The sequence below is a fragment of the Haloferula sp. A504 genome (genome assembly GCF_044385805.1).
In the GTDB taxonomy this organism is placed as follows: Bacteria; Verrucomicrobiota; Verrucomicrobiia; order Verrucomicrobiales; family Akkermansiaceae; genus Haloferula.
On record NZ_JBISBU010000019.1, the window covers coordinates 1 to 57671 of the forward strand.

Annotated in this window: 46 protein-coding genes and 1 tRNA gene (1 of these 47 running past the window's edge); 15 read left to right on the forward strand and 32 right to left on the reverse strand. The window is 65.0% G+C overall.

The window, feature by feature from the left end; translation table 11 throughout:
* The first annotated feature begins 79 nt into the window (after positions 1 to 79).
* The 3 genes from ACG2LG_RS11095 (at position 80) to ACG2LG_RS11105 (ending at position 2444) form a co-directional block, all read left to right on the forward strand.
* A complete protein-coding gene (locus ACG2LG_RS11095; RefSeq protein ID WP_396258985.1) occupies positions 80 to 850 on the forward strand; it encodes a hypothetical protein in 771 nt (256 codons plus the stop codon).
* Positions 851 to 855: 5 nt separating this feature from the next.
* Positions 856 to 1596: a hypothetical protein gene (locus tag ACG2LG_RS11100; RefSeq protein ID WP_396258986.1), complete on the forward strand. Its 741-nt coding sequence runs from the start codon at positions 856 to 858 to the stop codon at positions 1594 to 1596.
* Positions 1597 to 1829: 233 nt separating this feature from the next.
* Positions 1830 to 2444: a hypothetical protein gene (locus tag ACG2LG_RS11105; protein ID WP_396258988.1), complete on the forward strand. Its 615-nt coding sequence runs from the start codon at positions 1830 to 1832 to the stop codon at positions 2442 to 2444.
* Positions 2445 to 2463: 19 nt separating this feature from the next.
* On the opposite strand, the gene ACG2LG_RS11110 is transcribed toward ACG2LG_RS11105, so the two are convergent.
* Positions 2464 to 5295, reverse strand: a complete 2832-nt coding sequence (locus ACG2LG_RS11110) for an ATP-dependent DNA ligase (protein ID WP_396258990.1) — start codon at positions 5293 to 5295, stop codon at positions 2464 to 2466.
* Positions 5296 to 5434: 139 nt separating this feature from the next.
* On the reverse strand, positions 5435 to 6112 hold the full coding sequence (locus ACG2LG_RS11115; RefSeq protein WP_396258992.1) for an SDR family oxidoreductase: 678 nt from the start codon (positions 6110 to 6112) through the stop codon (positions 5435 to 5437).
* A 92-nt stretch (positions 6113 to 6204) separates the two neighbouring features.
* On the opposite strand from ACG2LG_RS11115, the gene ACG2LG_RS11120 reads away from it, so the two are divergent.
* On the forward strand, positions 6205 to 6951 hold the full coding sequence (locus tag ACG2LG_RS11120; protein ID WP_396258994.1) for a zinc metallopeptidase: 747 nt from the start codon (positions 6205 to 6207) through the stop codon (positions 6949 to 6951).
* A 161-nt stretch (positions 6952 to 7112) separates the two neighbouring features.
* Entirely contained in the window at positions 7113 to 9113 is a 2001-nt protein-coding gene (locus ACG2LG_RS11125; RefSeq protein ID WP_396258996.1) for an ATP-dependent helicase, read from the forward strand.
* Between the two features lie 97 nt (positions 9114 to 9210).
* On the opposite strand, the gene ACG2LG_RS11130 is transcribed toward ACG2LG_RS11125, so the two are convergent.
* Entirely contained in the window at positions 9211 to 11763 is a 2553-nt protein-coding gene (locus tag ACG2LG_RS11130; protein ID WP_396258998.1) for an MFS transporter, read from the reverse strand.
* Positions 11764 to 11824: 61 nt separating this feature from the next.
* Between ACG2LG_RS11130 and ACG2LG_RS11135 the strand changes: the two genes are divergently transcribed.
* Positions 11825 to 12196: a DUF167 domain-containing protein gene (locus ACG2LG_RS11135; protein WP_396259000.1), complete on the forward strand. Its 372-nt coding sequence runs from the start codon at positions 11825 to 11827 to the stop codon at positions 12194 to 12196.
* 38 nt (positions 12197 to 12234) lie between these two features.
* Complete coding sequence (locus tag ACG2LG_RS11140) at positions 12235 to 14847, forward strand: hypothetical protein (protein ID WP_396259002.1); 2613 nt, start codon at positions 12235 to 12237, stop codon at positions 14845 to 14847.
* An 86-nt stretch (positions 14848 to 14933) separates the two neighbouring features.
* Here the strand turns inward: ACG2LG_RS11140 and ACG2LG_RS11145 are convergent, their stop codons facing one another.
* The 8 genes from ACG2LG_RS11145 to ACG2LG_RS11180 all read right to left on the reverse strand — a co-directional run bounded on the left by ACG2LG_RS11145 (position 14934) and on the right by ACG2LG_RS11180 (position 24805).
* A complete protein-coding gene (locus ACG2LG_RS11145; protein WP_396259004.1) occupies positions 14934 to 16166 on the reverse strand; it encodes a PQQ-binding-like beta-propeller repeat protein in 1233 nt (410 codons plus the stop codon).
* Entirely contained in the window at positions 16163 to 17305 is a 1143-nt protein-coding gene (locus tag ACG2LG_RS11150) for a glycerate kinase (RefSeq protein ID WP_396259006.1), read from the reverse strand. Before ACG2LG_RS11150 ends, ACG2LG_RS11145 begins: the two co-directional genes overlap by 4 nt.
* A 63-nt stretch (positions 17306 to 17368) precedes the next feature.
* On the reverse strand, positions 17369 to 18103 hold the full coding sequence (deoC, locus tag ACG2LG_RS11155; protein WP_396259008.1) for a deoxyribose-phosphate aldolase: 735 nt from the start codon (positions 18101 to 18103) through the stop codon (positions 17369 to 17371).
* 201 nt (positions 18104 to 18304) lie between these two features.
* Positions 18305 to 19852, reverse strand: coding sequence for a sulfatase (locus ACG2LG_RS11160; RefSeq protein WP_396259010.1), 1548 nt, complete (start codon positions 19850 to 19852; stop codon positions 18305 to 18307).
* Positions 19853 to 20084: 232 nt separating this feature from the next.
* A complete protein-coding gene (locus ACG2LG_RS11165) occupies positions 20085 to 20579 on the reverse strand; it encodes a DUF3368 domain-containing protein (RefSeq protein ID WP_396259012.1) in 495 nt (164 codons plus the stop codon).
* The gene (locus ACG2LG_RS11170; RefSeq protein WP_396259014.1) at positions 20576 to 20809 is read right to left on the reverse strand and encodes a UPF0175 family protein; all 234 of its coding nucleotides are present in this window, start codon (positions 20807 to 20809) and stop codon (positions 20576 to 20578) included. The genes ACG2LG_RS11165 and ACG2LG_RS11170 overlap by 4 nt, the downstream gene beginning before the upstream one ends.
* 289 nt (positions 20810 to 21098) lie before the next feature.
* Positions 21099 to 23315: an NADP-dependent isocitrate dehydrogenase gene (locus ACG2LG_RS11175; RefSeq protein ID WP_396259016.1), complete on the reverse strand. Its 2217-nt coding sequence runs from the start codon at positions 23313 to 23315 to the stop codon at positions 21099 to 21101.
* A 164-nt stretch (positions 23316 to 23479) separates the two neighbouring features.
* A complete protein-coding gene (locus tag ACG2LG_RS11180; RefSeq protein WP_396259018.1) occupies positions 23480 to 24805 on the reverse strand; it encodes a dicarboxylate/amino acid:cation symporter in 1326 nt (441 codons plus the stop codon).
* 161 nt (positions 24806 to 24966) lie between these two features.
* Between ACG2LG_RS11180 and dusB the strand changes: the two genes are divergently transcribed.
* Both dusB and ACG2LG_RS11190 read left to right on the forward strand, forming a co-directional pair.
* Complete coding sequence (gene dusB, locus ACG2LG_RS11185; RefSeq protein ID WP_396259020.1) at positions 24967 to 25947, forward strand: tRNA dihydrouridine synthase DusB; 981 nt, start codon at positions 24967 to 24969, stop codon at positions 25945 to 25947.
* Between the two features lie 66 nt (positions 25948 to 26013).
* Positions 26014 to 26514, forward strand: a complete 501-nt coding sequence (locus ACG2LG_RS11190; RefSeq protein WP_396259022.1) for a phage regulatory CII family protein — start codon at positions 26014 to 26016, stop codon at positions 26512 to 26514.
* Between the two features lie 140 nt (positions 26515 to 26654).
* Here the strand turns inward: ACG2LG_RS11190 and ACG2LG_RS11195 are convergent, their stop codons facing one another.
* From ACG2LG_RS11195 to ACG2LG_RS11235, 9 genes are all read right to left on the reverse strand, one after another.
* Complete coding sequence (locus ACG2LG_RS11195; RefSeq protein WP_396259024.1) at positions 26655 to 29048, reverse strand: sucrose synthase; 2394 nt, start codon at positions 29046 to 29048, stop codon at positions 26655 to 26657.
* A 4-nt stretch (positions 29049 to 29052) separates the two neighbouring features.
* Complete coding sequence (gene queC, locus ACG2LG_RS11200) at positions 29053 to 29736, reverse strand: 7-cyano-7-deazaguanine synthase QueC (RefSeq protein WP_396259026.1); 684 nt, start codon at positions 29734 to 29736, stop codon at positions 29053 to 29055.
* A 40-nt stretch (positions 29737 to 29776) separates the two neighbouring features.
* Positions 29777 to 30193: a preQ(1) synthase gene (gene queF / locus ACG2LG_RS11205; RefSeq protein ID WP_396259028.1), complete on the reverse strand. Its 417-nt coding sequence runs from the start codon at positions 30191 to 30193 to the stop codon at positions 29777 to 29779.
* A 45-nt stretch (positions 30194 to 30238) separates the two neighbouring features.
* Positions 30239 to 31318, reverse strand: a complete 1080-nt coding sequence (locus ACG2LG_RS11210; protein WP_396259030.1) for a sulfotransferase family protein — start codon at positions 31316 to 31318, stop codon at positions 30239 to 30241.
* 57 nt (positions 31319 to 31375) lie between these two features.
* Positions 31376 to 31669, reverse strand: a complete 294-nt coding sequence (locus tag ACG2LG_RS11215; RefSeq protein ID WP_396259032.1) for a hypothetical protein — start codon at positions 31667 to 31669, stop codon at positions 31376 to 31378.
* A 229-nt stretch (positions 31670 to 31898) separates the two neighbouring features.
* Positions 31899 to 32525: a PDZ domain-containing protein gene (locus ACG2LG_RS11220; protein ID WP_396259033.1), complete on the reverse strand. Its 627-nt coding sequence runs from the start codon at positions 32523 to 32525 to the stop codon at positions 31899 to 31901.
* 103 nt (positions 32526 to 32628) lie between these two features.
* Positions 32629 to 34107, reverse strand: a complete 1479-nt coding sequence (locus tag ACG2LG_RS11225; protein WP_396259088.1) for an arylsulfatase — start codon at positions 34105 to 34107, stop codon at positions 32629 to 32631.
* Between the two features lie 68 nt (positions 34108 to 34175).
* Entirely contained in the window at positions 34176 to 34730 is a 555-nt protein-coding gene (locus tag ACG2LG_RS11230; protein ID WP_396259035.1) for a DUF1439 domain-containing protein, read from the reverse strand.
* Between the two features lie 41 nt (positions 34731 to 34771).
* Positions 34772 to 35650, reverse strand: coding sequence for a RimK family alpha-L-glutamate ligase (locus ACG2LG_RS11235; protein ID WP_396259037.1), 879 nt, complete (start codon positions 35648 to 35650; stop codon positions 34772 to 34774).
* Between the two features lie 140 nt (positions 35651 to 35790).
* Here ACG2LG_RS11235 and ACG2LG_RS11240 point away from each other — a divergent pair, with 140 nt between their 5' ends.
* Positions 35791 to 37293, forward strand: a complete 1503-nt coding sequence (locus tag ACG2LG_RS11240; RefSeq protein WP_396259039.1) for a glycosyl hydrolase family 28-related protein — start codon at positions 35791 to 35793, stop codon at positions 37291 to 37293.
* Positions 37294 to 37506: 213 nt separating this feature from the next.
* Here ACG2LG_RS11240 and ACG2LG_RS11245 read toward each other — a convergent pair whose 3' ends face one another.
* The 7 genes from ACG2LG_RS11245 to ACG2LG_RS11275 form a co-directional block, all read right to left on the reverse strand.
* Positions 37507 to 37944, reverse strand: a complete 438-nt coding sequence (locus ACG2LG_RS11245; protein WP_396259041.1) for a hypothetical protein — start codon at positions 37942 to 37944, stop codon at positions 37507 to 37509.
* On the reverse strand, positions 37922 to 38311 hold the full coding sequence (locus ACG2LG_RS11250; protein WP_396259043.1) for a helix-turn-helix domain-containing protein: 390 nt from the start codon (positions 38309 to 38311) through the stop codon (positions 37922 to 37924). The genes ACG2LG_RS11245 and ACG2LG_RS11250 overlap by 23 nt, the downstream gene beginning before the upstream one ends.
* Positions 38308 to 38727, reverse strand: a complete 420-nt coding sequence (locus ACG2LG_RS11255) for a type II toxin-antitoxin system RelE/ParE family toxin (protein WP_396259045.1) — start codon at positions 38725 to 38727, stop codon at positions 38308 to 38310. Before ACG2LG_RS11255 ends, ACG2LG_RS11250 begins: the two co-directional genes overlap by 4 nt.
* Before the next feature lie 94 nt (positions 38728 to 38821).
* Positions 38822 to 39301 (reverse strand): hypothetical protein, encoded by a 480-nt coding sequence (locus ACG2LG_RS11260; RefSeq protein WP_396259047.1) that lies wholly within the window; start codon positions 39299 to 39301, stop codon positions 38822 to 38824.
* A 197-nt stretch (positions 39302 to 39498) separates the two neighbouring features.
* Entirely contained in the window at positions 39499 to 42564 is a 3066-nt protein-coding gene (locus ACG2LG_RS11265; RefSeq protein ID WP_396259048.1) for an Eco57I restriction-modification methylase domain-containing protein, read from the reverse strand.
* 225 nt (positions 42565 to 42789) lie between these two features.
* Positions 42790 to 44304 (reverse strand): arylsulfatase, encoded by a 1515-nt coding sequence (locus ACG2LG_RS11270; protein ID WP_396259050.1) that lies wholly within the window; start codon positions 44302 to 44304, stop codon positions 42790 to 42792.
* 218 nt (positions 44305 to 44522) lie between these two features.
* Entirely contained in the window at positions 44523 to 46361 is a 1839-nt protein-coding gene (locus ACG2LG_RS11275; protein ID WP_396259052.1) for a phosphoenolpyruvate carboxykinase (GTP), read from the reverse strand.
* A gap of 183 nt (positions 46362 to 46544) precedes the next feature.
* On the opposite strand from ACG2LG_RS11275, the gene ACG2LG_RS11280 reads away from it, so the two are divergent.
* From ACG2LG_RS11280 to ACG2LG_RS11295, 4 genes are all read left to right on the forward strand, one after another.
* Positions 46545 to 47450, forward strand: a complete 906-nt coding sequence (locus tag ACG2LG_RS11280) for a rhomboid family intramembrane serine protease (protein WP_396259054.1) — start codon at positions 46545 to 46547, stop codon at positions 47448 to 47450.
* Between the two features lie 11 nt (positions 47451 to 47461).
* Positions 47462 to 48241, forward strand: coding sequence for a nucleoside triphosphate pyrophosphohydrolase (gene mazG, locus ACG2LG_RS11285; RefSeq protein ID WP_396259055.1), 780 nt, complete (start codon positions 47462 to 47464; stop codon positions 48239 to 48241).
* 132 nt (positions 48242 to 48373) lie between these two features.
* A complete protein-coding gene (locus ACG2LG_RS11290) occupies positions 48374 to 49333 on the forward strand; it encodes a hypothetical protein (protein WP_396259057.1) in 960 nt (319 codons plus the stop codon).
* Between the two features lie 216 nt (positions 49334 to 49549).
* The gene (locus ACG2LG_RS11295; RefSeq protein ID WP_396259058.1) at positions 49550 to 50629 is read left to right on the forward strand and encodes a M42 family metallopeptidase; all 1080 of its coding nucleotides are present in this window, start codon (positions 49550 to 49552) and stop codon (positions 50627 to 50629) included.
* A gap of 17 nt (positions 50630 to 50646) precedes the next feature.
* Here ACG2LG_RS11295 and ACG2LG_RS11300 read toward each other — a convergent pair whose 3' ends face one another.
* On the reverse strand, positions 50647 to 51852 hold the full coding sequence (locus tag ACG2LG_RS11300; RefSeq protein ID WP_396259060.1) for an alpha-L-fucosidase: 1206 nt from the start codon (positions 51850 to 51852) through the stop codon (positions 50647 to 50649).
* 117 nt (positions 51853 to 51969) lie between these two features.
* On the opposite strand from ACG2LG_RS11300, the gene lgt reads away from it, so the two are divergent.
* The gene (gene lgt / locus ACG2LG_RS11305) at positions 51970 to 53058 is read left to right on the forward strand and encodes a prolipoprotein diacylglyceryl transferase (protein WP_396259062.1); all 1089 of its coding nucleotides are present in this window, start codon (positions 51970 to 51972) and stop codon (positions 53056 to 53058) included.
* Here the strand turns inward: lgt and ACG2LG_RS11310 are convergent.
* From ACG2LG_RS11310 to ACG2LG_RS11325, 4 genes are all read right to left on the reverse strand, one after another.
* Entirely contained in the window at positions 53042 to 53497 is a 456-nt protein-coding gene (locus ACG2LG_RS11310) for a LysM peptidoglycan-binding domain-containing protein (protein WP_396259063.1), read from the reverse strand. The genes lgt and ACG2LG_RS11310 overlap by 17 nt on opposite strands.
* A gap of 157 nt (positions 53498 to 53654) precedes the next feature.
* A tRNA-Ala gene (locus tag ACG2LG_RS11315) sits at positions 53655 to 53730 on the reverse strand.
* 230 nt (positions 53731 to 53960) lie between these two features.
* Positions 53961 to 55397: a DUF1501 domain-containing protein gene (locus ACG2LG_RS11320; protein WP_396259065.1), complete on the reverse strand. Its 1437-nt coding sequence runs from the start codon at positions 55395 to 55397 to the stop codon at positions 53961 to 53963.
* Between the two features lie 4 nt (positions 55398 to 55401).
* A protein-coding gene (locus ACG2LG_RS11325) for a PSD1 and planctomycete cytochrome C domain-containing protein (protein ID WP_396259067.1) crosses the window boundary here: on the reverse strand, positions 55402 to 57671 show its 3' portion. Its footprint extends 595 nt past the window's final position; only the last 2270 of its 2865 coding nucleotides appear in the window; its start codon lies beyond the right edge, outside the window; its stop codon occupies positions 55402 to 55404.

Sequence of the window (57671 nt, forward strand, 5' to 3'; positions counted from 1 at the left end):
GGCCTCGCGCGGTCCTTGTCGGTCGATTTTGCTCCCTGGTTGAATGGATCCGGCGTTATGACGTCGGATGATGATGCCGATGAAACTTCCCGCGACCCTCCCCCTGCTGGTCGGGCTGGCATGCCCGTGCGTTCTTTCCGCTGAAGAGTCCGACGCCCACCTGCCGCGGCAGGTCCAGGTCCAGGTCGAGTTTGTGGAGTTGGATCACAAGGATCTGACCAAGCTCCTCTTTCTGTCGGCGCTCGAGGTGGCCGACGCCACGCCGCTTCGCAAGACGGTGGCGGAGATGGTGAAGAAGGGAGAGGCAAACGTGCTGGAGACGATGATGGTGGTGGCGCGGAGCGGCGAGAAGGCGACGAGCGAGTCGATCCGGGAGTTCGTTTATCCGACCGAGTATGAGCCGCCGGATATCCCCGACGAGGTCAACGTGCCCGGCGAACCGGACGGGAAAGGAGTCTCACCGGAAGAACTCAAGTGGATGGGGATGCTGCGGACCCAGTTCACGCCGACGGCCTTTGAGACTCGGAACCTGGGCGGCACGCTTGAGGTTGAGCCCGGCCTTTCCGACGACGGGCGGATCGTGGATCTCAAGTTTTCGCCTGAGATCGTCTGGCACACGGGAAACACGGTCTGGGCGGAGGACAAGGATGCCCACGGCAATGTCTCAAAGGTTCAGATGCCGCAGATGTACAGCCTCCGCGTGAATACGGCGATTACCTGCATCGATGGTCAGTACAATCTGGTAGCGGTACTTTCGCCCAAAGATCAGGACGGCGTAACGGACTTCACCCGCAAGGTGATGATGTTCGTGAAATGCGACGTGGTCGTTGTGAAGGAGACGGGAAAATGAAGCGGTTGTTCGCGCTTCTTTCCCTCGTGCCTGTCGCGGGGATGGCATCGGTCGCGGACTTCGATCCGTTTGCGCCGCCAGAGCCACCGAAAATGGTGCGGGTTCAGGTCGAGTTTGTGGAGGTGGCGCACGCGGACTACACCGAATGGATGATGGGCAATCGGAGTGCGTCCGATGCCACGGCGTTGCGGATGAAGTTGGCCGGACTGGTCGAGCAAAACCAAGCCAAGGTCGTGGAGACGATGATGGTGGTGGTTCAGAGCGGCAAGAAGGCGAGCAGCGGGTCCAATTGTGAGTTCATTTGGCCGCTTGTCTACGAGCCGCCGAGGCTTCCCACACCCGGCCACTTCCCCCTTCCACCAGATGACATACGGAGGATTCGGCTTGGCATCCCGCTCACACCCACGGCCTTCGAAACTCGGAATCTCGGGAGTAATCTTGAGATTGTCCCAACCGTCGCGAAGGACGGGAGAACGATCTCGCTGGAATTGGCTCCAGAGCTTGGGTTTCTGGCAGGCCATGTGGCTTACCGTGATTTCATCACGCCCGATCAGCACCGGTTTCAGCAGAGGCATCCCATCTTCATCACCCAGCGGGTGAACGTGGAACTGACCTGTCGAAGTGGGAGTTACGCGCTGGTGACGGTCCTGACGCCGTCGGACGAGGACGGTCAGCTTGATCCGAGCAGGAAGACGATGGTTTTCGTCAGGTGCGACGTCGTCGAGGTGAAGGAGGTGTCCCCATGAAGGGGCTGTTGGGAGCGTCACTTCTGGCCTTGGTCGGAGGTCTGTTGGCCGAGGAAGGTGTGGATCCCTTCGCGGCGTCCGATCCTTTTGCAACCGAGGGTGATTTTGATCCGTTCGCATCGAAGCAAGATTTTGATCCGTTTGCACCACCTCCACCTCCCGGTCCTCCGGATCCTTCCAATCCAGATCGGGATCTTCCCAAAATCATCCGGGTTCAGGTCGAGTTCGTGGAAGTGGCACACTCGGACTACATCGAATTGATGGCGGGGAACGCCGACACCTCGGATGCGGCCGAGCTGCGGAAGAAGCTCGCAGGAATGGTCGAGGTCGACCGGGCCGAGGTGGTGGAGACGATGATGGTGGTTTGCCGCAGTGGTGAGAGGGCGACCGCGGAGTCGATCCGGGAGTTCATTTATCCGACGGAGTATGAGCCGCCGGGCTATGAACCACCTCCACTGCCGCCAGAATGGATTCGGAGAATGAACAATCTCGCTCGACTGCGTCTTCCGACCGCGCACACCGCTTTTGAAACCCGGAACGCCGGATCTACCTTCGATATTGCCCCGAATCTCGGCATCAATGGGAGGATCATCGACCTTCAGCTTGCTCCCGAGATCGTCATGCTGACGGGCTACGAGGTGTACGCCGAGTTCGAGGCGCTGGGCGGCCATGTGCATCAGGACAAGTGGCCGGTTTTCACCACCCAACGAACCAACAACTCGCTGACCTGCATCGATGGTCAGTATGTGCTCGCCAGCGTCCTGACTTCATCGGACGAGGAGGGGGAGATCGACCCGAGCCGCAAGATCCTGGTCCTCGTGAAGTGCGACGTGCTGGTGGTGAAGTGACTTGGAGGCGGGCGGCCTCCTATCCGAGCAATGCTTTTGCCGAGCGCAGGGTGTCGATGTCGGCGAGGGTCTTGTCGCGGCGGATGGCCTTGATTCGGGGGAAGCGCAGAGCGAGGCCCGAGTCGTGGCGCTTGGAGGGCTGGATGGAGTCGAAGGCGATCTCGAGGACGAGGTTGGGCTCGACGAGATGCTTGCGGCGCTTCTTCTCGAGAGTGTGCTTCTGGAAGTGGTCGGTGAGTTCCTCGATCTCAAGGTCGGTGAGGCCGCTGTAGGCCTTGCCGATGATGCGCAGGGTGTCGCTGTCCTCGTCGCGCACGGCGAAGGTGTAGTCGCTGAGAAGTTCGGCGCGTTTGCCGTGGCCCTGCTCGGCGGCGACAACGACGCAGTCGAGGGTGGGCATGACGCCCTTGAGCTTGAGCCAGGCCATGCCGCGGCGGCCGGGGAGGTAGGGGGAATCGGGTTGCTTGGAGATGAGGCCTTCATGGCCGTCGGCGAGGGCCTGCTTGAAGGCGGTCTCGAGGGTGTGGATGGAATCGGCGTGGATCAGGGGAATGGGGGTGATGCGGCGCTCCCGTCGCCCTTTCAGGGCTCCTGAATCGAGCTCGCTGGGGGGACCCAGGGTTGCACCCTGGGCTGTCGACCGTCGCCCCGTTGGGGCTCCCGAGGTGGACGAGGTGTCGGGGAGTGTTGGGGCTTCCGGGGTGGATGGATTGAGCAGGGCTTCGAGGTGACGCCGGCGCTGGGTTAGGGGGTGGTCGAGGAGGGTGGAGCCGTTGTGGAGCAGGATGTCGAAGGCGATGAAGTGAACGGGGGGAAGGTCGGACTCGGAGAAGAGGTCGGTCTGCGCGGTGTTGAGCCGGCCGAGGCGTTTCTGGAGGTCGAAGAAGGTGAGGCGCCGGCCCTCGGCGTGGGCGATGATCTCCCCGTCGAGGATGAAGTCGCCGGGGATCGCCCGCGCGGCTTCGAGGAGCTCGGGAAACTGGCGGTCGATGGGCTTGAGGTCGCGTGAGTAGAGTCCGACACGGTCGCCGGATTTGTGGAGCTGGCTACGGATGCCGTCGTACTTCGGTTCCAGCCAGAGGGAGCGGGGAGCGGGGAGCGGGGAGCGGGGAGCGTCCGTGGAGTGCCTGGTGAATATGGTGGCGGCGGATTCGCCCGGGGAGGCGAGCATGACCTTGACCGGGACGAAGGGATGAAGAGCGGCCCGGTCGAGCAGGCCATCCCGGGCAAGTTCGGCGGTTTCGCCGAGATCCCCGGTGAGCATGTGGGCGCGGCGCAACGCTTTCGGGTCAGCGTCGAAGGCAACGGTCAGGGCGTCCTCGACGAGGCCTTCCTTGAGGCCGATGCGGAGGTCACCGGTGAGGAGCTTGACCAGCGTTTCGCCCTCGGCGGGGTGGAGGGTGCGGAGACGGCCGCCGAGAGCCTCGATGCGGCCGATCGAGCTTCCGCTTCCGGCAAGTTCACGGAAGAAGCCGAGAATTTCCGGGAGATCGACCGGGGAGGGTTGAAGGGGGAGTTCCTCGAGAAGGAGCCGGGCGGTGCGGGCGGCGTCGTTCTGGGTGGTTGAGATCTCACGGTAGCGGATTTCCCGGGCACCGGGGAGTGAGAGCAAGGCCCGGCGCAGGGTGGCGGTGCCGGTTTGGAGCTGCCCGTCGCGGCGGGGAAGTGCCCGACCGGTGAGCCAGGTGGTGGCAGTGGCGAGCGGGACACCGGGCCTCCGGAGGTAGTCGGCCAGCAGCTCGATCTTGCGGGTGCGGCGCTGGGTTTCGCCGACGAGCCGACAGAGGTCGGTGAAATCGGCGAAGGGGCAGGATGGCCGGCGATGGCGGTCCCTGGCCGGAGAACCCGGTTCCTGAGGGCGTCCGCAGACCTGGAGTTCGAGTTGGTCGTTGCCCATGGCCGACCACGCCTCGATCCCGCGCTGGCGGAGTTCGGCGGCAAATTCCCGGGCGTAGCCATGCACCGTGAGCACGCGTTTCGGTTGGACGCGCCGGACGCACTCCAGCAGGCCGGGGTGGTCGGCGTGGTCGGAAAGCGCGATGGCTTCGTCGGTGCGGTAACGGTAATTGGCGCCCGGGGTGAGTGCCCAGCCGCTGAGCATGGCAATGCGGCGGTTGCGGATCGATCGGAGCAGTTTCGAGCGGACCGCGTTCGGCGGTGCGATCACCGCGGTTCCGGGTGGAACCGTGCCTTCGAGAAGGGCGGGCTCGGGGACGGTATCGAGGCCGGCCGCGCGGCAGGCCTCGGTCATCTCGGCGACCTTGGGGTGGAGCACGGCGGGGATGCCGTGCTCATGGATCAGTGCAAGGGCCTCCTGGGCCTTGCCGAGCGAGTAGCCGAGAAGCACGGGGACCTCGTCGTCGTGGAAGGCGTTGTCGATGAAGCGCAGGACCTCGGCCTCGATCTCGAGCGGAGAAGGAAAGGTGAATTTCGGCAGGGCGAAGGTGGTTTCGAGGACCAGCAGGTCGGCCTGACGGAAGGCCATTTCCTCGGCGGCACGGCCGCGGCGGACCTTGAAGTCGCCGGTGTAGAGCAGCGTGGCACCGTCATCGAGGCGGGTGACGTGGATCATCGCCGAGCCGAAGATGTGCCCGGCCGGGAGCAGTTGGACGCGATGCCCGTTGAGCTCGTGCGTCGAGTGCCAGGCGAGCGGGAGCAGGCGTTTCTCGGCGAGCTTGTAGCGGGCCCGGACGAGGGCGGCGGTGGTCGCCGAGCAGATCGCGGTCTGGTGGCGGGCGAAATGGTCGGCGTGGGCATGGGAGACAAAGGCGAGCGGCTTGGCATCCCAGGGGTCGAGCCACAAGTCCGCCTCGGGAAGGTGGAGGCCGCGGTGGAATTTGACGGGGATCACGGGATCTTCCGGATGGTTCGAAGCCCAAGTTCCAAGTGAGAAGTTCCAAGTGCCAAGCGAAGTGCGCCTGCGGCGGTCAAACGGGGGCGCGACAGCGTCGCGCGCTCCAGTTGGAACTTGGTCCTTGGCCCTTGGAACTTCACGCGACCGTGAGCGGCTGGCCGTTGTGTTTGGCGGTGAGCGACTGGAGGAAGGGGATGGCGGTCTTGGCCCATTGCTTGGCGTCCGGATAGCCGGAGGACTCGGCACCGAAGCAGGTGCGGAGCATGTCGGTGTCGATGATGCCGGGATTGAGCGGGATCGCGGCGAGGCCGGGGGGGAGTTCCTGGGCGAGGGCCTGCATCAAGCCTTCGATGCCCCATTTGGAACAACAATAGGGAGCCACCTCGGGGGAGGTGGAACGGCCCCAGCCGGAGGAGAGGGCGACGACGATGCCGGATCCGCGCTGGATCATGGCGGGAAGTGCCGCGCGGATCAGGTGGTGGACCCCGTTGAGGTTCACCGCCGTGAGCCGGGCGAATTCCTCGGGCGGGATCTCCCAGAGGGGGGCGGGGGGATTGATGATGGCGGCATTGGCGACGAGCAGGTCGGGCGGCCCGTGGAGGGCGATGGCTTCGTCGGTGAAGCGTTCCACGGCGGCGCAGTCCGTGACGTCGCATTCCCGGACGAGGTGGGGGTCGCCGAGGTCGGTGGTGAGGGCGTCGAGCGCGTGGGCGGAGGTGCCGCAGCCGCTGACCGCCCAGCCGTCCTTGGCGAAGCCGAGGGCGAGTTCGCGGCCGAGTCCGCGGGTGGCGCCGGTGAGAAGCAGGTGTTTCATTTGGTCATTGTGAGCGTGGAAGCTGGAAAACGGGAGGGATTTTCTACTCCGGAGTGGGTTGCACGCCGGTCGGACCCGGTTAAACTCCGGCCATGATTTTCGAGATTCTCGCCCAGTATTCCCAGCAGCCGGCTGGTGGCCAGTCGATGTTCAGCGGTGGCTACCTGCTGCTTATTTTCGGAACCATGGCCGCGAGCATGCTCGCCAGCGGCATTCTGAAGGCGAAATTCCGCAAGTATTCGCAGGTGCCGACGAGCATGACCGGGGCCCAGGTCGCCGAGCTGATGCTGCGCCAGAACGGGATCACCGACGTGCGGGTGATCAGCACGCCGGGCCAGCTGACCGATCACTACGATCCGAGAAACAAGACGGTGAACCTGAGTGACGTGGTCTATGGTCAGAACAGCGCGGCGGCGGCGGCCGTGGCGGCCCACGAGTGCGGCCATGCTCTGCAACACCAGCAGGCCTACGCCTGGCTCCAGTTCCGCTCGAAGATGGTGCCGATGGTCACCCTCGCGAGCAGGATCCAGCAGTGGTTGCTGATGCTGGCGATCTTCGGTCTGTTCGCCTTCGGCTCGGGATCGCTGATCCTGATCTACGTTTTCCTCGCGACCTTCGTGGCGACCACCCTGTTTTCCATCGTGACGCTGCCGGTCGAGTTCGATGCCTCGAAGCGGGCCCTCGCGTGGCTCGACAAAAGCCAGGCCGTGCGCGGCATGGAGCACGCCCAGGCCAAGGATGCCCTTTTCTGGGCGGCGATGACCTACGTGGTGGCCGCGCTGGCGGCGATCGCCCAGCTCGCCTACTGGGCGATGATGCTGCTCGGGCGGCGGAACTGAGTCCAATGGCCTGAAAAGCCATGAGAACGAAGCCCGGGGTTGACGACTCCGGGCCTCTTTCTCGCGACCCGCTGGGCCGCGGGCCTGCGACCCTTGGAGCCGTTTTTTGATGCGGGCGAGCTTGAATGTTCGGGATGCCTCGGCTTTGCTCCGCGCCGCGCATGGCAGGGGGATTTTCGTTCGACTCGCTCAACCGGGCTCAGCGCGAGGCGGTGGGCACCCTCGACGGGCCGGTGCTGATCCTCGCGGGGGCCGGGACGGGAAAAACGCGCACGGTGATCTGCCGCATCGCCAACATGCTCGAGTCGGGTGTCGCCCCCGAGAACATCCTCGCGGTGACCTTTACCAACAAGGCCGCCAACGAGATGCGTGAGCGGATCGGCGGGATGGTCTCGCGCAAGGCGGCGGAGCCGATGACGGTGTGCACCTTCCACTCGCTGTGCGTGCGGCTGCTGCGCGGCGGGATCGACAAGCTCGGCTACAAGAAGAACTTCTCGATCTGCTCCGGCTCCGACCAGGTGGGCATCATGCGCCAGCTTCTGGTGCGGATGGGTGGCACCGACGAAAAGGTGAAGCCCGAGACGGTGCTCGGCGCGATTTCGAAGGCGAAGAACACCGGGCGCGATGTCGGCAAGCTGGAGGATGATTTCTTCGCCCAGCTCGGGGTCGCTTATCAGAATGAGCTGCGCGCGCGGAATGCGGTGGACTTCGATGACCTGCTGCTGCTCGCCGAGCAGTTGCTGCGCGAGCACCCCGACGTGCGCCAGCACTTCCGTGGGGTCTATCAGCGGGTGACGGTGGACGAGTTTCAGGACACCAACGGCCTCCAGATGCAGCTGCTGCAGCAGCTTGTCGGCCCGCCTCATCACGTCTGCGTGGTCGGCGACGACGACCAGTCGATCTACGGCTGGCGCGGGGCGGAAACGGCGAACATCCTCGAGTTCGAGAAGTTTTTTCCCGATCCGAAGGTGATCCGGCTCGAGGAAAACTACCGCTCGACCCATGCGGTGCTGCACACGGCGAACAGCCTGATCCGCCGCAACGCCGGGCGCCGGGAGAAGACGCTGCGTTCAACGATTGCCGGCGGCGAGCCGGTCAAGCTGGTCGGCATGCCGGGCGACGAGGAGGAGGCCGAGTACATCGCCGAGGAAATCCTTGCGCTCAAGTCCAGCGAGCAGCGGCCGTGGGAGGACTTTGCCATCCTGTTCCGGACCAACGGGCAGAGCCGCAAGCTCGAGGAGGCGCTGCGCCAGCGGAAGGTTCCCTACCGGATGGTCGGTGCCCAGAGTTTCTACGACCGCCGCGAGGTGAAGGACGTGCTCGCCTATGTCGAGATTCTCGACGACCCGAATGCCGACGTGCCCCTGTTGCGGATCCTGAATTCGCCACCCCGTGGCATCGGCCAGGCCACGACGGTGATGGCGACGGACTTCAGCCGCGAGCGCGGGATCAGCGTGTGGGAAGCCCTGTGTGATCCGGATTTCACCGGGCACCTGGCGTCGAGAGGCCGGAATGCGATTGCCGACTTCGTGGCCAAGGTCGTCACGGCCAAGGCCGCGATCGACGCCAGGGAGAAATCCCCAAACGTGGTGGTGCACGACTTCCTCGACGACTGCGGCTACCTCGAGTGGATGGCGCGCAACTGCAAGACCGAGCAGGAGAAGAACCAGCGGGGTGAGAGTGTGCACGAGGTCCTTGCCGAGCTTTCGAAGTATGTGAAGAAGGGCAAGAGCCTGCGGAAGTTTCTCGATGACTCCGCATTGGCCTCGGACCGCGACGATGATGACCTGGAAAAGAAGCAGGGGGCGACCCTGATCACCCTGCATGCCTCGAAAGGTCTTGAGTTTCCCGTGGTGTATCTCGTGGGTCTCGAGGAGGGGGTGCTGCCGCACCGGCGCAGCATCGAGGAGGGCACCAAGGACGAGGAGCGGCGCCTGCTCTATGTGGGCATCACCCGCGCGCAGAAGCGGCTGACGATGACCTACTGCCTGGTCCGTACCAAGTGGGGCCAGCAGGTGGGTTGTGCTCCGAGCAGTTTCATTGCCGAACTCGATGAGGAGCATCTTATTCACACCAGCTGGGACGACGTGATGGGTGCCGAAGTCAACGATGAGGAACTCGACGATTTCTTCGGCGAGATGGAGGAGTTCTTGAAGAGGTAATCTGACCCTGTCGGCGGGCGGGTGATGTACGTCGTTCCTCAGGAGGTCTTCCTTGCGGGTTGTGCGCCTCGCACGATGCGGCCCCCTAAAGGGGGGACTACGAACCACCGCTGGCGGGCGGGAAGAGGAAGCTCTCCTCGTCGACGGAATAGCCGTCGAGGATGATGTCGTCGGGCGCGGCGGGACCCGAGATCACGATGCCCTCGTCCCGTTCCCGAATGGAAAATCCGGGCAGCACGATGCCGCAGCTGCCGGGTTTCGAGCCGGCTTGGGAGCGGCTGCGGGCGTGGTGGACATCGCCCCCGGGCAGCGACATGGCGATGATCACTCCATCGACGGCGAGGCAGGGAAGATGAGCCCATCCCTCCACATTGAGGGGTTCGAGCGCCCTTGAGCTGAAGTCGTAGAACTGATGGCCGCCACCGGGCCTCGGGTGGGATGCGATCTTGTCGCGAAGAACTTCACCACCGACCCACTGCCTCTCCTGATGCTCGTCGATCTCGGAGTGCATCGAGATCCGGGAACGGTGGATGGAGGCGAAGGCTTCGAGGCCGTCGAGTGCTTCGACCTCGGGGTCATTCTCCAGCCGGGCGATCCGTTCGCGACGGAGCAGGCCGTTGACCAGGCCGATCTGGTAGCCGTTGGCGCGGGCGGCAGGGTCCGGTCGTTTCCGCCAGCGGGGAGCCCGCGCTTCGAGGGCCTCGGTCGCCGCGTCGAGCAGCCCTTGCCGGATACGCGCCAGACGGGCATCGGCCGGGTCGATCGGATCGCCGAAGGATGCCTGCATCTCGTAGGGGAAACGATGTGGCAGCTTGGTGAAGTAGCGGTTGTTTTCGTAGGAGAAGATCGAACCCCAGGCACCGTCCAACCACAGCGGAACCACCGGTGCCCCCCCTTGGCGGGCGATCAGTTCGAAGCCGCGCTTGAGCTCGCGCAGGGTGCCGGTGCGGGTGAGCTGGCCTTCGGGGAAGAAGCACACCACATCGCCCCCGGCGAGGGCCTTCGAGGCGGTTCGCAGTGCCTCGCGGGGTTTGTTCAGCGCGATCGGCACGGTGTTGAAGAGCCGGCAGAACCAGCGGATCGCCGGATTCTTCATGAACTCCGCATCCATGACGAAGCGCACCGGCCTCGGGCTGGCGGCAGTGATGAAGAAGGCGTCGGCCCAGGTCACATGATTCGGCAAGAGCAACACCCCGCCGGTCTTCGGCAGCCTGTCGTCCCCGACCGGGCGAATCCGGTAGAACAGGCGGATGAGGGTCAGGCCGATCACCCGCACCAGATCGCCGGGCATGAGTCGCACGATGTACCAGGTGATGAAGCTGCACAGCACCGCCGCAGCGAGGAGTTGGAGGTGGTAGCCGGGCAGCGGGCTGATGCCCAAGGCGGAGATCCCGGCCGCCAGACCCTCGACGAAGGCGGCGGCGAGAATGCCGGCGAGACAGTCCTGGAGGTTGACGGCCGACTGCAGTTCGCCGCGCTTGCCTGCCGGGTAGCGGTCCTGCATCCAGGCGTTGAGCGGGGCGAGGAAGATGGCCGCGAAAAAGGCGAGGGCCCCGACGCCCCACAGGAAGGATCCGCTGGAGGGGCGGAGGATGGTCATCAGCATCGCGCCAAGGCCCAGGGACTCGTTGTCGAGCAGCGCGAGGCTCGAGGTCGGATCGGCCAGGCTGGCGAGAAGCACCGCGGTGAGAGTCATGGCGGCTCCGCCGAGCGGGACCCAGCCGAGCTCGATGCGCCTGCGGAGCAGCAGCGAGGCGACGCCGAAACCGGCGGCCATGCCGAGTCCGGCGGCGGCCATGAACCACGAGGAGAGCGTGCCGAATCCTTCCTGGCCGTCGGTGAGGGTCTTGGCGAGCTTGACCGACCAGAGGTTGATGAAGGTGGCAAAGCCCCAGAAGAAGGCGACGGCGAAGGACGCACGCCGGAGCGGCAGGTCGGCCCACAGGTCGCGCAGGTGGCGGAAGTGCTCGAAGGCGACGCGCCGCGTGAGCGGGCCGGCGCCCTGTCTCGGTGTGCGCGGCACGATCCAGGCCATGATGATGGCCGGCACGGCGACGGCGGTGAGGACGACCATCGGGGCGAGCGCGGTGTGCCAAGCCACGTCGGGGGTGCCCCCGGCGGCGGCGTAGCGCTTGTCGTAAACGACCCCGGCGATGATCTGTCCGGCGAGGATCGCGAGCATCGCCATCATCTGCTGGATCCCGGCGGCGAAGCCGAGGTGCCGGGAGCCGACGAGTTCCTTGTTGATGCCGATCTTGGCCGGGCTGAAGAAGGCCGATTGGACCGCCAGCGCAAAGAAGCCGCACAGGGCGAGCGTCATGTTGCCCAGCCAGATTGCGCCACACAGCCAGCCGAGGATGAGGAGCTGGGCGATGGCGGCGCCGAGCATCACGTCGCGCTTGGAAAAGCGGTCGCTCAGCCAGCCGGCCAGCGGCGCGAACAGCACGAAAGGCAGCGCGATGAAGATCGTGGCCCAGCTTTCCACTGCGGCACCGAGCAGCTGGTAGCCGATCGCACCGCCCAGCGGGACGAGCACGAACTGTGCGGCCTTGTCGTTGAACGCATTCTGAGTCTGCTGGACGATCATGCTCCAGAAGCCGACCCACTCGCGTTTCGTGGGCTCCACCTGGGGATCGGCTTCGGGAAGCATCGGGCCGAGCTTGGCGGTGACAGGGCCGCTCGGCAAGGTCGGGGGTCAAGGAGCGCCGATTATGAAATCGGCACCCCACCGCGAGGCGGAGGGGAAGCAAATCACCCCGCTCGTGCCATCCTCGGGCACCAACCCGTCATGCCGGTTTCATCACCGGCGCTCCTCGTGCTACCCTGGCGGCATGAAGCTGGTGGTGCGGGCGGTGCCGAATGCGAAGCGCAGCGAGTGGATCGGCTGGGAGGAGGATCCGCGGGCCGGGCGTGTCGCGCGGGTGCGGATTGCCGCGCCGCCGGTGGACGGCAAGGCGAACGAGGCGTTGCGGAGCTTCCTGGCGAAGCACCTCGCGGTGCCGAAGTCGCAGGTGATCCTGGAAAAGGGTCGCAGCTCGCGGCTGAAGACCTTCACGGTGCCGGAAGGCTGCCTGCCCGAATGACTTGCAACATCCGCACCGGACGCAGGGTAATCCGAGTCATGAGAAGGTGGATTTGGTTCCTGCTGACCGGTGCGGCGGTGGCCGCCGAGCCGGTGTGGATCGAGGGTGAGGCCGCGACTCGCGCGGAGGTGAACCGTCACCCGTGGTATCACGGACAGGTGAAGAAGGAGGAGCTATCGGGCGGGGACTTCCTTTCGCATTTCGACGACGCTCGTGAGGGCAGGGCGGACTACAGGTTCGAGATCGAAGCGCCCGGCGACCACGAGCTGTGGCTGCGGTCGAACCCGGTGAAGAGCTGGCTCTTCTATCAGCTCGACGACGGAGCCGAGAAGGAAGTTGATTTCGGCAAGGGGCTGACCGGGCAGGTCAACCTTGCGGCCGACGGCAAGCCGGACCTGCGCTTCATGGCCTGGTGCCGGGTCGGGACCTTCCCGCTGGCGGCCGGGGAACACCGGCTGAAATTCCGCTTCGCCAGCGAGCTGTCGCATCACGGGTCGATCGATTGCTTCGTCCTCGCTCCGCCGGGATTCAAGCCGGAGGGGACGCTGAAGCCGGGGGAGATCGAGCAACGCCGCGACGAGCTGGCGAAGGGCGGGGACGGCTGGCTGCCGTGGCTTCCCCAAGCCGACGGCGAGTCGCGGATCAGCCTGCGCGGGCTCAACGAGCGCGTGGCCGGCGAGCACGGCCGCATCGTGGCGAAGGGCCCCGACTTCGTGCACGAGAAGACCGGCGGAAAGGTGCGCTTCTGGGCGGTGAACGGTCCGCCGGACGATCTCCACGGCGAGGACCTTGCCGCTTGCGCGCGGATGCTGGCCGACCGTGGCGTGAACCTGGTCCGCCTGCACGGCAAGGTGTTCGACGAGGCGACCGGCGAACTGGACCGGGCGAAGGTCGGGCGCATCCACGAGGTGGTGGCGGCGATGAAGAAGGAGGGGATCTACTCGCATCTCTCGATCTACTTTCCGTTGTGGATGAAGCCGAAGCCGGGCCCCGGCTGGCGCGAGGGCTATGACGGCGGACGGCATCCCTTCGCGCTGATCTTCTTCGAGCCCGAATTCCAGGCGCTGCACCGGCAGTGGTTGGCGGCGGTGCTGGAGGGTCTGCAGGACGAGCCGGCGGTGTTCGGGGTCGAACTGGTCAACGAGGACTCGCTGTTCTTCTGGACCTTCGACGAGAAAATCATTCCCGATCCGCAGTTGCGGAAGCTGGAGCGGCGCTTCGCGGCCTGGGCGGGGGAGAAACACGGCTCCGTCGATAAGGCGGTCGAGGCGTGGGGCGGAATGCGGCATCCGCGCGACGGCGACGGACGGCTGGGCTTCCGCGGGCTGTGGAACATCGTCAACGAGCGCACGCCGCGCGACCAGGCCACCGCGGACTTCCTGCTCGGGGTGCAGCGCGGGTTCTACGAGGAGACGACGGCATGGCTGAGGGAGCGGGGCTTCAAGGGCCTGGTCACCGCCTCGAACTGGCACACCGCGGATGCGGCGCGGCTCGGGCCGCTCGAGCGCTACAGCTACACCACGGGGGATTTCATCGACCGCCACGGCTACTTCGGCTGCGGGCACGAGGGCGACAATGCGGCCTGGTCGGTCCGCGACGGCCACACCTACGTGGATCGTAGTAGCCTGCGCTTCGAGGGGACGAAGGGAGGGCGCGATTTCTCGCATCCCGTGATCGACCTCGAGATCAACGGCATGCCGTCGATGATCTCCGAGACGACCTACAATCGTCCGAACCGCCACCGCGTCGAGGCGCCGTGGGTGTACGCGGCCTACGGGCTGCTGCAGGGCACCGACGCGATCGTGCATTTCGCGCTCGATTCGGCCGGGTGGTCGGTGAAGCCGCGCTTCTTCATGCAGCCTTGGACCCTGATGTCACCGACGCAGGCCGGGCAGTTTCCGGCGGCCGCGGCGGTTTACCGGATGGGTCTGCTGCAGGAGGGCGCGGTCGTCGCGGAGGCGGCGCTTTCGCTGGAGGACGCGGTGGCCTTGAAGGGCAGCCCGCTGGCACCGGCGGCGAATCTTGACGAACTGCGGAAGGTCGGCGTGCCGGACGGTGTGGAGGCGCGCGGCGGCATCGATCCGCGGGTGCACTTCACTGGTCGCACGCGGCTCAACGTGGGACAGGGTGATAGCCGTGCGGCGAGGGTCTCGACGGCGGGCATCGATGCGGAAGGCGAGCGTTTGATGAGTTCAACCCGTGAGCTGGCGCTCGACTACGGCAAGGGGCTGCTGCGCCTGAGGGCGCCGGCTGTGCAGGGAGCCGTGGGGGCGCTGGCGGGCGAGACGCTGGATTTTCCCGACCTCGGGATCCGCTCGCCGATGGAACTGGGCGCGGTGGTGGCGGTGGCCCTGGACGGACGCCGGATTCGCGACTCGGGCCGGATCCTGGTGCAGGTGATGAGCGAGGAGAAGGCGAACGATTTCCGCGATGTGGAGCTTTCGGGCGGAAGGAAACGGATCGAGTCGATCGGCCAGGATCCCTGGATGATCCGTGAACTCGAGGGAGAGTTGAGCTTGAAGCGCGACGACGCCGAGGAGCTGAGTGTCGAATCTCTCGACTGCGACGGTCGGGTGGTGGGCAAGGTTCAGGGAGCCGGGCGCATCGCGTTTCGGAACGATGTCCCCTACTACCTGATCACCCGGCCTTGAGGGGAAATGTGACCGGGCCTTCCAGGCCCGGTTTCACAAACGCTGATCGGGGACTACGGGCCTGGAAGGCCCGGTCACGGCCTGCTTCAGCGACCACTGATTTTCCACAGGTGCTTCTCGGAGCGCAGGATCAGGTGACCGTCGATGACGGCCGGTGAGGCGAACAGGCGGTCACCCATGTCGATTTCGGAGAGAATTTCGGCACCGTCCTTCTTCAGCTCGAGTACGTAGGCGATGCCGTCCTCGGTGAGGCAGTAGAGGGTGTCGCCGCACAGCAGTGGGGAGGCGGAGAAGTTGCCGGCGAGCCGCTCGCGCCAGAGTTCGTCACCGCTTTTCATGTCGAAGCCGCTGAGGAAGCCGCCGTCGTCGAGCACAATCACCTGCTCGTTGGCGATCAGGAAAGAAGGCGTCTTCGGAATGCGGCGGTCGACGGTCCAGGCAAGATGGCTGTCGGTGACGTCGCCGGTGGCGCCGTCGAGCCGGATCGCGAGCAGCTTCGGCTTGAGGAAGCCGGTGGCGAGGTAGACGTGGCCCTTGCCGACCACCGGCCGGGGCACCACCGAAAAGCCCTCGCCGTAGTCGAGCTTCCACAGCAGCTTGCCGTCGGTCGGCCTGTAGGTGCCGACCATGCCGCTGCCGGGGCTGATGATCTGCGGCCGGCCGTCGTGGGTGACCAGCGTCGGCGTGCAGAAGGAGAACTTGCGGGCGACCTCGGCGTCGCGCGGGGTCTTCCACGCGGTGGTGCCGTCGTTGCGGTTCAGCGCATAAACCGCGGGATCCTTCTCGGCATCGACGTTGATGACGATGAAATCACCCGCCGCGATCGGCGAGCTGCCGTTGCCGTGCATCGGCGGGTAGGAAATCTTGCGCGTCCAGATCGTCGAGCCGTCGTCGAGCTTGAGCGCAGCCGTGCCCATGTGGCCGAAGTGGACGTAGACGGCTTCGTCGATGACGAGCGGCGTCGGGGTGGCGAGGCTGTTCTTCGGATGGAGGGCCTTGAGTTCGGCCTCGGTGGGCTCGAAGAGGTCGACCGACCACTGCTCGGAGCCGTCGGCGAGCGAGTAGGCGTGGGCGCCGAGGATGGTCTTGCCGTTCTTTTCCGCCGAGGTGGTGACGACGATCTTGCCCTTGGCCACGACCGGCGACGACCAGCCGTAGCCCGGCAGCCGGGTCTTCCAGGCGATGCCTTCGGTGGCGCTCCATTCCCGGGGCGAAGGGCCGGCGATCACGCCGTTGCCATCGGGTCCACGGAACTGTGGCCACGAATCGACCGCTGTCGCGGCGGTGGCGAGGATGACCAGGATGAGCAGCGGTTTCATGGGTGGGGCGGCGTGGAATCGGGGGATTCGAGCAGTTTCAGCAATGGCGTCCGGCAAACCTCTTCGCGCAGGAGCGCTGCGGCGCAACGAATGAGTTCCTCGAACGGGCGTCCGGTGTCGGCGAGGGCACCGATGTGGGCGAACAGCCCGGCATTCCGCACCGCGTCATCCGCGATGCCGCAGTAGCCGGCGACCGGAATGCCGCGGGCCCGGCGGGCGAGCGCGACCGGGCCCTTGCCGCCGAGGCTCTGGACGTCCAGCGAACCCTCGCCGGTGAGGACCAGGTCGGCGGCCGCGATGCGCTGGTCAAAGTCGAGCAGGTCGGCCAGCAGGTCGAAGCCGGGAACCAGCGAGGCCTTGGCGAAGTGGAGCAGTCCAAAGCCAAGGCCCCCCGCCGCGCCGGCACCGGGCGTCTCGGCGGAGGCGTGGTCGCCTGTGATCTCGACGAGCCGGGCGAGCGCGGTTTCGAGGACCTCCTGATCCTCCGGGCTTGCTCCCTTTTGCGGGGAGAAGACGGCGGTGGCCCCGCGCACGCCGAGCAGGGGGTTGTCGACGTCGCAGGCGACGGTCACCGGCGGGAGTTCGAGTCGTGACGCGTCATCGATGCGGACGACTTGCGGAAGATTCACCGGCAGGGGATCCAGCTCGCGTCCGTCGGCATCGAGGAAGCGGATCCCGAGCGCGGCGGCGAGACCGCAGCCACCGTCATTGGTGGCGCTGCCGCCGAGGCCGAGAAACACGCGACGGACGCCGTGGTTTCGGACCGCATCGGCGAGTTGCAGGCCGACGCCGCGGGTGGTGGCGGTGAGCGGATCGCGTTCGTTCTCAGCCAGTCGCTCGATGCCGGCGGTGGCGGCCATTTCGATGACCGCGACCGGGCCGGAGTCGGTATCGGCGAGGAGGTAGCGGCTCTGCATCGACCGCCCGCGGGCATCGACGGCTGCGGTTTCGATCCAGCGTCCGTTCAAGGCCGGCTGCAGCGCCTCCATGAAGCCCTCGCCGCCGTCGGCGATCGGGCAGAGGTCGATGCAGGCGTCGGGAACGGCGTCGCGGACCCCCGAGGCCATCGCCTCCGCGGCCTCGAGGGCAGTGAGCGAGCCCTTGAACTTGTCGGGGGCGATGAGGATGCGGTGGGGCATGGTGCTTCAAACGGGCTGGGTTTGTGGCACTTCGTCTGTTGCCGGTTTCATAACCGGCGCTCCTTACGCCTGCGAGAGCAGGTCATCGAGGAGCGAGGAGGCACCGAGGCGGAAGGTGGAGGGGGTGACCTCGGGAAGGTGGCTGCTGGCCAGTTCGTGGTAAACGAGCGCGTCGGCGTAGGTGCGGATGCCACCGGCGGGTTTCACCCCGATGACCTGGCCGGTGTTGGCGTGCCACTCTCGGGCGGCCTCGAAAAGGATGCGGGCGTGGTCGGGTGTGGCGCCGTGCTTGCCCATGCCGGTGGAGGTCTTGAGGAAGTCGGCGCCGGCTTCGAGGGCCACCTGGCAGGCGGTGCGGATGGTGTCGGCGTCGCCGAGGTCGCAGGTTTCGAGGATGACCTTGAGGTGGGCCGCGCCGCAGGCGGACTTCATGGCCTCGAGTTCGGCGCGCAGGCTGACGAGATCACCGGAAAGGAGCAGGCCGCGGGGGATCGCGATGTCGATTTCCTTGGCCCCCGCGGCGACCGCGAGCTCGATTTCGCGGGTCTTCACTTCCAGCGGTGCCTGCGAGCAGGGAAAGGCGGCGGCGACGCAGGCGAGCACGACCGGCGAGCCGTCCAAGGCCTCGGTGGCGACAGCGGCGAAGTTCGGCCAGGTGCAGAGGGCGGCGCAGTGGATCGCGGGGTCGCCGGCGACCGGCTGCATCGCACGCTTCGCCAGGGCGCGGACATCGTCGGCCGAGTCGGTGGTGCCGAGGGTGGTGAGGTCGAGGAAGGGGATCAGCTCGTGGGCTTGCATGGCGCGGAGGTTAGCTCCTCGGTGCGGCGAGCCAAGCGCGGGTTCGATCTTGGGGTCCGTAGACTGCGGCGCTTGAGCGCCGCTCTGGCGAAGCACTTCAGTGCGAAGCTGCCGGGAGGGTGGGGTGGGATGTTCAAGGCGGTGCCCGTCGATGAATCGACTCGCTGAGAGCGGTGCTCAAGCACCGCAGTCTAGAGCGACCTACCGGCCCTTGACGCAGTAGGGCGGACGGTCGAAGGCGTCGTCGAGACGGGGGTCCTTGCCCTTCTCCAGCTCGGCCATGAGTTGTTTGCGGAGTTCATTCAGCTCCTCGGCGAAGCCCGGATCATCGGCGACGTTGTCGGTTTGGAAGGGATCGAGTCCGAGAAAATAGAGCTCCTCGGCCGGCCGCTTCTCCCAGCCCTCGCGCAGTACGAGTTCGAGACCCTCGTCATCCTGATTGCGGATCAGCCAGGTCTTGGTCGGCGAGGCGTCGATATCGGCATAGGCCGCGCGGGTGTTCTCGTCGATCTGGGAGAAGTCCGGTTCTTCCTCATCGGCCATCTTCGGATCCCCCATCGGCCAGCGGTCGGGCTTGAAGTTCCGCACGTAGAGGAAGTCGGGGGTGCGCAGGGCCCGGACCGGATAGGGCAGGTAGCCCTCGCGGGCGTTGCCGACGTGGACCTCGCGGCCGATGAGGGCCCAGTTCCGAAGGTGACCGTCGCACCAGCCTTTGACCAGACACGGCAGCAGGTCCTCGCCGTCGGGATCATCGGGCGAGCTTGTCCCGGCCGCCGCAAGGAAGGTCGGCGCCAGGTCGATGAGGGAAACCGGGGCCCGGATCACGCGTTCTTTCTCGATTTGCCCGGGCCAACTCATCGCGAGCAGCACGCGCGAGCCGAAGTCGTGGACGTTGCACTTGCCGCGGGGGAAGCCCGGGATGCCGTGGTCGCCGCTGATGACGACCAGGGTGTTGTCGAGTTCACCCATCTTCTCGAGTTCGGCGATGATCACGCCGCAGGCCTGGTCGAAGGCCATCGCCTCGCCAAGGTAGTCGGCGAAGTCCTCGCGCACGATCTCATTGTCGGGGAGGAAGGGCGGCAGTTTGCCCTTCAACTGGTCGGGATCGAGGCCCCACAGCTTCTTGCCCGATCCCTGGATCCAGGTGCGGTGGGTGTTGGTCGGGTTGAAGGAGTAGAAGAAGGGTTGGCCGTCCTTGCGGTCCTTGAGGAAGGCCTGGAAGTTGCTGCGGACGTCTTCGAAGATCTGCCCGCGGATGTCGGGATTCCGGGTGACCTGCTGCGAGAAGGTGCTGATGCGGTTGCCCTTTGGGGAATACTGATGTTTTTTGCCCCCGATCAGGCGGTCGGGAATGTGCCACTTGTGGCTCCAGCCGACGTGGTAGCCGGCGCGGCGGAGCGTTTCGGGCATGCCAACGATCTTGTCGCCGGGATCGGGCGTTCCCTTCTGCCAGCGGCTGTGGAGTTGGGAGAAGGACCCGTTGCGGAAGAAATGCCGGCCGGTGTATAGCGCCCCGCGCGAGGGGGTGCAGGAGGGCGCCGAGACGAAGGCATTGTCAAAGCGTGCCCCCTGGGCGGCGATCTTGTCGAAGACCGGCGTCTTGATGATGTCGTTGGGTGAGGGCTGCTCCGGATCGGCGTAGGCCGAGGCGTAGCGCCCGAGGTCGTCGGCGAAGAGCAGGACGATGTTGGGCTTTTCCGCCGCGAGGGTGGAAAGGGTGCCGAGGAGCAGGAGTGCAAGGAGCTTCACCCGGAAGAGTGCGCTGGTTGGGCGGGCGATCTTTCAGGCGGAGTGGCTCCTTGCAGGAGCCATATCAGGGCGTGGCGGTCTCCCGACCGCAGGGGGAGGCAATGGATTCTTCGAGAGCCAGGTCCGGCCATGGGAGCGGCTGAAAGCCGCCCGGCCCCGTCATCCGCCTTCGCCAAGGTTACGGCGCGGCAAGTGGGCGCTTGCAGAGCGCCACTCCTACCCGATGATGGCGTCAATCGTGGGATTCCCCGGCGAGCTGGGCGACCTTCGCAAGCAGGCTTGGCAGCACCCAGAATCCAGCCCGATCTTCAAGCATTCTGACGGAGGGCAGCACTTCGCGGATCAAGCCGCTTTTCTTGGCTTGGATCAGGACACCAAGGACGCCGACAACTGCCAGACCAAGGCATACAGCCGCAGCTCGACCAGCCTGCTCGTCCATCAGCACGAGATCCGCGCCGGTTTCAATGGCAAGCGCCAAGGCGGCGATTTCCCCCATGTCGAGTCGCGGGTTGGAAAGGAGGGATTCCGGTATGGAAGGTGCCGAGGTGACTTCGACAAACCCGGGAAAAGACAGGCCGAGGAAGCGAGGATCGGCTTCGGCCAGACGCTGGAATTCCGCGGCTACCTCGGGCGGTGCCAGAATTCGACCGAAGAGGAGGAACAGCAGATCCTCCTTGCCGATGCAGCTCAGGTTGAGAATGACCGAGGTGTCGGTGATGACGATCATTTCAAGCGCCGCAATGAGTCGAGGTCGGCTTCGAGCATCTCCTCGGTATAGCTTGGAATCCGGCGGCGGATCAATTCCTGATCGAAGGTTTCCCGATCCATGCCCGCGATCCTGCAAGCGACCCCGCGCGAGACGCGTCCGGCGGCATAGAGTCCGCAGGCGAGGTCGAGACGAAGCACGTCGTCGCCGAGGTTCAGCAGTGCGGGGTCGTCGGGCAGGGTCAGGATCATGGCGAGAGCCTAGTCGATCGGGCAGGACTGGACAACTCAATCAAGAATAGGGTTCTGCAAAGGTTCTCGGAATCCTTCACGCCGCTGAAGATGACGGCGGATCTTTCGAGGGGAGTGGCTCCTTGCAGGAGCCAGATCAGGGCGTGGTGGTCTCCCGACCGCAGGGGGAGGCAAATGGATTCTTCGAGAGCCAGGTCCGGCCATGGGAGCGGCTGAAAGCCGCCCGGCCCCGTCATCCGCCTTCGCCAAGGCTACGGCGCGGCAAGTGGGCGCTTGCAGAGCGCCACTCCTACCCGATGATGGCATTCAGCGTCGCACTCGGGCGCATGGCGGCGGAGGCCTTGGCGTCGTCGGGACGGTAGTAGCCGCCGATGTCGACGGGCTGGCCCTGCACGGCGATGAGTTCCTCGACGATCTTTGCTTCGTTGTCCGCAAGCGCCTTGGCGATCGGCTCGAACTCGGCATTGAGGTCGGGATCCTGGTCCTGGGCGGCGAGGGCCTGCGCCCAGTAGAGGGCGAGGTAGAAGTGCGAGCCGCGGTTGTCGATGCCGCCGAGCCTGCGGGTCGGCGACTTGTCGTTCTTGAGGAACTCGCCGGTGGCCGCGTCGAGGGTCTCGGCCAGCACCTTGGCCTTCGGGTTGTCGAAGGTTTCGGCGAGGTGCTCGAGCGAGACCGCCAAGGCCAGAAACTCCCCGAGAGAATCCCAGCGCAGGTAGTTTTCCGCGGTGAACTGCTGGACGTGCTTCGGTGCGGAGCCGCCGGCGCCGGTTTCGAAGAGCCCGCCACCCTTCATCAGCGGGACGATGGAAAGCATCTTGGCCGAGGTGCCGAGTTCGAGGATGGGGAAGAGGTCGGTGAGGTAGTCGCGCAGGACGTTGCCGGTGACCGAAATCGTGTCCTCGCCGGCCTTGAGGCGCTCGAGGGTGAACTCCGTGGCCTCGACCGGGCTCAGGATGTGGATCTCCAGGTCGTCGGTGTCGTGCTCACCAAGGTAATAGCCGACTTTGGCGATGAGTTGGGCGTCGTGCGCGCGGTCCTCATCGAGCCAGAACACGGCGGGAGCACCGGTGGCGCGGGCGCGGGTGACGGCGAGCTTCACCCAGTCGCGGACCGGCTCGTCCTTGGTCTGGCAGGCACGCCAGATGTCCTTCTCCTCGACGCCGTGCTCGAGCAGCACGTTTCCATCGGCATCGATCACGCGGACCACCCCGGCGGCGGGAATCTCAAAAGTCTTGTCGTGGGAACCGTACTCCTCGGCCTTCTGGGCCATCAAGCCGACGTTCGGCACGCTGCCCATGGTGGTCGGGTCGAAGGCGCCGTGCTTCTTGCAGAACTCGATCGTGGCATCGTAGACGCCGGCGTAGGAGCTGTCGGGGATGACCGCCAGCGCGTCCTGGCGCTCGCCGTTCCTGTCCCACATCTTGCCCGAGTCGCGAATCATCGCGGGCATCGAGGCGTCGATGATGATGTCGCTCGGCACGTGCAGGCCGGTGATGCCCTTGTCGGAATTCACCATCGCGAGGTCGGGCCCGGCCTCCAGCGCGGCGGCGAGGTCGGCCTGGATCGCCTCGCGGGTGTCCGCGGGCATGGTCTCCAGCTTGGCGACGAGGTCACCGAGGCCGTTGTTGAAGTCGACACCGGCGGCGACCAGCGCGTCGGCGTGATTGGCGACGAGCTCCTTGAAGAACACGCGCACGCAGTGGCCGAAGATGATCGGGTCGGAGACCTTCATCATGGTCGCCTTCATGTGCAGCGAGAAGAGAATGCCGTCGTCCTTCGCGGCGGCGATCTGACTGTCGAGGAACTCGACCAGCGCGTTGCGGCTCATGCAGGTCGCGTCGAGGACCTCGCCTTCGAGGAGATCGAGGCCGTCCTTGAGGACGATCGTTTCGCCGGAGGCGGTGTGCAGCTCAATGCGGGCGGTGGTCGGGGCTTCGAGGGTCACCGACTTCTCGTTCGAGCGGAAATCGTTGGCGCCCATGTTGGCGACGCGGGTTTTCGAGTCCGGCGACCAGGCGCCCATGCGGTGGGGGTTGGCGCGGGCGTAGTCCTTGACCGCCTTCGGCGCGCGGCGGTCGGAGTTGCCCTCGCGCAGCACCGGGTTCACGGCGCTGCCCTTGACCTTGTCGTAGCGGGCGCGGATGTCCTTTTCCTCGTCGGTCTTCGGATCGGCGGGGTAGTCCGGGAGCGGGTAGCCGGCGGCCTGGAGTTCCTTGATGGCGGCAATGAGCTGCGGGATCGAGGCCGAGATGTTGGGGAGCTTGATGATGTTGGTGGTCGGCTCCTGGGTCAGGTCGCCGAGTTCGGCGAGTGCGTCGGGGACCTTCTTGTCACCAAGGAGATCGGGAAACTGCGCGAGGATGCGGCCGGAGAGGGAGATGTCGCTGCTTTCCACCGAAATGCCCGACGACGCGGTGAAACGGCGGATGATGGGCAGCAGGGAGTAGGTCGCGAGAGCCGGGGCTTCGTCGGTCTGGGTGTAGATGATGGTGGGAGCCTTGGACATGGTCGGGGCGGGGTTGCGCGGGGCCGCTTTAGGGGAAGTAGGGCGGCGGGGGAAGGGTTTTCCGGGGGGGATGAGGAGGACCGCCGATCTCCGAATCGGCATGGCTTCGATCCGGCACGGCGTATTTCGGAAGATGCCGATTCGGAGATCGGCGGTCCTGTTGGTCAGGCCGCCTTGTCCGTAAACAAGTCCTCGCCCTCGCTGCGGGCGATGGTGACGGCGGCGCAGGAGTCGCCGAAGACATTGACGGCGGTGCGGGCCATGTCGAGCAGGCGGTCGACCGCCAGCAGGGCGACGACGGCGGTTTCGGCATTGGGGACGTTGCTGTTCTTCAGGATGAGCAGGATGGCCACCAGGCTGGCCGACGGCACGCCGGCGACACCGATCGAGGTCAGCAGGGCGGCGGTGACCACGACGAATTGCTCGCCGAATCCCATGTGGATGCCCATCACCTGGGCGACGAAGACCACGGCGACACATTCGTAGAGCGCGGTGCCGTCCATGTTCACCGTGGCACCGAGCGGCAGGGTGAAGGAGGCGGTGCGCTTCGACACGCCGGCCTGATCCTGCACGCAGCGCATGGTGACCGGCAGCGTGCCGGACGAGGAGGCGGTGGAAAAGGCCAGCAGCAGCGCGTCGCGCATCGCCCGGAAGTGGTCGAGCGGATTGACCTTCGCGATGAAGTGAAGCACCAGCGGCAGGGTGACGAAGAGGTGGATCCCGAGGGCGGCGATGACGGTGCCGAAATACCTGCCCATTTCGGCGAAGACCTGTGGCCCGTTCTCGAAGATGACCGGGAACATCAGCGCGTAGACGCCGATCGGCGAAATGGCCATGATCCACCGGGTGACCGTGATCATCACGTCGTTGCCGGCCTGGAAGAACTCCCGCAGCGTGCGCATCTCGTCGGCCGGCAGCCGGGTGATGGCGATGGCGAAGAGCAGGGAAAAAACGATCACGCCGAGCATCTGGCCGTTGTTGGTGGCGGCCGCGAAGACGTTGGGCGGGACCATCATCTTGATCGTGTCGAGGAAGTCCTTGGGTTCCTTCTCGCTGGCGGCGGCGACCTTGGCGAGATCCTCGGGGCTGGCTTCGGCGGCCTTCTGGTCGAAGGCGGCCTTGATCACCTCGTTCGGCTGGCCATCGACGAGGCCGGGCTGGATGAGGTTCACCAGCAGCAGTCCGGTGACGACCGCGACCAGCGAGCTGCACGCATAGAAGGCGAAGGTTTTCCCGCCGAGGCGTCCGAAGCCCTTCACGCCCTGCAGGCTGGCGATGCCGGAAATGACCGAGGTCACGATCAGCGGCACGATGATCATCTTGAGCGCCTGCATGAAGAGGTCGCCGATGAAGGTGGAGACCTCGAGTCCGCGGGCGACGAAGGTGCCTTCCGGCGCAACCCCGTCGAACATCGTGCGGAACAGCACCCCGGTCAGCGTGGCAAGCACGAGGGCGGCGAGGATCTGCCAGTGCAGGGCGAGGCGCTTCATGCGGCGGAGCCTGAAGTTCCAAGTTCGAAGTTCCAAGTTCCAATGGGTGGTCCCACCTGCCAGTGGCATCACCGTCCCGGTCATGCCACTGATAGGCGGCTTGCGTCTTTTTGGAACTTGGCCCTTTTGACTTGGAACTTCGGACCCGCTAGGGTCCGCGCGTGCTGCACTGGTTCGAAAATGGCGCTTTCCCCCTCTATCTCGCCCCGATGGCGGGGGTGACCGACGTGGTCTTCCGGCAGATCTGCAAGGAAATGGGGGCGGACGTGATGGTGACCGAGTTCGTCTCGGCCGAGGGCATCATGCAGGCCGACGAGCGGACGCGGAAATACACCGAATTCACCGACGAGCAGCGGCCGGTGGGGGTGCAGTTGTTCGGGGCCGATGGGGAACGGATGGGCGAGGCGGCACGCAAGATCGTCGACTGGAAGCGCCCGGATTTCATCGACATCAACTTCGGCTGTCCGGTGAGCAAGGTGGTGTCGAAGAACGGTGGCTCGTCACTGCTCCGGAACTGTCCGGTGCTGGAGAGCGTGGCCCGTGGCGTGGCCGAGGCCTGCGAGGGGGTGGTGCCGGTGACGGCGAAGATCCGGATCGGCTGGGACGAGAAATCAATCAATGCCGTGGAAGTCTGCCGCATTCTCGAGGGGGCCGGGATGCAGGCGATTTCGATCCATGGCCGGACCCGGGCCCAGGGATATGGCGGCGAGGCGAACTGGGAGGTGATCGATGCCTGCGCCCGGGCGGTGGGCGTGCCGGTGATCGGCAACGGCGACATCGCGACGGGTGAGGACCTCGAGAGGCGCAAGCGCGAGACGGCGGTGAGCGGCGTGATGATCGGGCGCGCGGCGATGCAGAATCCGTGGGTGTTCCGTCAGGCCAAGCACTACCTCGCGACCGGTGACCAGATGGCCCCGGTGCCGCTGGACGAACGCTGGGAACTGGTGGTCCGGCATTGCCGGATGGCGGCGGAGTGCCGACGCTACGGCACCGAGCGGCATGCGATCATGGCGATGCGGGCGCGCCTGATGGCCTACTGCAAGGGGTTTCCCGGGGCGAAAGAGCTGCGGCAGCGCCTGTGCAAGGTCGAGAGCGTGGCCGAGGTCGAGGACATCGCGGCGGCCTCGCTGCAGGCGGCGTAGGAGGCGCCCATCTTTGAGGTTCATTCGGGCTTTGCGGGGAGGCGGCGGACTGCTATTTCCCCGCCCATGGAAAGTCACGAGGTGCTGCGCCAGACCTTCGCCAAGACCAGTCCGAAGGCGGTGGCCGCCGACCTCGGGGTGTCGCTTTCACTCGTTTACAAATGGGCCGAGAAGCAGGCCGAGGACGGTTCGGGAAGCCGCAATCCGCTCGACCGATTGCTGAAGATCGTGGAGCTGAGCGGCGACACGAAGATTGTCGAGTGGCTGTGCCGGAAGAGTGGCGGGTATTTTGTCCGCAACCCGGAGAGCAACTGCAAGCAGGGCCTCGAGGTCCTGCCCGCGACCAACGAGATCGTGGGTCAGTTTTCCGGTCTGTTGCAGCGGATTTCCGAGGCTGCCGCCGACCACTCGATCACCTCCGACGAGGCCGCCGAGATCCGTGAGTGCTGGGACAAGCTGAAGAGTTATGCCGAGGGCTTCGTTTCGTGCTGCGAGGAAGGCGACTTCGAGCAACTCGAGAAGATCCCGCCACCGAGCGAGGGACCCAAGCGCTACTACACGGATTGAGCGGGGGGCTCCTTGCAGGAGCCCTATCGGGGCGGGGCGACCTTCTGGTCGCGGACTGATGGCCGGCCTGCCGTGACGGGCTTTACCGTGCGGACCGGAGTCCGCCACGCCCCGTCATGGCGCTTCGAAAAGCGCCAATCCTATCCCATCCGCTCGACGATGGGGCGGTAGACGCTGGAGTAAAACAGCCGGTCGTAGGCCCTCGCGCCGGAGCGTTCGAGGTGGCTGACGAATTTCCAGAAGCCATAGACCCGCGACAAGGTCATGAGCCGGCTGGCATAGAGGCGCCAGGTGTAGCGGGCCTCGACCCGGTCGATGCCGCCGCGGGAGATTTCGGTCCAGTGCCCCGGCTCGCGCTGGCAGCGCTCGAAGAACTCGACCATGCGCTTGGCTGCGGCTTCGCCGTGGTTGGAGTCGATGTGGAAACCGCTGACGCCGTCCTCGATGATCTCGAGCGGCCCGCCGTGGATCGTGGCGAAGGTCGGCAGGCCGGAGGTCATCGCCTCGATCACCGTCAGGCCGAAGGCCTCGAACTGCGCCGGCTGGACGAAGATGCCGCGGCGGTCGGCAATGGTCCGGTAAAGCTCGCCGTTGAAGATCTTGTCCGACTGCTTGGGCACCCAGCGCAGGTGGCCGTGCAGGCCATGGCCGTGGATCAACCGGTGAAGGTGCTCGATCTCGCGCCGTTCCTCCTCGTCGTCCGATTCCTCCAGCGCGGTGCAGCCGCCGATGATGAAGACATTTGCCAGCTCTCGCAGCCGCGGGTCGCGGCCGAACCATTCGACGAAGCCGGTCACGTTCTTCACCTGGTCGAGGCGCGACATCAGGAAGATGATCGGCTTTTCCCGGTCGTCGAAATGCGACACCGCACCGGGGAAATCGCCGTGGAGGAGTCGCTCGATGTCGTCGGCCAGATCGCCGATCCGCCGGTCCTTTTCGGTGTGCGGGAAATACACGTCCTCGTCGGCACCGGGGGAGACGATGTTGAATTTCGGGTCGTAGATGTCGATGCCCTTGGTGACGCGGTACAGGCCCGGCATGGTGTAGGCCGAGTAGCTCTCATACTGCCCCACGCTGGTCTCGCTGCCGGCAATCTCCTGATAGGTGGAGGTGATGATGAAGTCCGCCGAGTTCATCGCCAGCAGGTCGGCGGTGAAGTGGGCCGAGAAGTGATACTGGTCCTCGTTCTGGCGCCAGTAGAGGTCGGAGAAGAGATACTTCGTCTTCTCCAGCGCGTGGGCGATGTTGCACTGGGTCACTTCGAGGTGCTCGGCGACGAGGGTGGCGACGAGGTTGCCGTCGGAGTAGTTGCCGACCACGAGGTCCGGCCGCTCGCCGAGCTCGGCGAGGATGATCTTCACCGAGTTGAAGGCGAAGCGTTCCAGATAGGGCCAGACCTGGAAGCGGGAGATCCATTGGGGCAGCACCTCGCCGTTGGGGCGGGTGAAGGGGACGCGCAGGATGCGCGCGTTGCGGGTTCCCTGGATGCTTTCCTCCGGGATGTCGCAGCCGGTGTTGCCGGCGTCGGGGATGAGCCGGGTGACGACCACGATCTCCGGGTCGCTGTCGATGCCCTGGATCCGCAGCCGTTCACGCATCTCCTTCTCCAGCGCGCGGACCTGGTCGAGGATGTAGACGACCTGGCCGCCGGTGTCGGGCAGGCCGAGGACGTTCGATTGTCCGAAAAAGCCGTGCGGGCTGAAGATCGCGACCGAGAAGATCATCGGCACCCGGCTGAGGAAATCCTCGATGACCGAGGGCGAGGGGGCGTCGATGACCTCGGAGAGCAGGTCGAGGGTCTCGAGCACGCGGCCGGCGGTGTCGCCCCAGCCGGCCAGCAGCCCGAGCGCGGTGAGGCTGTTGCGGATCGCGGCCCACGGCGTGTCGGCGGGAATGTCGGCGAGCAGCACGCGGGCCTCGTCGACCGCATCGCGCATTTCCCCGGGCGTCTCGATCCGCTGCGAGAGCATGAGCTGACGATCCTTGTGGTGATGGAGACGGAGGAAATCGTGCAGGGTGGACAGCCGCTTGTCGGGATCGGTGAAGAGCCGGTTGGCAAGGGTCCGGTTGAGGTATTCGACGCCGCGGCCGATGTGGCGCCGGTCCTTCATCAGCGGCACGTCGTTCAGAAAGGCGGCGCCGTCGTACTCGATCGCCAGCTCGGCTTGCGCATCGGGACCGTCGATCAGGGCCTCCCGGAAGCGCATCAACTCCGAGGTCGTGATGGTCTCGTAGGAGAGCTGGTCGAGGTGGAAGCGCCCGCAGCACCAGCGGCCGATGGCGGGGCGGGTCTCGACCACCAGCCACGGGTCGTTGAAGGCCGCATTCATGGATGTGGCGAGCACCTTGCGAAGCGGCGAGGAGGCATCGAGGTCGCCATCGATCGCCTCCTCGGCTCCGGCGATCAGGTCGAGGATGTCCGACTGGAGGAGGAAGGTGCGACCGGCGTCGCGGAGACGCTTGAAGAAGGCGTAGAGGAAGAGTCGCTCGGACTCGGTGGGGAGGATCGTCTCGTTGTCGGGTCGCGGGGTCATGGGATCAGTCGGGCGCTTCGGGGATGGGCGGTTCTGCGAGGTAGCTTGTGGGATCGGGGATGCCGGCGAGCTGGAAGGCCTCGCGGCGCTCGACGCAGGTGCCGCAGGTGCCGCAGTGGATCTCGCCGCCCTTGTAGCAGGACCAGGTTTCGGCGAAGTCGATGCCGAGCTCGGCGCCGCGTTTTGCGATGCCGGCCTTGTCCATCGCGATGAAGGGGCGCAGCAACTCGACTTGCTCGTAGGTGCCGTGCTTCATCGCCGCCGCCATGGCCTGCATGAAGGGTTCGCGGCAGTCCGGGTAGATGGCGTGATCGCCCGAGTGGGCGGCGATCACCAGGGCCCCGGCCCCCGCGCTTTCGGCGAAGCCGCAGGCGATGGAGAGCATGATCGCATTCCGGAAGGGGACGACCGTCCGCTTCATGTTGTCCTCGGCGTAGTGGCCGTCGGGGATCGCCCCGCCACTGCGCAGCAGGTCCGAGGCGAAGTGCTCGTTGATGAAATCGAGCGGGATGGTGTGGTGCGGCACCCCCGCCCGTTCCGCATGCAGTTTTGCGAAGGGGATCTCGCGGGCGTTGTGTTTCGATCCGTAGTCGAAGCTAAGCGCCGCCAGCACCTCGTGCCCGCCAAGGGCGTGGTGGAAGGCGGTGACGGAATCCATGCCGCCGCTGAGCAGGACGACCGATCTCATCGGCGTTTCGGCGGGGTCTTGGCTTGGAACTTGGAACTTCTCACTTGGAACTTTCGGGTTCCGGGTGCCGGGCCTCGCAGGTGAGCTGGATGCCGCCGCGGGCACCGAACGAACCGCTGACCGTCAATTCAGTCGGGTCGAGCGCCGCGACCAGGTCGTCGAGGATGCGGTTGACGATTTCCTCGTTGAAGGCCGGCAGGTTGCGGAACGAGCCGAGGTAGAACTTGAGCGACTTGGTCTCGACGCAGCGGGCGGCCGGGATGTAGCGGATCACCACGTGGGCGGTGTCCGGTTGTCCGGTCACCGGGCAAAGCGAGGAGAACTCCGGGCAGTCGAGCGTGATCCAGAAGCGGCGGCCGGGCCGGCAATTCCCGAAGGTTTCGAGTTTCGCCTCGTCCGGGGATGCGGGGAGCCGGGTCTCGGAATGGCCGAGCAGGGTGAGATCGTCAGGCGTCACGCTGCGAGGCTACCGCGGCTCCGGGGGCGGGTGCAAGGGGCGGGGTCAATCGTATCCCCAGGTCTCGTAGGCGAATCCGAGTTCCCGCTTCAGCATTCGGTCGGTCTCCGGGTCGTCGGGGTGACGGTTGGGTTTGTAGTCGGCAAGCGATTCGACGTATTCGAACAGTTGCGTGCGTTCGCCGGCTTCCAACGACTCGCCGATGCCACCGAGGACCTTTTCCACGCCGGTCACCGGGTCGGCGACGAGCTCTTCGTAGCGGATTTCCGTGTAGCGACAGGGCGCGAGGCGGGCGCGTTGCTCGAGGTGCGCCTTCATCATCGACCGGTAGTGCTCGATGCGGCGGTGATCCCTTTCGAGGTTCTTCGGCGACTGGAGCGCGAACCTTTCCGTGAGTCCGTCGATCAGGGCGGCGGTGGAGTGATAGACGGCCTTCGGGTGGCGGACGATGTGGATGAAGCGGGCACCGGGGAAGACTTCGCTCAGGAAGTCGAGTCGTGCGGTGCTCGCCGGATTCTTGAACAGGATGGTCCGGTCGGTTCCATCGACCAAGCGGGTCTTTGCGGCAACCAGTTTGTAAGCTTTTGCGAAGGCTTCGAGTTCGCCGGGCTCCATGCCTTCGAACAGCACGGCGCGACGGAAGATCTCGGCGGCATTCCGCGGGAAATAGACGAGATGGAAGACGGAAGTCAGGCAGAGGGCGGCGAGGGCCATTTCCTCCTCCTGGGGTTCCTCGGGGCCCACGACCATCCGGTCGAAGCCGCGGTCCGAGCTCTTCATTCCGCCGGCCACCATGCCGTCGGGAGGATTGTCGCCCAATGGATTGATCGCATCGGCGGTGCGCAGCGTGGCGAACCGTCCGCTGCGGTGCAGGAGATTGTGGAGCAGCGTGGTGCCGCTGCGCCAATGGCCGACGATGAAGATGGGTGGATCCGGACGCACCGCCTCGCGCAGTCGTTCCATTTCCTTCTCGTGCCCGGAGCGCGATGCGAAGCTCGCTGCCGACGTGGCGACGAAGGTCGGCCAGGCACGCACGGACAGCGGTGCGTATCGCCACTGCAACTCCCACCACACCGGCCATCGCGCGCAGGCGAGGGGATGGTAGAGGAGGGGTTTCCAAGGCATGCCGCAATCAAGGGAGCGTTGGCAGCCGGAGGCAAGGATACTCGGTTGGAATTCCGATTACGAATCGATCCTCCGGATCCGTGGCGGGGCCGGGGGATTGGAGCGGGGAGACCCGGCGTTTCTGGATCGGTGGTCGTCGCAAAATTGTTCGACCAGGGTTCTCTGGTCGGGCTTCAGCATCGCGGAACGGGCCATCCTTTCGACATGTTCGGATGCAGGACCGAAGCCCCAGTTGGGGTAGGGCTGGATGACATCCTCCGGCCAGATCTTCGCCCCGGAGCTCCGGTCGACGAGATAGACGGTCTGGTCTCGGGCGGTGAGCACGAAGCGGGGGCTGAGGATGACTTCCATCGGGAGCAGGCCATCCTCACAGCGGATGGCGGGCCAACTTCCACGGTGGGTGCCATTGTGGCGAGAAAGATCGGCAGCAGTCGATCTACTCCGGTGCGCCAACGGAAGTGATCGAGAGGTCGCCCTCGGGGATCGATGCCCCGGGGCGCGGATCGGGAAGCGGGCACCGACTGCCGCCGCGGAAGGCCGTGAGCTCGTCCGCGGCGGGCAGGCGGATCCAAGGTGAGGTTCAATCGCGCCGGCGCTGGCGGCTCATTTCATCCATGCGCTTCTCGAGCCGTTCGATGGCCTGGCCCTGTTTCTCGAGCTGGGCGCGCATTTCGCGCAGGGCGCGGGCCATGCGCTCGGCGCCCGGGTCGCCGCTCCGGGCTTCGGGCTTCTTGTCGGTCTTGCGGTCGGCTCCGGGTTGCTGCCGGTCGCGGTTACCGGGGCGCACCGGGGGATCGATGCGGATTTCCTGCTTCTTGCCTTCCTGGAGGACCCAGAGGACAAGCGGCTTGCCGCTCCGGGCGCTGGCCGCGACCGCTCCCCGCAGGGAGTCGAGGTCGCCGACCGGCCTCTTGCCGGCGCTGAGAATGATGTCGCCGTTCTTGAGTCCGGCCCTGGCGGCGGGGCTTCCCTCGACCACGCGATCGGCGATCACTCCCGTGTCCTCGGGAAGTTGAAGGTGCTTGCGCAGGAGGCCGTCGAGCGATTCGACCATCACGCCGATGCGCCACTGGGTCGACGCAACATCCCGGGTGCGCTCGGCTTCGGGGGCGCGCCGGGGTTCCCGCTCGGGGCGATCCTGGCACCAGGCAGGGGTGGCGAGTGAGGCCAGAAGGGTCAGGCCGATGAGGATGGATTTCGTTTTCATGGTACAGGGTGAAACGTCACCGATGGCGGAAAGTTGTGCATCGAATCGCGGGAAAGGACCGCGTCCCGCTCTCCCTCATCCCGGGGATGGCGTCCCGCGTTCCTCACAACCCGGGATACCGGCCCTCGCGCACTTTCCGGAGCATCGCCTGCATGGCCTCGACCCGCTCGGGGTGCTTCTTGGCCAGGTTGTGGCGTTGCCCGATGTCTTCCTTCAGGTTGTAGAGTTCGGCGGGCGTGCCGTCGTCGGCGGGTTGCCCGTGCTTCTCGTTCCAGGCCTTGGGCGCGGGACGGAGGTAGCCGGTCTTGGCGTCGATCAGCAGCCAGTCGCCGTCGCGGAAGGCATAGTGGTCCTTCTTGGTGTTGTGCACCATCCGCGTGCGCGGTCCTGCATCCGTTTCACCCTTGAGGTAGGGCAGGAAGTTGAAGGAATCGATGGCCTGGCCGTCGGGAATTTCGCCGCCAAGCGCGGCGGCCAGGGTGGCCATCAGGTCGACCTGTGAAATGAGGGCGCCTGACACGGAGCCGGGCTCGGTCAGGCCCGGCCAGCGGATGAGGAAGGGGACGTGATGGCCACCTTCGTAGATGTCGCGCTTGAGGCCGCGCAGCGGGGTGGATGACCAGTGGTCGTATTTCTCGTCGCGGGCGTAGGCGTAGGCCTCGGGTCCATTGTCGGCGGTGAAGACCACGATGGTGTTGCCGGCATGGCCGCTTTCCTCCAGTGCCTTGAGGATTTCGCCGCAGGCGTGGTCGGTCTGGTAAACGAAGTCCCCATAGGGCCCGGCATCGGATTTCCCGTCGAACTCGTCGTTGGGGATGATCGGCGCGTGGGGAGAAGGGAAGGGGACGTAGAGGAAGAAGGGCTGGTCCTTGCCCTGGCGCGACCGGACCCACTCGACGCTCTTCCCGGTCAGGGTCGGCAGCACCTGATAGAAGTCCCAGTCGGAGAGCGCCGGACCTGGGCGGGCTTCCCAATTTCCCTCCTTGGTCGGCTCTTCGAACTTCCCCGTGATCACGCTGTCGGGGGCCCGGACCAGCTTGTCATCCTCGATCCAGGCATAGGGTGGGAAATTGATCACGGTGTCGCCGAAGTAGTGGTCGAAGCCGTGGGCGAGCGGGCCGTCGGGCACCGGCTTCGACCAGTCGAAGTCGCCGGGCTGGATCGACTTCGGCGGGGTGCCCGGCCTGCGGATCGCGTCCCAGTCCCAGCCGAGGTGCCACTTGCCGATGCAGGCGGTGGTGTAGCCCTTCTGCTGCAGCATTTCCGGCAGGGTGAGCTGATCGTCCTTGAAGACCGAGGAACCGAGCGCCTGGACGATGCCGTGGAAGTCGCGCCAGTGGTGGCGGCCGGTGAGCAGCGCGTAGCGCGAGGGCGTGCAGATCCCCGAGGAGGAGTGGCCGTCGGTGAAGCGCAGCCCGGTGGCGGCCAGCTTGTCGAGGTGCGGGGTCGGAATCTTCGACTTCGGGTTGTAGCAGCCGAGGTCGCCGTAGCCGAGGTCGTCGGCGTAGAGGATGACGATGTTCGGGGGAGCGGCGCCGAGTGAAAGCGTGGCGGCGGCGAGAATGGCGAAGAATGCCTTCATGCCTTCGAGCGTGAAGTTCCAGGTGGGAAGTTCCAAGGGCCAAAGGGTCGGCGGCACGGCCCGTGGGGTCAGAGTCCGAGTGTGACTCGGACTTCCTGTTCGACCACATCGAGGCCCTTGAGCAGCAGTTTGGCGGCAGCGGTCTTCGCGTTCCGTGCCTCGAGTCGGTAAACCGGCCGGGACTCAAGAAATTCTCGCGCCGCGACTGAGGCGGCCTCGTTCACCTGCGCCTCCCATTTCGCCGGGATGCCCTCGATTTCGAGTCGTTCGAACCTGGCGTCATCCAGGAAGAACTCCTGTCGGGAGGGGTCATAGCGGAGTGCGGTGGTCAGCGTGGCACCGCCCTGCAGGTTCCGCGGTTCGTCTTCAAGACGGAGGTTGAGCATGACATCCAGGCCGACGCGGATGCGATCCTCGTCGGCAAGCAGCGTGACCTCGGGATTGGTGAAATCGAGGGTGAACACGAACAGATAGGTCTTCGAAGCGGGGAAGCGCTCGGCCAGGGCGGCGTCGATCTGGTTCTGGGTGATCGTGACCTCGTAACGCTTGCCTTTGAAGTAGAGGACACCCCCGCAGAGGAGGAGGCCGAGGAGGGTCAGGCCGATGACGAGGGCTCGCTTCATGGGATCGTGGTGCGGGCTGGAGCCCATGGTCCGGTTGCCAACTACTGTTGTCCGGTGGACGGGTCTTTCATCATCCGATCCAGGGCGCGGGCGAAGCGGGCGGGCGATTCGGGATCGTAGGGAAAGTAGAGCGAGGGTTCGATCAGTTCGACCTCGATGACTGCGGGTGATCCGTCGGGGAGGCGCACGAGGTCGACGCGGGCGTAGAGCAGGCGCTCGTCGATGGCGTCGAGGGTGCGCGCGCCGGCGGCCAACAGGTCGTCCTCCGGGTGGACGGCCCGGATGAGGCCACCGTGTTCCTCCTGGACGCGGAAGTCGCCGGCCTTCGGAGTCTTGACGATGGCGTGGCTGTATTCCGAGTCGAAGTAGAAGAGGGAGTGCTCACCCTCTCCCTCGATCGACTCGATGAATGGCTGCACGATCAACGGCTGTCCTGAGAAAGTGGCCAGCGGCCAGGTGTCGGGCTGATAGCGGCAGATGATCGAGATCCCGTCGGCGTTGGCGCCGACCAGCGGTTTGGCGACGAGGCGTTCGGTGCGAAAGTGATCAAAGGACTCGAGAAGCACGGCCGGGTCGAGGTGGTCGGGCCAGAGTGAGGGGATGATCGTCACACCGCGTGCTTCAAGTTCGCGAAGGTAGGTCTTTTCAAGGTTCCAGCGACAGGTCTCGATGGGATTGAGGACCCGGGCGCCGGCTCGCTCGATCTCGGCGAGCCGGCTCAGGAAGGCGTCGGGCCGGAGTTGGTAGTCCCAGGTCGAGCGGATCACCACCGCGTCGAAGTTTCCCCAATCGACGTCTTCGGCGGTCCACGGAAGCGTCTCGACCGACCAACCCAGCGCTTCGAGCGGCGGGATGGCGAGGTGGTCGTAAATGAAGAAGCCGGTGGGATCGGCGAGGGTGAGGAAGGCGCAACGTGGCATGGGCGGCCGGAAGGTTGAGGGTCGTTTTGTGGCAAGACCGCCCGGGACGCAACCCGTTCACCAGACTCTCGCTCGGCGAATCGCTGAAAGCCCGGAGGGCCGGTGACCGTTGAGTGGGCGTGAGTGCGGCGCTTCGGCTGATGGCCATCTTCCTCCTCGTCAGTGGGTTGGAGGCCAGGGATCCTTCCTCGCTTTGGGGCGAGGGGGGCGAGGCGTGGGACCCGGCCGGGCGCCTGCCGGACTTTTCCTTCGCCGGCTACCATTTCGGCGAGAAGGGCCTTCCCGAGGTCGAGGCGGTCGCCGATGTGACGGATTTCGGAGCCGTGGGGGACGGGGTCACCGACTGCACCGAGGCGTTCCGCCAGGCGATCGCCGAAGTGGAGGAGGGAGCAATCTTGGTCCCGCCCGGCCGGTTCCTCATCCGTGACATCCTTTGGATCGAGAAGCCGGGGATCGTGCTGCGTGGCGCCGGACCGCGCCGGACGATTCTCCTCGTCGATACCGAGCTTGAGGACGTCCGTCCGAACATGGGTGCGACGACAAGCGGCAGGCCGACGTCGAACTACTCGTGGTCGGGTGGTTTCCTGTGGGTGAAGGGGAAGATCGACCGGCCCCGCGTCGCGAAGATCGTCCGGCCGGCGGAGAGGGGCGGGCGGATTCTCGAGGTGGGCGACACCTCCGGACTCGAAGCCGGGATGCGGGTGGTCATCCGCCAGCAGGATGACGAGGGCAAGTCCCTGCTGTCGCACCTTTACTCCGGGGATTCCGGAGACGTTTCGAAGATCACCTCGCCGGTGGAGCCGGAGATGGTGGCCCGGATCGCGACGATCGACGGCGATTTGATCGAACTCGACCGGCCCCTGCAGATCGATGTGCGGATGGACTGGACACCGGCGCTGCACGGCTTCGAGCCGTCGGTCGAGGAGGTGGGGATCGAGGATCTGGCGATCGAGTTTCCATCCAAACCCTACGCCGGGCATTTCACCGAGCGGGGGATGAACGGCATCGCGATGAACGGGGTCGCGAACTGCTGGGTCCGCAACGTGCGGATCTCCAACAGTGACTCGGGTGTCTATCTGAGCGGGGTGAACTGCAGCATGAAGGGCGTGCTGCTCGACTCGGTGCGCGAACCGGAGAAAGGATGCACCGGCCACCACGGGATCACGGTCGGCAGGGATTGCCTGGTCGAGAACTTCATTTTCAAGACCCGCTTCATCCACGACATCACCGTGACGAGTCTCGGATCCGGAAACGTGATCAAGAACGGGCGCGGGCCCGACCTTTCCTTCGACCACCACAAGCGGGCGCCGCACGACAACCTGTTCTGCCGAATCGATGTCGGCGAGGGGAAGTCGGTCTGGCGCTGTGGCGGGGGTGCCGCACTTGGCCGCCACAGCGGCGCTCGGACAACGTTCTGGGCGATCGAATCGAAGCGTCCGATCGCCTGGCCGCCCGATGGTTTCGGGCCCGACTCGATGAACCTCGTCGGAGTCCGCGGAAAAGGCCCGGGAGTGACCGACATCGACGGTCGCTGGCACGAGATGATTGAACCGTCCCTGCTGGTGCCCTCCGACCTTCACGCCGCGCAGCTCAAGCGTCGAATGGCCGACCGGATTCCGGTGACGACCGGATCAATCGAGTGAGCGAAAAGCACGGCCTTGAACCGGGGGTCGATGGGTTACTCGGCGAATTGACATCGCAGTTCGGCTTGTGGTCCTCTTTGCCAGCACTCCGACGAGCCGAAGGTCCACGCGCTGCGTGGGCTCCGATGTAGGCCCGAAGGAGTGCTTCCGTTTTCTGGCTTCACCCAGGTTTGGAATATTCAGCCTCTTTTGGGCAGATAGCGAAACCGAGATTCAGCGGCTCGGGTTCTTTCGTGGGGTGGTGGATTTTGCGGCCTTCTTCTTCGGCTCGTAGAAGGAAACACTCGGGAGGAGGTAAACGCCCGACTCCATCCTGCCGGAAAGGCCCGCGATCAGTTCGCGGACGCTTCCAAACAGGATGCTCGCACCATTGACGCCGACGAGGCGCGGGATCGCTTCTTCCGGGTATTCATTGCGCACGCGAAAGTCCCCCTCGATCTCCACCTCACCGCACACGGAAGCCGTCGGCTCTTTCTCGTTCCCGCCGAACTTGACCTTCAATTGTACGCGCCACGCCCTTGGATCGTCCTCGCGGGTGAGAAGGGTGGTCGTCGCGGTGACGACATCGGGCTTGGATGTTTCCTCGCGGCCGGTTTCCTTGACCGTGATCGCGACGAGTCGGCTCCGCTCAAGCTGCAAGGGCGAATTCATTGGAATCGGCGGCGAGGGTCTCGGGGTCAGACTTGGCGTCGGGCTTGGTGGTCCGTTTCTTCTGCACGTTGATCCACATTCCCTCGCATTCGCGGGGCAGGAGGTGGGCGCGGAGGTCGCAGCCCACCGCGTCGGAGATCTTGACCAGGCTGTCCACGGTCAGGTTGCCGGGCTGGTTCAGCACCTTCGACACGTAGGCGAGGCTGGTGCCGAGGCGGCGGGCGAGCTCGGTACGGTTCACGCCTTGCTCCTTCATCCGGTCCAGCAGGGACTCGGTGAATTCGAGGGACACCGCCTCCACCCGGTAGGTGTGGCTGTCGCGGGCCTTCTCGAAGGCCCTGGCAAGTTTCTTGAAGGGGTCGCTCATGGTTCGATGATGGTGACTTGGTTGCGTTTGCTGGCGGCCTTGTAAGCCTTCATCCGCCGGGTGGCGGTCTTGAGGTCCTTTTGCGGGGTTTGCTGCGACTTTTTCACGATGCCGTGGGTGCAGATGACGAGCCGCCCCTTGTCGTGGAAAAAGAAGAGCCGCAGGCATCCGGCTTTGAATTCCTTGAGCCCGCCGCAGCCTTTGAGCTGGCGGACCTTCTGCTTGTTCGAGGGTAGTCCGTGCTCGGCGCTCCGGATGAGCAGGGCGGTGAGCTTGGAAAAATCGTCGACATGGTCTTCGGCGGCTTGGGCGAGGAAATCGGCGACCGGCCACTTGCCGTCCTCCCCGAGCGCGAAGATCCGGCAGCGCGGTTCTTCGGAGTCTTCAGCGGGGAACGGCAGGCGTCGGAGCTGCATGAGGAATATTAACCCGTGGGTTAAGGCGTCAAGGGGCTTGTGAGTCCTTCTTGGGCGGCCGGCATGGTAGGCTCATTGATTTGGTTCGGAAGTCCTAAAGAAATTCCGCGAGACGGTTCAGATCGGTTGAGTGGAAGGCGGAGATGTTTGGAGGATCGTTCCAGTCCCGATCGATCTCGGATTCAAAGGCCCGGCTCTTCGCAAGCTGATTCAGAATGTCGGCGACGATTTCGACCTCGTAGTAGCGGAGAGTCAGCGGACGGGTAAGAGCCACCAGTCTCAGACGGCGGTGCCATCCGGGAAGGATTCGTGGACGGGATACTTCGGACCGATGAATGCAAGGCAACTCGACCAGCATTTTTGCCAGTTCGCGAAGCCGTTGTTCCTGGGTCTCGCTTTGCTTGCTGGTCACGGTCGCGGTGAACCTTAGAACCAGGTCGCTCCGCGTCTCGCAGGCGCCACGCGCTTCGGCAACGAGCGCGTCATTTGGAAGGATGTTCCCTGACTGGTCGACCACCATGCCATCGAGCTGCGGGTAGCAGTCCCCCAGCCGGACTTCGAGCCATCGCTTCACGGTCATCTTGCCACTGGCCGCACGCTCGAAAGCGTAAGAGGATGGGTCTGGGGATGAAGCATTAAAGCCGTTTCTGAACCGAAGATGGATGAAGAAACCCTCGATGGTGGAGATCCGACCTGCGAGGTCTTCCAACTCGGTCGGGGTTGCAGGGTAGACACCCCTGGGAATCTGGTAGGTGGCTGATGCTTTGGTGGTCATGCCTTGGCACCTTCCACCAACGCGATCTCGTCGGCGGTGAGGCCGTAGAGTTCGTAAACGAGCCGGTCGATGCGGCGGTCGGTGATCGCGATGTCCTCCTCCAGCCGACGCAGGCTCTCCGGGTTCTTCTCCGACGCCTTGTCTTCGTGCAGCTTGAGCATGCGCTCGACCAAGGAGACCATCTTGTCGTGGACCTCGACGTCGGCGGGGTTGGTGAAGTCGATGCGCCGAATTGGCAGCTTGCTCACAGTGTTTTCGAAGTATTCGTAAATTCCTCCTCCTTTGAGCTTACCAATTCCGCGGAACCGCACGGTAAGAAGTTTCGAGTTCAGTAGCCCGAGAAGGTACAGCAGGTCTTCGCCTCCTGGCTCGGGTTCAAATATGACGGTCGTATCCGTGAGTCCGAGATACTCCTTGTGTGCATCGAGTCCGAACCTGTTATGAGTAGCGAGGTAGGGGCAGAGGATGCGACGCTTGCTGTAGTGTTCCCGGTGTAACGGCCAAGTGAACCTCCACCAGTCGCAATTGCCGCGGCGGAACGCAGCTCGCCCTCTTAGCTTCTCTGAGTTCGACGTGAGATAGTTCTGCAAGCTCTTCGGTAAGTCATCGAAGCTCCGAATCTCCTCAAGGTAGAGGGTCTTCTCGCCGCGATTCCTTATGCTGAATCGCTGAATGTCGGAGTTGGTTGCGCGCGAGAAGAAAAGAGATTCCGGAACGGAGAATTCTTCGATCTCTGAGCCCGATAGTTTGCCGAAAACGGAATTGGCACCGGTTTGCATGCCTTGACCAATGTGGCAGATCTCACCGAGGACTTGTCCATTTGAGTCGACCTTTCGGTACAGCTCCAAGGTCTCCGTCGACCCGAAGATCCAAGGCTTGCTTCCGAGCGCATTCAGGTCCCGTGAGTAGTGCTTGAAATCAGGCCCTCGCTTATTGCGCAAGTCGGGGAGCTTCCCCGTAGCTTGAAAGTGAAAAGCGTCAGTATTACCCGCAGATGGCTGGTCAGTAACGATGATGGCCGTGGCGATTCCGACCCCCTCAAAGACCATGAAGTCACGGAAATCGATGATCTCGCGAATCCGTGAGGAATTCGTGAGTTGTCGGCGAAGTTTATCCGCTTTGAATGCTTCGAGAAATGCTCTGGAAACGATCATGCCGCAGGTTCCGGACGAAACCCGAAGGGCGAGCGCTAGAAAGTAGAAGAGTAGATCAGTCTTGTCGTTGTAGACCTCAGGGAAGCCATGCTTCAGATAGCGAAGCTTTGGATCTTTGTTTCCCCAGACATCATCGATGCTCAGATACGGCGGATTCCCAATCACGCAGTCGAAGCCGCCCTGCTCAAATACCTCGGGGAACGCCGTCTCCCAATCGAACACGTTGATCCGGTATCTTGTTTCGTCATCCAGTTCCGGCAGATCCGGTTGGTCGTAGAAGTCGGGGCCAATCAGCGAGTTGCCGCAGCGGATGTTGTGGCCGAGGTCGGGAAGGATGCGCTGGCGCTCCTTGAGGAAGTCGCGCTGGACGACCTGCTCGGTCTCGCCTTCGAGCACCTTGAGCAGCAGTGAGAGCTTGGTGACCTCGACGGCCTGCGAGTCGATGTCGACACCGTGGATGTTGTTGAGGAGGATGCGCTTCTTCTCGGCGGTGGTGAGTCTCCATTCCCCGCCCTTGGCCTGGTAGATCCGGGGGTGTTTGCCGCCGGCGTGGCGCTTGATCTTGGCCACGTCGGGCTTGCGCTCGGGGCCGAGCGTGTACTGGTCGAGGTGCCAGTCGAGCAGGAATTGGTAGGCGACGATGAGGAAGGAGCCGGAGCCGCAGGCGGGGTCGAGGACCTTGAGCTTCTCGGCCTGCGAGACGGGGATGGGTTTCGGCTTTTCCGGGTTGGGGCCATTCAGCAGACGGCCCAGGGTGTTTTCCACGATGTAATCGACGATGTATTTCGGCGTGTAATAGACCCCGCCGGCCTTCCGGACTTCGGGCTTTTCCTCGATCTTGGCCTGGTGGGCGGGGGTCAGGCGGATGGTCTTGCCGAGAAACTGCTCATAGACCTGGCCGAGGATGTCGGCGGGCAGGACGGAGAACTCGTAGGGCGACTCCGGGTAGTAGAGATTTTTGAGGATATCCTTGAGGGCCTTGTCATCGAGCCGGAGGTCGGGCGTGAGCTGGTCGGGTGCGCCGGGGCGGCCGCTTTCGTCGCGGAAGTGGAAGAGGCCGGAATTGTAGCGGTCGTCGGCGCGGCGGAAGTGTTCGAGCAGCCGGGGGTAGGTGTTGGCGCCGTTGGCGAGGGTGAGCAGTCGTCCGTAGTCCTCGGTACCGCGGTCCTCGCAGATGCGCAGGAAGATCAGGCGGTCGATGGTCTTCTGGACGGCGAAATTGAGGTCGAGGACCGAGAGGTCGGGGTTGCGCAGGGCGAAATTGCGCGCGAGCAGCTCACGCCAGCGTTCGATCTCGGCGAGGAAGGCATCGTCGACCTCGGCGGTGCCGCGCTTCTTCTTCGAGCCTTCGGCATAGCGGTCGAAGGAGCCCTTGCGCACGGCTTCCCGGGAGAAGATGTCGGCGATTTCCTCCCAACGGTCCTCGTACTGATCGTAGGTGAAATAGAGGGTGCGGGCGGTGGCGGCCTTGTCCCCGGGGCGCGGCCGGATCCGGCAGTCGTAGGCGGCGAATTCCTCGAAGTCGGAGAGCACCGAGAGGGCGAGCTTCGCCGACCAGCCGTAGCGGCGAACCTGGAGCGCGGGGTCGGGGTGGTCCTTGAGGTTCACGCAGGGGGCCTTGGCCTCGACGAAGAACTTCCAGGCCGAGGGGTTGAGACCGCCGTTGATCGAGAATGCGTAGTCGGGCGCCCGGGTGCCGCCGCGGATCTTGATCGAGGCTTCGTGGATGACGTCGGTGTAGGCCGGGGCGTTGCCTTCGCGGTTGTTGACATCCCAGCCGAGGGCCTCCCAGAAGGGATCGAGAAACTGCCGTCGGAGCTGCGTTTCATTGTAGGCCGCCGAGCGGTAGTGCTCGCGGTTGTTTTCGAAATTCTCGACCAGTCGCTTGACGGCATCCGGAGCGGGCATGGTGTTAGGATGGCCGGACTGGGTCGGCGGGTCAATGCGGGGGGGAGGTGTGACTGATGGGGCTTGTCGGGCGCATTGTGGCCGGGCCTTCCAGGCCCATCGCCGACTTCGACATGGGATTGCCGACGGGGCTGGAAGCCCCGGTCACGGTTCGTGGCATCCGCCCGCTCGCGCATCGGCCGGACCGGATGATGCGCGAGTGGGTTCACGCGGTCCTTCACTCGCTCAGTCCAGCGAGCGGATGCCGCCCTTGGCCTCGCGGATGGCGATCAGCTTCTTCCGCATGGCGGTGGCGCGATCGGGGTGTTTGGCGGCGACGTTGGTGGTTTCGCCGATGTCCTCGGTTAGATGGTAGAGTTCATCCTTTTCCGGCTTGCCGGCGAGGATGAACTTCCACGGGCCTTCGCGCAGGGCGAGGGTCTTGGCTTCCTCGACCATGTAGGGCAGGCCCTTGTCATCGTCCCCGAGGAAGGCGGGCAGGGTGTTGCGGCTGTCGATGGCCTCACCTTCGGGGATCTCCTGTTCGAACAGGGAGGCGAAGGAGGCGAGGAAGTCGATCTGGCTGACCAGTGCCTCGGAGACGCCGGGCTCGATGCGTGCCGGCCAGCGGACGAGGAAGGGGACGCGGGTGCCGCCTTCGTAGATCTGATACTTGCCGCCGCGGTAGGGGCCGGAGCCGTCGTGACCCTGATCCACTTCCTGGGTCGAAGTCTTGACGACCGTGCCGTCGTCGTAGCCGTCGTCATAGACCGGACCGTTGTCGCTGGAGAAGATGACGATGGTGTTGTCGGCGACGCCCTGCTCTTCGAGCACCTCCATCAACTCACCCACGGCCCAGTCGAAGTGGACCATCGCGTCGCCACGGAAGCCGGTCTGGCTCTTGCCGTGGAAGCGCGGGTGCGGGGCCCGCGGGACGTGGATGTCCTGCGCCGAGTAGAAGAGGAAGAAGGGCTTCTCCTTGTCGCGATTCTCGATCCACTCCTTCGATTTTTCGACGAAGGTGTCGGTCATGGTTTCATCGTCCCACAGAGCCGACTTGCCGCCCCACTGGGTGCCGATGCGGCCGATGCCGTTGATCACCGAGTGATTGTGGCCGTGGGTGTTGCGGTAGTAGGTCATCGCCTCCGGGTTCTTCCGTCCATCGGGGTAGACGGTGCAGTCGACATCCGGCTTCTTCGCGCCGACAAAGAGCGGATCGGCGGGGTCGAGGTTGAGGACGCGGTGGTTGAGCAGATAGACGCAGGGCACGCGGTCGTTGGTCGAGGGGAGCAGGAAGGAATGGTCGAAGCCGAGCTCGAGCGGGCCGGGTTTGACCTCGCCGTTCCAGTCCACCGGTTCGCCCTTTTTCCCGAGTCCCAGGTGCCACTTGCCGACGATGGCGGTCTGGTAGCCGGCCTTCTTGAAGACATCGGGCAGCGTGAGGGCGTCGATCGGAATGGTCAGCGGGGCGTTGGGCGCGAGGATGCGGATGTTGTGGCGGAAGCCGTGGATGCCGGTGAGCATCGAGAAGCGCGAGGGCGTGCAGGTGGCGGCGGTACAGTGGCCGTCGGTGAAGCGCAGGCTCTGTCCGGCGAGCTTGTCGAGATGGGGGGTCGGGTTCTTTACCGAGCCCTGGACGCCGATGTCGCCCCAGCCGACGTCGTCGCCATAGATCAGCACGACGTTGGGCTTGTCGGCGGCGGTGACCGCAGCGGGGAGAGCCAGCAAAGCGGCGAGCAGATGGGGAAGAGCGGCTTTCATGGGCATGGATGGCATCGACGGGAGCGGGATGGATTTTCTTTGGCGACGCCGTTTTGGATCGGAATGGACGGGGCGTCCAGCCTGCTTCCGGGCATGAGGGGTCCGCCGAATCAGGAGTTTCGCCGATCGGCTCGCAAAGCGGAGCGTTGCACCACCTGCGATGAAAAAAGCCCGCTCCGGATCGACCGGAGCGGGCTTGGAATTCGGGAGACGCCGGATCAGCTCAGGCGGGCGGCCAGCAGCTGCTGTTGGAACACGAGTTCCTTCGGCATCAGGTCGTAGAGCTTGAGGAACAGGTTGCCCTGGTCGACGAGTTCGGCGGCCCATTCCTCGGGGTTGTAGGCCATGCACTTGTCGAACTGCTCTTCGGTGAAGCCTTCGAGGCCCTCCAGGTTGAAGTCCTCGATGTGCGGCGTCCAGCCGATCGGGGTCTCGTGGCCGGCGACCTGGCCCTTGCAGCGGTTCACGATCCACTCGAGCACCCGCATGTTCTGGCCGAAGCCCGGCCACAGGAACTTGCCGTCCTCGTCGAGGCGGAACCAGTTCACGTGGAAGAAGCGGGGCAGGTCCTTGATCTTGTCGCGCATGTCGAGCCAGTGGTGGAAGTATTCGGCCATGTTGTAGCCGCAGAAGGGCAGCATGGCCATCGGGTCGCGGCGGACGCCGGCCTTGAGGCCGATCGCGGCGGCGGTGACTTCCGAGCCCATGGTGGCACCGACATACACACCGTGCGACCAGTTGAAGGCCTGATAGACCAGCGGCATCGTCGTCGGCCGGCGGCCGCCGAAGATGATGGCCGAGATCGGCACGCCGTCGGGATTCTGCCAGTCGGGGTCGATCGTCGGGCACTGCTCGGCCGGGGCGGTGAAGCGCGCGTTCGGGTGGGCGGCGAGTTCATCGCTGTCGGGCGTCCAGTCCTTGCCTTTCCAGTCGATCGCGTGGGCCGGCGGGTCGCCGTCCATGCCTTCCCACCACACGTCGCCGTCATCGGTAAGCGCGCAGTTGGTGAAGATCGCGTTCTCGGTCATCGAGTCCATCGCGATCGGGTTGGTCTTGTAGGAGGTGCCCGGTGCGACGCCGAAGTATCCCGTCTCGGGGTTGATGGCGTGCAGTTTGCCGTCCTCGTGACCCCACATCCAGGCGATGTCGTCGCCGATGATGGTCGTCTTCCAGCCCTTGTCCGCGTATTCCTTCGGCGGGATGAGCATGGCGAGGTTGGTCTTGCCGCAGGCGCTCGGGAAGGCGGCGGCGACGTAGGTCTTCTCTTTCTCGGGCGACTCGAGACCGAGGAGCAGCATGTGCTCCGCCATCCAGTCGTGTTCGCGGGCGATGTTCGAGGCGATGCGCAGGGCGAGGCACTTCTTGCCGAGCAGGGCGTTGCCGCCGTAGCCGGAACCATAGGACCAGATCTCGCGGGTCTCGGGGAAGTGGCAGATGTACTTCGTCTCATTGTTGCAGGGCCAAGGGACGTCCGTGTCGCCGGGCTCCAGCGGGGCTCCCACGGTGTGGATGCAGGGAATGAAGTAGCCGTGACCGTCGCGCTTCTTCTCGATCTCACCGGCGTCTTCCGCCTCGAGTTGGTCGAGCACCTTTTTGCCCATGTGGGTCATGATGCGCATGTTGACGACGACGTAGGCGCTGTCGGTGATCTCGACGCCGATTTTCGCGAGCGGCGAATCGAGCGGGCCCATGCAGAAGGGGATCACGTAGAGGGTGCGGCCCTTCATGCAGCCGTCGAAGAGCGGCTTGAGGGTGGCCTTCATCTCCTTGGGATCGGCCCAGTTGTTGGTGCCACCGGCGGCACCCTTGCGGCGGGTGCAGATGTAGGTGCGGTCCTCGACGCGGGCAACATCCGAGGGAGTCGAGCGGGCGAGGAAGGAATTTGGGCGCTTTTCCGGATTGAGGCGCGTGAAGGTGCCGGCGTCGCAGAGTTCCTGCGTCAGCTGGTCCCATTCCTCCTGCGAACCGTCACACCAGTGGATGTTGTCGGGTTTGCAGAGGGCGGTCATTTCCTCGACCCAGGCGGCGAGGGCTTCGTGTCGGGTGGGATTGCTCATTGCGGCGCGAGTCCAGACGAAGCCTCGTGGGGCGGCAATTCGATCCGAGAATATGCCGCTGTTTCGGAGGAATTCGCGCAGTCCCGCGGGTTCGATCAGAGAATCCGCGTAGAAGCATGAGGATCAATGCGCGATGGGGCTGGCCTTGCGGGGTCTCCGGACGCGTGGTAACGACCCTCCGCGATGGGCTTTCAGGATCGGGAATACGCACGACCCGCCCCGGCGGCCATGCCGCGGGTGCCGGTGGTCACCAAGTGGTTGCTGATCCTGAACATCGGGATCTTCCTGCTGGATCTTTTCCAGCGACCGGAGGGCATGCCCGGGGGCGTGCTTTCGTGGGGACCCCTGAATCGCTGGGGGTGTTTTGTTTTCGAAACCTCGGTCATGCAGGGGCGAATCTGGGAGTTCCTGACCTTCCAGTTTCTCCACAACGACTTCGGGCACCTCGCGTTCAACTCGATCGGCATTTTCTTCTTTGCGCCATTCGTCGAGCGCTGGTGGGGCGCCCGCCGCTTCCTGGCCTACTACCTGCTCTGTGGGGCGGCCGGGGGGGTGTTCTACTCGCTGCTGCTCATGGTGGGCTTGCTGCCAAACTCCGATGCCGGGACGCCCTTGGTGGGGGCCTCGGCGGGGGTCTTCGGGCTGATCTTCGCGGTCTATCGGCTCGCTCCCGCGGTGCAGGTGAGGTTGCTGATTCCGCCGATCACCCTGACCATGCGTCAGCTCGCGCTGGCGCTGGCGGCCCTTGCCGTCCTGGTCATCGTCGGTGGACTTGTTTTCCCGAGCGCCCGCATCTTCTGGAACAGCGGCGGCGAGGCCGGTCACCTGGGCGGGGCCTTGATGGGGCTACTGTTGATGAGTTTTCCCGGTCTGCTGGGCAAGCCGACCGGATTCCGCGGCAAGGTGGTGCGCGACGCCCGCTTCGTCCGTCGTGGCGGTCCGCCGAAACTGCGCCCGCGGACCCGCGTGGATCTCGACCAGGAGAGCGAGGTCGACCGGATCCTGCAGAAGATTTCCGAGCACGGCCTCGACAGCGTGACCGATGAAGAACGCCGCACCCTTGAGGACGCCAGTCGACGCAAGCAATGACCGATCGTGAGATGATCGAGTGCTCGGAGAAGGCGCGGCAGATGGATCGCCTGCGCGCGATCATGCATCGGCTGCGGGCACCCGGCGGGTGTCCGTGGGATGCGGAGCAGACGCATGCAAGCCTGGTTCCGAACCTGATCGAGGAGGCCTACGAGACGGTCGATGCGATCCAGCGTGACGACATGCCGCATCTCCGCGAGGAGCTCGGCGACCTGCTGCTGCAGGTGGTTTTTCACAGCGAACTCGCCTCGGAGCGCGGTGACTTCGACGTCGACGAGGTGGCCCGCGAAATCAGCGAGAAGCTCATCCGCCGCCACCCCCACGTGTTTGCGACGAGTGGAGCGGACGACGCCGAAGCGGTGCTCAAGCAGTGGGATGAGATCAAGCGCTCGGAGAAGGGCACCGGGAGAGAGCCCTTCCTTCACGGCACCGGCAAGGGCCTGCCGGCCCTGCTGCGGGCGGCCAAGCTTCAGAAGAAGGCCGCGAAGGTTGGCTTCGACTGGCCGGACGAGGAAGGCGTGAGGGACAAGATTCGCGAGGAACTCGACGAGGTGGAGTCGGCGGACTCGCCCGAGGCCGCTGCCGGGGAGATCGGTGACCTCCTGTTCTCGGTGGTGAATCTCGCCCGTTTTCGCAAGCTGGATCCCGAGGTGCTGCTGGCCGATGCGAACCGCAAGTTCGAGGAGCGCTTCGGCGAGATGGAGAAGGCCTTGCGGGAGCGCGGCCGGTCTCTCGAGGACGCCTCCCTCGATGAGATGGAGGCAGCGTGGCAGGCGGCGAAGAAGCGCTGAAACGGGAGGCTTGGCTTCCGCAAGAAATGCGCAAAGTCGGCTGGCTTGCGCATAGCCTCTAGCAGCTGCGTCGGAGGATGGTGCGGGTGTCCCGGGGAAACCTTCCGGGTACAATAATCCACCCAGAGAATGATGAAGCCGATCACAACGATCACCGCCCTCGCCGCAGCCCTCACAATCACCGCATCAGCCAGTGTGATCGCGACCGCACCGGAAGCTCCCGTCGCAACCACCACCCGTGGCGGCTTCGAGACCGCCCGGCGCCCGATCACCAATCCGACGCTGTTCGACCTCGCGCTGCCGACCACCAACATCCACCCGATCTACATCTATCACGGCTTGCCGAACCAGGTCTCCATTCCCGGTGGCACGATCCCGATGGGTGGCAACGTTCAGGTTTACGCGCTTCAGTTCGAGATCGCCTTTACCGAGCGCCTGTCACTGGTCGCGACCAAGGACGGTTACGTGCAGATCGATCCGAAGACGACTCCGCTGTGGTCCGACAAGTCGGGATTCGCGAACATCGCCGCCGGTCTCAAGTACGCGTTCATCCTCGATCCTGTCAATGAACTGGCGGTGAGCGGCACGGCGACCATCGAGTTTCCGACCGGGAACCACGACGTCTTCCAGGGTGAGGGCGATGGCGCGATCAACCTGATTGTCTCGGCCCTGAAGATGGTCGACGACCTGCAGCTTGCCGGTGGTGCCGGGGTGAAGATTCCCTTCGATGGCCAGATGGCGACGACCTCGTTCATGAGCGGCCACATCAGCTACGAGGTGGTGCCATGGTTCATTCCGTTGGTGGAGCTCAACTGGCACCACGTCCTCGATGCCGGCAATGGTCGGCCGAGTTTCTTCGGCCAGGCCGGCGGAGCCGTGCCGGTGGTTGCCGCCTTCGAGGGGCACGACCTGCTGAACTTCGGCGCGGTGAATGCCTTCCACAACCGCGACCTCGTCACCGTCGCCGCGGGTTTCCGCTCGCGTCTTAGCGAGAGCGTGGACGTGGGGTTCGCCTATGAGTTTCCGATCACCAGCAGGGAGAAGGGCATCATCGACGAGCGCTTCACCCTGGACCTCATCTGGACCTTCTGATTTCCGGGTTGTTCAAGGAACTGGGAAACCCCGGGTGGCCATCGGTCGCCCGGGGTTTTTTGTTAGGAGGCGGGCCGCCCCCGGCCCGCGACGGGTGAGCCGGCCGTTCGGGCAAGGCATCGCTCAACGGTTGGGCCGGCCGCTGGGGTCGCGGCGCGGGGGCGCGCCACCTCCAATTGGGCTTGGCCCGGAGGGCTTCCGCGCTAGCGTCGCGGCATGCGCGAAAAGGCCCTTTCCCTGCTGAAGCAACTCACCGAGGCCCACTCGGTGCCGGGACACGAGGATGAGGTCCGGGGCATCTTCGCCGACGAGCTGAAGGATGCGGGTGAGCTCTCGACCGATGGCAACGGCTCGGTGTTCTGCGATGCGGGGGGCGAGGGGCCGCGGGTGCTCGTCGCCGGGCACATGGACGAGGTCGGCTTCATGGTGCAGAACATCACCTCCGATGGCTTCCTCCAGTTTCTTGCGCTGGGTGGATGGTGGGAGCACAACCTGCTGTCCCAACGCGTCGAGGTGCGCACGGCGGATGGTCGCAAGGTGCTCGGCGTGGTGGCTTCCAAGCCGCCTCATTTCCTCTCAGAGGCCCAGCGAAGCCAGGTGCTTTCGATCGACAACATGTTCATCGATGTCGGGGCGTCGTCGCGCCAGCAGGCGACCGGGGAGTTCGGCATCGCGCTGGGCGATCCGATCGCGCCGGTAAGTGCTTTCTCCCCGATGGCGGCGGAGGATCTCTACATGGCCAAGGCCTTCGACAATCGGGTCGGCATGGCCGGGGCGATTCATTGCGGTCTGCTGGCAGGCGGGCAGGAAAGGGGCAATCGCCTGCTTCTTGCGGGAACCGTGCAGGAGGAACTCGGCCTGCGCGGGGCCCGCACTGCGGCACGCTACGCCAAGCCCGACGTGGCCATCGTGCTCGAGGGTCCGCCGGCCGACGACACCCCGGGCTTCAACCGCGCCGATTGCCAGGGCAGGCTCGGCGGGGGCGTGCAGATCCGGCTTTTCGACAGCAGCGCCCTGGGGAACCCGGCCTTCGCGCGCCTGGCGCAGCAGGTCGCCCGCGAGGAGTGCATCCCCTTCCAGGTCACGGTGCGCCGCAGCGGCGGCACCGATGCCGGCAGCTTCCACCTCGCCAACGAGGGCGTGCCCTGCATCGTGCTCGGTGTGCCGGCCCGCTACATCCATTCGCACAACGCCATCATCGACCTCAACGACCACCTGCACATGGTCGCCCTGGCGGCGGCCCTGGCGAGGAGGTTGGACGAGTCGTCCGTCGCCGGTCTGACGCGATATCTGTAGGGAAGCCGCCGAAAGGTTCACTCCGCCTCGCGGATCATCCGGCCCACCTCGGCAAGGGTCTTGACGTCGATGTCGCGGAGCTTGCCCTCGTAGTTCGGGCCGATGTTGATCGAGAAGATGTTCCCGAACTTGCGGGCGCCCTGGTAGTCCGCAAAGAGCTTTGAAGCCGGGTGGCAGAGACCGTCGTGCTTGGGCAATGAGTAGAACCACTCGGCCCCGCCACGGTGCTTCGGCAGGATGGGGTAGGTGAATTCGGCGACGAGGTAGCCCTTGAAGGAGCCTTCGGCCTCCTGGTTGTAGCGCGTGGCGCTCTTGTCACCGATTTCTCCCGGGCGACCCTTTTCGCGCAGACACAGGCGTCCCGCGGGTTCGCCGTGATTGAACCCCACGAAACTGTTCGGCTGGAACTTGTGGACCCATTCCACGGTTTCGTCGTGCGACAGCCCGCCGGTGCCGGCCGCGTGATCCATCCACCAGAACTCGATCGGGCCGTAGCGTGTCAGCAGTTCCTCGAGCTGGGCCTTCTTCATTTCCGGATTACGGCCGCCGTTCCTTCCGCCGTCGGCGGCCCCCGGCCAGTTCCAGTCGCCCTCGGAAAAATACAGCGCAAGCTTGATCCCGTGTTTGTCGCAGGACTTGCGGAGCTCGGCCAGCACGTCGATGCCCAGCGGGCTGTTGGTGACCTTCTTTTCGGTGGTGGCCGTGTCCCACAGGCAGAAGCCGTCGTGGTGTTTGGCGAGGAACAGGATGTATCCCATGCCGGCGTCCTTCGCGGTGCGGCACCACTGGTCGGTGTCGCAGCCGGTCGCCTTGAAGAAGGAGGCATCCTTGTCCAGTGTCGGCGTCCATTCCTTGCCGTAGAAGGTGCTGAAGGACCAGCAGACGAACATCCCCCACTTCATGTCCTGGATCTGCCTGGCCCGGACTTCGTCGGGCAGGCGTTCCGCTGCAGGGGATTGCCGGGCCTTCACCCAGGTCAGATCATCCTGGTGGAGGCGATCTTCGCGGATCCGGATCGATTGACCGTCGGGGAGTTCGACCGTGACCTCGCCCTTTCCCGGATCGTAGGACTGGAACTCCCCTTCGAAGTTTCGCTTGCCGTCGGCACTGGTCCAGGTGCGGGCCGCCAGGGAGGGGGCGAGAAGCAAGGCGAGGGTGAGGGCGACGGCCGGGATGACTCCATAATCGCAGAGTCGGCGACCGGCGGATGAGGCAAATTTCATGACGGACTCCAGATGCATCAGGGGATACGCCGGAGGGGAGAAGGATGTGTCAGGAAGTGCCTGCGGTTCAGACTTTCCGGTCGGTTTGGGATGGACGCGGATTTTTGGTTTTGGCACTTGGAACTTCTCACCTGGAACTTCGAGGCGCAGCCTCCCCCCGTGTTCGCGACCTACGTCCACGATCTGAATCCGGTGATCTTCCGGATCACGGAGACGATTGCGCTGCGCTGGTACGGCCTTTCCTACCTGGCGGCCTTCGTGGTCGCGGTGCTGCTGCTCAACCATCTGGCAAAGCGGAAGCTGTGGGTGCTGCCCCCGGGCGCGGCCGGGGACTTCATTGCCGCCGCGGCGATCTTCGGCGTGTTCATCGGAGGGCGGCTCGGCTACATGCTGTGGTACTGGCCGCGGGCGCACGGGTGGTCCTGGGTCACGGAGGATCCGCTGGTGATCTTCCGCGTGTGGGAGGGAGGCATGGCCAGCCACGGCGGGATCCTCGGGCTGGTGATCTTCACCTGGTTCTACGCGAGGAAGAAGGAGGTCTCGTGGACCGGGCTCGGTGACGGCCTGTGCGTGGTCGCGCCGCTGGGCCTGATGTTCGGCCGGTTGGCGAACTTCCAGAACGGCGAGCTTTACGGGCGCGTCAGCGAAGGGGTGGCGTGGGCAATGAAATTTCCGAAGGCCCTGATGGAACGGCCGCAGCAGGAGGGACGCTTTCTCGAGGCCGCCCTGCAGGATGCGGAAAAGGCGGGCGGCTATTTCGACGCCAAGCTCGCGGAACTCGAGACGTTGGATCCGGGGCTCGCGGCGGAGGTTGCCGCCCGGCCCGAGTATTTCCAGGGCCTGCGTTTCGAGTGGATGCAGCAGGCGCAGCTGGACCATCCGGCGATCAGCCAGGCCATCGCGCCTTTCCTTGAGCCGCGGCATCCCTCGCAACTCTATCAGGCGGCGGGCGAGGGGTTGGCGCTGTTCCTGATCCTCTGGGTGCTCCGCGTGCGCCATCCCCATCTGCCCCATGGGGTCCTGACCGGTGTGTTTTTCATCGGCTACGCGGTCTTCCGCATCCTCGGCGAGCAGTTCCGCGAGCCGGATTCCAAGATGGTGGGCCCGCTGACGAGCGGGCAGTTCCTTTCACTCTTCATGATCCTCGCCGGCGCGGCCTTCATCGCCGTGGCGGTCCGGAGGAGGAAGATCAGCGCGGAATCTTGAGCCGCTGACCGATCCGGATCAGGGAGCCACTGACACCATTGGCGCTTTGGATCTTGCCGACCGTGGTGCCGTATTTTTTCGCCAGACCATACAGCGTGTCGCCCTTGCGAACGGTGTGATAGGTGACGGTCGGCTTGGGCTTCGGTTTTGGTTTCGGCTTTGGCTTCGGCTGCGGTCGCGGAGTGGGGGGCGTGACGCTCTGCTGCGAGGGCGGAGTGTTCTGCGCGATCAACGGTGGCTCGGGTTCCGGCTCCGGCTGAGGCTCCGGTTCGGCAGGTTTGTGATTCCACTTGGAAGGGTTGTCCGCCCAGGCTTCGACGTAGTTTCCGCGGCTGTCGAAGGGGCCGGTCCCGGAAGGATGCGGACCCGCAAAACCACCACAGCCCACCAGCGCGACGGCCAGAAGGAAAGCGACGGACAGGGAGAAGCAATTCCGCATGGCGCGAGTATGCGACTTCTGGGCCGCTTGCAAAGCATGTTTAAGATACCCGAACGACAATCCTTCAAGGTCCTGGTGCCTCGAGAGTTTTGCCACCCGTAGCTCCGGGCCACACCACCCTCCGCTCCGGCCGCGCTGCGCTTGCCGGAGCGGAGGGTGGTGGAGCATAGCGGGATCGAACCGCTGACCTCGTCATTGCGAACGACGCGCTCTACCAACTGAGCTAATGCCCCTCAAACGTCCGGTGGACCGGCGGAGAGGTGCCATCCCGATGCCATAAGTTCAAGGCGAAAGGCGTGCCAGGGTGTCACTGAAGATGGTGGGCGGAGCGAGGCGGCGTGATCGGCAAGCGGCAGGCTGTGGCCGGGCCTTCCAGGCCCGTGGCCCGGATCGACATTCGTGATGCCGGGCCTTCCAGGCCCGGCCACCTACCGTTTCCCACCACTTCCATGCACCCGGCGTGCTACAGCAGGATGTCGTGCAGCACGTGCCCGTGGACGTCGGTCAGGCGCATGTCGCGGCCGCCGAAACGGAAGGTGCTCTTGGTGTGCTCGATGCCCAGCAGGTGGAGCATCGTCGCGTGGATGTCGTGCATCTCGATGCGGTCCTGCACGGCCTTGTAGCCCCACTCGTCGGTCTCGCCATAGCTCACGCCGCCCTTCACGCCGCCGCCGGCCATCCACATCGTGAAGCCGAAGGGGTTGTGGTCGCGCCCGTTGCCGCCCTGGGCGAAGGGCGTGCGGCCGAACTCGCCGGCCCACACCACCAGCGTTTCCTCCAGCAGACCGCGCTTTTCCAGATCCTCCAGCAGGCCGGCGATCGGCTGGTCCACCGACATGCAGTTGAACTCGTGGCCTTCCTTGAGCTTGTTGTGCTGGTCCCAACGATCGCCCGCCCCGTCGGGGCAGGTGAGTTCGATGAAGCGCACGCCGCGCTCGACCAGTCGGCGCGCGACGAGGCACTGACGGGCAAAGGTCTTGGTGCCCTTGTGACCGGCATCGAAGCCGTAGAGTTTCTTGGTGGCTTCGGTTTCCGAGTCGAAATCCATCAGGTCGGGCACCGCGGTCTGCATCAGGTAGGCGGTCTCGTAGTTGCGGATCGCCGACTCGATCGCCTCGGATTGCCCATACGAGTCGAGTCCGTGGGTGTCGAGCGAACGCAGCGCGTCAAGTTTGCTGCGCTGGAGTTCGGGCCGGGCCTCGCCGGGCTTGATGTTGGCCACAGCCTGACCCTGGGTCTTGAAGACCGATCCCTGATAGGTCGCGGGCAGGAAGCCGGAGTTGAAGTTGTCGAGCCCGCCCGGCGGGATCAGTCCGCCATTCAGCACGACGAAGCCGGGAAGGTTCTGGTTGAGACTGCCCAGTCCGTAGCCGACCCAGGCACCCATGCTCGGACGGCCCTGGATGCCGGAACCGGTGTGCAGGAAATAATTGGCCGCGGTGTGCTCGGAGAACTTCGAGGTGCAGGACTTCAGCATCGCCAGCTTGTCGGCGTGCTTCGCCACGTGGGGAAAGAGGTCGCTGACCCAGTGGCCGCATTCGCCATACTGGTTGAACTCCCACGGCGATGCCATGACCTTGCCGACGTTGTCGAACTGGGTCGGCTCAAGCTTGCCGATCGCCGTCTTCGGGTCCTCGCCGTTATGCTTTTTGAGCAGCGGCTTGTAGTCGAAGGTGTCGATCTGCGACGGCCCCCCGTCCATGTAGAGGAAGATGATGTTGCGGGCCCGCGGGCGGTAGTGCGGCGGGCGCGGCAGCAGGGGGTCGGTGCCGGTGGGCAGCCCGGCAAAGGCGCGGTCCCCGAGCAGGGCGGCCAGAGCGACGGCACCGAACCCGTGGGCGCCCGTCTGCAGGGCTTCGCGTCGGGTCACGGGACGCTGGATGAAATTGCGGCAATGCATGGCGTCAGCGGATGAAGATGAATTCCTTTTTGTTGAAAAGCAGATGGGCGAGGTCGGACCACACCCTGAGGTCGTCGCGGCTCGTTCCGTGCAGCCCGGCCTGGCGGTCGAGGAACTCGTCGAGCATCGACCGTTCCGGCGCTTGCAGGTCGCGGGAGAAGGCGGTGGCGTAGGCCATCGTCAGGCGCTTCGCGGGGTCGGGTTCGGTGAGCAGTTGCCTCGCCCAGCGTTCCGCCTCCGCCGCCACGAAGGGGTCGTTCATCAGCACCAGCGACTGGGCGGGGACGTTCGAGTTCGAGCGCCGGCCCATCGTGCTGAAGGGGATGGGGTAATCGAAGGCAAGGTGGAAGGGCGGCAGGAAATTGCGGCGCACCGCCGTGTAGAGGCTGCGCCGGCCCGCGCCGTCGAGGGGCCCTGCTTTCGGGCGTCCCCGGCCTTCCATGAAGGAGGTGAGATGAACGCCCACCGGAGGACCGCCGAGCTTCGGGTCGAGGCGCCCGGACACCGCCAGGATCGCGTCGCGGATGGACTCGGAGGTCAGACGCTTCACCCGGAATGCATGGAGCTTTTCGTTGGTCGGATCCTTTTCGGCGATCTGCCCGGCGGTGAGCTCCGGATGCGGGATGCAGGACATCCGGTAGGTGCGCGAGAGGACGATGGAGCGGATCAGTTGTTTGTTGGACCACCCGGATTCGACGAAGCGGGCGGCCAGCCAGTCGAGAAGTTCGGGGTGCGAGGGCTCCTCGCCCATCACGCCGAAATCGTCGACCGTCGGCACGAGACCGCGTCCGGTGAGGTGGTGCCAGATGCGGTTGGCCTGCACCCGCGCGGTCAGGGGGTTTTCCGGTGACGTGACTTCCTCGGCGAGTTCGAGCCGGCCGCTGCCGGTCTCCGGAATGGCGCCTCCACCCAGGGCGGTGAGGAAGCGGCGGGGGAGTTCCTCGCCGAGGTTCTGGTGGCCGCCGCGGATGTGCAGCCGATCGTTCTCCGGCGTGCCATCGGTCATGGCCAGCACGTAGTCCGGCGCCGGCATCCGTTTCCAGACGGCCTGCGCCTGCTCCATGACCGGAGCGAGGGCGTCCGGGTCGGCGATCGGAACCAGCGGCATTTCCTCCGCTCCCTTCGCGTAGGCGATCTCGTCGATCGCGATGTAGCCGTCGCCCTCGTCGATGAATTCGAGGTGGACGCGGTGCCCGACATACTTGTGGAGGCGTCCGGCGAATCGTTTCCACTGCCACGCTCCGTTGGTGTCGATGCCCTTGCCCTTGAGTTCGAGTCCATTGAAGAGGAGTGCGTTGAACTCGTCCATGAAGTAGCCATCGACCACGATCCGCGCGCGGACGCGCCCGGTGGCGGCGAGCCGGACATGCAGCTCCGGCTTCTTCAGGGTGAAGGTCGGCGAGCGCAGGGTGCCGTGAAGGGGGGCTCCATGGAGGCCGCTGTGCCAGACGCCGGCCGGCACGTGGTTCGTGGTGGCGGGCAGCAGCGCCACTTCGAGCTTCTCTCCGCCCGTGGGCTTCTCGGGAAATGCCTCTCCCTCCCTCATCCATCCGGCCGGCGACGATCCATCGAAGCCCCAGAGTTGCTCCGGACTGCGGGCCCGGTCGGACGGGGCGGGAGGGCCGGCGGCCAGGGCGGTGGCGCGCTCCTGCAATTGCCGGAGTTCAGTCGCACCGGCCGCGATCGCTCCTCCCGGGTCGCGCGGGGCGAGTGCCCTCCGCGAACTCTGGAGGTAGCCCGTCAGCGAGTAGTAGTCCTCGTCGGAAATGGCGTCGAACTTGTGGTCGTGGCAGCGGGCGCAGGAAACCGTCAGGCCGAGGAAGGATTTCGAGAACACATCGACCTGGTTGTCGATCCGCACCGCTTCGTCGCCCCGGACGTCGGTCGGGGCGTGGGTGGCCTCACCGAGCCACCAGAATCCGGTGGCGGTGATGGACTCGTTGAGCCCGGTGGACTCGTCGACCCGTGGGTCCGGCAGCAGGTCGCCGGCGATCGCCTCGCGGATCATCCGATCGTGCGGCACGTCTTCGTTGAAGGCCTTCACGACGTAGTCGCGGTACTTCCATGCCTCGGGAATGTCGTAGTCGAACTCATGGCCGTAGCTTTCCGCGTAGCGCACCAGGTCCAGCCAATGGCGGCCCCACTTCACGCCGTAGTCGTCGGAGGTGAGATAGGCATCCACGACCTCGGCGTAGGCCTCGGGTGAATTGTCATCGAGGAAGGCGTTCACTTCCTCAGGTGTCGGGGGCAGGCCGCGGAGGTCGAAGCTCACCC

Bases quoted from the DNA above. Each gene is read 5' to 3' on its own strand.
- ACG2LG_RS11095 (WP_396258985.1), top strand. From the start codon at position 80: ATGAAACTTCCCGCGACCCTCCCCCTGCTGGTCGGGCTGGCATGCCCG.
- ACG2LG_RS11115 (WP_396258992.1), bottom strand. From the start codon at position 6,112: ATGAAACACCTGCTTCTCACCGGCGCCACCCGCGGACTCGGCCGCGAA.
- ACG2LG_RS11120 (WP_396258994.1), top strand. From the start codon at position 6,205: ATGATTTTCGAGATTCTCGCCCAGTATTCCCAGCAGCCGGCTGGTGGC.
- ACG2LG_RS11125 (WP_396258996.1), top strand. From the start codon at position 7,113: ATGGCAGGGGGATTTTCGTTCGACTCGCTCAACCGGGCTCAGCGCGAG.
- ACG2LG_RS11130 (WP_396258998.1), bottom strand. From the start codon at position 11,763: ATGCTTCCCGAAGCCGATCCCCAGGTGGAGCCCACGAAACGCGAGTGG.
- ACG2LG_RS11135 (WP_396259000.1), top strand. From the start codon at position 11,825: ATGAAATCGGCACCCCACCGCGAGGCGGAGGGGAAGCAAATCACCCCG.
- ACG2LG_RS11140 (WP_396259002.1), top strand. From the start codon at position 12,235: ATGAGAAGGTGGATTTGGTTCCTGCTGACCGGTGCGGCGGTGGCCGCC.
- ACG2LG_RS11145 (WP_396259004.1), bottom strand. From the start codon at position 16,166: ATGAAACCGCTGCTCATCCTGGTCATCCTCGCCACCGCCGCGACAGCG.
- ACG2LG_RS11150 (WP_396259006.1), bottom strand. From the start codon at position 17,305: ATGCCCCACCGCATCCTCATCGCCCCCGACAAGTTCAAGGGCTCGCTC.
- deoC (WP_396259008.1), bottom strand. From the start codon at position 18,103: ATGCAAGCCCACGAGCTGATCCCCTTCCTCGACCTCACCACCCTCGGC.
- ACG2LG_RS11165 (WP_396259012.1), bottom strand. From the start codon at position 20,579: ATGATCGTCATCACCGACACCTCGGTCATTCTCAACCTGAGCTGCATC.
- ACG2LG_RS11170 (WP_396259014.1), bottom strand. From the start codon at position 20,809: ATGATCCTGACCCTGCCCGACGACCCCGCACTGCTGAACCTCGGCGAC.
- ACG2LG_RS11175 (WP_396259016.1), bottom strand. From the start codon at position 23,315: ATGTCCAAGGCTCCCACCATCATCTACACCCAGACCGACGAAGCCCCG.
- ACG2LG_RS11180 (WP_396259018.1), bottom strand. From the start codon at position 24,805: ATGAAGCGCCTCGCCCTGCACTGGCAGATCCTCGCCGCCCTCGTGCTT.
- ACG2LG_RS11190 (WP_396259022.1), top strand. From the start codon at position 26,014: ATGGAAAGTCACGAGGTGCTGCGCCAGACCTTCGCCAAGACCAGTCCG.
- ACG2LG_RS11195 (WP_396259024.1), bottom strand. From the start codon at position 29,048: ATGACCCCGCGACCCGACAACGAGACGATCCTCCCCACCGAGTCCGAG.
- queC (WP_396259026.1), bottom strand. From the start codon at position 29,736: ATGAGATCGGTCGTCCTGCTCAGCGGCGGCATGGATTCCGTCACCGCC.
- ACG2LG_RS11210 (WP_396259030.1), bottom strand. From the start codon at position 31,318: ATGCCTTGGAAACCCCTCCTCTACCATCCCCTCGCCTGCGCGCGATGG.
- ACG2LG_RS11215 (WP_396259032.1), bottom strand. From the start codon at position 31,669: ATGGAAGTCATCCTCAGCCCCCGCTTCGTGCTCACCGCCCGAGACCAG.
- ACG2LG_RS11220 (WP_396259033.1), bottom strand. From the start codon at position 32,525: ATGAAAACGAAATCCATCCTCATCGGCCTGACCCTTCTGGCCTCACTC.
- ACG2LG_RS11225 (WP_396259088.1), bottom strand. From the start codon at position 34,107: ATGAAGGCATTCTTCGCCATTCTCGCCGCCGCCACGCTTTCACTCGGC.
- ACG2LG_RS11230 (WP_396259035.1), bottom strand. From the start codon at position 34,730: ATGAAGCGAGCCCTCGTCATCGGCCTGACCCTCCTCGGCCTCCTCCTC.
- ACG2LG_RS11235 (WP_396259037.1), bottom strand. From the start codon at position 35,650: ATGCCACGTTGCGCCTTCCTCACCCTCGCCGATCCCACCGGCTTCTTC.
- ACG2LG_RS11240 (WP_396259039.1), top strand. From the start codon at position 35,791: ATGGCCATCTTCCTCCTCGTCAGTGGGTTGGAGGCCAGGGATCCTTCC.
- ACG2LG_RS11245 (WP_396259041.1), bottom strand. From the start codon at position 37,944: ATGAATTCGCCCTTGCAGCTTGAGCGGAGCCGACTCGTCGCGATCACG.
- ACG2LG_RS11250 (WP_396259043.1), bottom strand. From the start codon at position 38,311: ATGAGCGACCCCTTCAAGAAACTTGCCAGGGCCTTCGAGAAGGCCCGC.
- ACG2LG_RS11255 (WP_396259045.1), bottom strand. From the start codon at position 38,727: ATGCAGCTCCGACGCCTGCCGTTCCCCGCTGAAGACTCCGAAGAACCG.
- ACG2LG_RS11265 (WP_396259048.1), bottom strand. From the start codon at position 42,564: ATGCCCGCTCCGGATGCCGTCAAGCGACTGGTCGAGAATTTCGAAAAC.
- ACG2LG_RS11270 (WP_396259050.1), bottom strand. From the start codon at position 44,304: ATGAAAGCCGCTCTTCCCCATCTGCTCGCCGCTTTGCTGGCTCTCCCC.
- ACG2LG_RS11275 (WP_396259052.1), bottom strand. From the start codon at position 46,361: ATGAGCAATCCCACCCGACACGAAGCCCTCGCCGCCTGGGTCGAGGAA.
- ACG2LG_RS11280 (WP_396259054.1), top strand. From the start codon at position 46,545: ATGGGCTTTCAGGATCGGGAATACGCACGACCCGCCCCGGCGGCCATG.
- mazG (WP_396259055.1), top strand. From the start codon at position 47,462: ATGATCGAGTGCTCGGAGAAGGCGCGGCAGATGGATCGCCTGCGCGCG.
- ACG2LG_RS11290 (WP_396259057.1), top strand. From the start codon at position 48,374: ATGAAGCCGATCACAACGATCACCGCCCTCGCCGCAGCCCTCACAATC.
- ACG2LG_RS11295 (WP_396259058.1), top strand. From the start codon at position 49,550: ATGCGCGAAAAGGCCCTTTCCCTGCTGAAGCAACTCACCGAGGCCCAC.
- ACG2LG_RS11300 (WP_396259060.1), bottom strand. From the start codon at position 51,852: ATGAAATTTGCCTCATCCGCCGGTCGCCGACTCTGCGATTATGGAGTC.
- ACG2LG_RS11310 (WP_396259063.1), bottom strand. From the start codon at position 53,497: ATGCGGAATTGCTTCTCCCTGTCCGTCGCTTTCCTTCTGGCCGTCGCG.
- ACG2LG_RS11320 (WP_396259065.1), bottom strand. From the start codon at position 55,397: ATGCATTGCCGCAATTTCATCCAGCGTCCCGTGACCCGACGCGAAGCC.